This is a genomic window from Thermosporothrix hazakensis, from assembly GCF_003253565.1.
In the GTDB taxonomy this organism is placed as follows: Bacteria; Chloroflexota; Ktedonobacteria; order Ktedonobacterales; family Ktedonobacteraceae; genus Thermosporothrix; species Thermosporothrix hazakensis.
Map to the genome: position 1 here is coordinate 230,310 of NZ_QKUF01000002.1, position 57,671 is coordinate 287,980.

At 53.9% G+C, this 57,671-nt stretch carries 54 protein-coding genes (2 of these 54 cut by a window edge); 21 read left to right on the forward strand and 33 right to left on the reverse strand.

Features of this window, described 5'->3' with window-relative positions:
• The 3 genes from EI42_RS06245 to EI42_RS06255 form a co-directional block, all read right to left on the reverse strand.
• On the reverse strand, positions 1-442 hold the 5' portion of the coding sequence (locus tag EI42_RS06245; protein WP_111319965.1) for an N-acetylmannosamine-6-phosphate 2-epimerase. Its footprint begins 251 nt before the window's first position; the window shows 442 of its 693 coding nt (coding positions 1-442); its start codon is at positions 440-442; its stop codon lies off the left edge, out of view.
• A 67-nt stretch (positions 443-509) separates the two neighbouring features.
• A complete protein-coding gene (locus EI42_RS06250; RefSeq protein ID WP_111319967.1) occupies positions 510-1,172 on the reverse strand; it encodes a flavin reductase family protein in 663 nt (220 codons plus the stop codon).
• Positions 1,173-1,283: 111 nt separating this feature from the next.
• Entirely contained in the window at positions 1,284-2,336 is a 1,053-nt protein-coding gene (locus EI42_RS06255) for a LacI family DNA-binding transcriptional regulator (RefSeq protein ID WP_111319969.1), read from the reverse strand.
• A 448-nt stretch (positions 2,337-2,784) separates the two neighbouring features.
• Here EI42_RS06255 and EI42_RS06260 point away from each other — a divergent pair, with 448 nt between their 5' ends.
• The 6 genes from EI42_RS06260 to EI42_RS06285 all read left to right on the forward strand — a co-directional run bounded on the left by EI42_RS06260 (position 2,785) and on the right by EI42_RS06285 (position 9,119).
• Positions 2,785-4,086, forward strand: a complete 1,302-nt coding sequence (locus EI42_RS06260) for an MFS transporter (RefSeq protein WP_170142405.1) — start codon at positions 2,785-2,787, stop codon at positions 4,084-4,086.
• Positions 4,087-4,123: 37 nt separating this feature from the next.
• The gene (locus EI42_RS06265) at positions 4,124-4,903 is read left to right on the forward strand and encodes an alpha/beta fold hydrolase (RefSeq protein WP_111319973.1); all 780 of its coding nucleotides are present in this window, start codon (positions 4,124-4,126) and stop codon (positions 4,901-4,903) included.
• A 159-nt stretch (positions 4,904-5,062) separates the two neighbouring features.
• Positions 5,063-5,764 carry a type II toxin-antitoxin system HicB family antitoxin gene (locus EI42_RS06270; protein WP_111319975.1) on the forward strand — a complete coding sequence of 234 codons (702 nt, stop codon included), beginning with the start codon at positions 5,063-5,065 and terminating at the stop codon, positions 5,762-5,764.
• A 78-nt stretch (positions 5,765-5,842) separates the two neighbouring features.
• Entirely contained in the window at positions 5,843-7,297 is a 1,455-nt protein-coding gene (locus EI42_RS06275; protein WP_111319977.1) for an amidase family protein, read from the forward strand.
• A gap of 111 nt (positions 7,298-7,408) precedes the next feature.
• Positions 7,409-7,969 carry a hypothetical protein gene (locus EI42_RS06280; RefSeq protein ID WP_111319979.1) on the forward strand — a complete coding sequence of 187 codons (561 nt, stop codon included), beginning with the start codon at positions 7,409-7,411 and terminating at the stop codon, positions 7,967-7,969.
• Between the two features lie 220 nt (positions 7,970-8,189).
• Entirely contained in the window at positions 8,190-9,119 is a 930-nt protein-coding gene (locus EI42_RS06285; RefSeq protein WP_111319981.1) for a DMT family transporter, read from the forward strand.
• Positions 9,120-9,176: 57 nt separating this feature from the next.
• On the opposite strand, the gene EI42_RS06290 is transcribed toward EI42_RS06285, so the two are convergent.
• The gene (locus EI42_RS06290; protein WP_281278848.1) at positions 9,177-10,058 is read right to left on the reverse strand and encodes a class I SAM-dependent methyltransferase; all 882 of its coding nucleotides are present in this window, start codon (positions 10,056-10,058) and stop codon (positions 9,177-9,179) included.
• 193 nt (positions 10,059-10,251) lie between these two features.
• Here EI42_RS06290 and EI42_RS06295 point away from each other — a divergent pair, with 193 nt between their 5' ends.
• The 5 genes from EI42_RS06295 (at position 10,252) to EI42_RS06315 (ending at position 15,314) form a co-directional block, all read left to right on the forward strand.
• The gene (locus EI42_RS06295; RefSeq protein WP_111319985.1) at positions 10,252-10,809 is read left to right on the forward strand and encodes a DUF1349 domain-containing protein; all 558 of its coding nucleotides are present in this window, start codon (positions 10,252-10,254) and stop codon (positions 10,807-10,809) included.
• Between the two features lie 216 nt (positions 10,810-11,025).
• Complete coding sequence (locus EI42_RS06300; RefSeq protein ID WP_111319987.1) at positions 11,026-11,382, forward strand: SH3 domain-containing protein; 357 nt, start codon at positions 11,026-11,028, stop codon at positions 11,380-11,382.
• 318 nt (positions 11,383-11,700) lie between these two features.
• Positions 11,701-12,666, forward strand: coding sequence for an alpha/beta hydrolase (locus EI42_RS06305; RefSeq protein ID WP_111319989.1), 966 nt, complete (start codon positions 11,701-11,703; stop codon positions 12,664-12,666).
• Between the two features lie 154 nt (positions 12,667-12,820).
• The gene (locus EI42_RS06310; RefSeq protein ID WP_111319991.1) at positions 12,821-14,038 is read left to right on the forward strand and encodes an MDR family MFS transporter; all 1,218 of its coding nucleotides are present in this window, start codon (positions 12,821-12,823) and stop codon (positions 14,036-14,038) included.
• Between the two features lie 166 nt (positions 14,039-14,204).
• Positions 14,205-15,314: a L,D-transpeptidase gene (locus EI42_RS06315; RefSeq protein WP_211326051.1), complete on the forward strand. Its 1,110-nt coding sequence runs from the start codon at positions 14,205-14,207 to the stop codon at positions 15,312-15,314.
• 83 nt (positions 15,315-15,397) lie between these two features.
• Here the strand turns inward: EI42_RS06315 and EI42_RS06320 are convergent, their stop codons facing one another.
• Complete coding sequence (locus EI42_RS06320; protein WP_111319995.1) at positions 15,398-16,246, reverse strand: cytochrome c-type biogenesis protein; 849 nt, start codon at positions 16,244-16,246, stop codon at positions 15,398-15,400.
• A gap of 266 nt (positions 16,247-16,512) precedes the next feature.
• Between EI42_RS06320 and EI42_RS06325 the strand changes: the two genes are divergently transcribed.
• Positions 16,513-19,605 carry a winged helix-turn-helix domain-containing protein gene (locus EI42_RS06325; protein ID WP_111319997.1) on the forward strand — a complete coding sequence of 1,031 codons (3,093 nt, stop codon included), beginning with the start codon at positions 16,513-16,515 and terminating at the stop codon, positions 19,603-19,605.
• A gap of 74 nt (positions 19,606-19,679) precedes the next feature.
• Entirely contained in the window at positions 19,680-20,102 is a 423-nt protein-coding gene (locus EI42_RS06330) for a VOC family protein (protein ID WP_111319999.1), read from the forward strand.
• 49 nt (positions 20,103-20,151) lie between these two features.
• On the opposite strand, the gene EI42_RS06335 is transcribed toward EI42_RS06330, so the two are convergent.
• From EI42_RS06335 to EI42_RS06350, 4 genes are read right to left on the reverse strand one after another with little or no spacing between them, the layout of a single operon-like run.
• Positions 20,152-20,955 carry an ABC transporter ATP-binding protein gene (locus EI42_RS06335; protein ID WP_111320001.1) on the reverse strand — a complete coding sequence of 268 codons (804 nt, stop codon included), beginning with the start codon at positions 20,953-20,955 and terminating at the stop codon, positions 20,152-20,154.
• Between the two features lie 14 nt (positions 20,956-20,969).
• Entirely contained in the window at positions 20,970-21,989 is a 1,020-nt protein-coding gene (locus tag EI42_RS06340; RefSeq protein ID WP_111320003.1) for a FecCD family ABC transporter permease, read from the reverse strand.
• Positions 21,982-23,007 (reverse strand): FecCD family ABC transporter permease, encoded by a 1,026-nt coding sequence (locus tag EI42_RS06345; protein WP_111320005.1) that lies wholly within the window; start codon positions 23,005-23,007, stop codon positions 21,982-21,984. Before EI42_RS06345 ends, EI42_RS06340 begins: the two co-directional genes overlap by 8 nt.
• Positions 23,007-23,951 carry an ABC transporter substrate-binding protein gene (locus EI42_RS06350; protein ID WP_170142407.1) on the reverse strand — a complete coding sequence of 315 codons (945 nt, stop codon included), beginning with the start codon at positions 23,949-23,951 and terminating at the stop codon, positions 23,007-23,009. Before EI42_RS06350 ends, EI42_RS06345 begins: the two co-directional genes overlap by 1 nt.
• A 760-nt stretch (positions 23,952-24,711) precedes the next feature.
• Here EI42_RS06350 and EI42_RS06355 point away from each other — a divergent pair.
• Positions 24,712-25,854 carry a GntR family transcriptional regulator gene (locus EI42_RS06355; RefSeq protein WP_170142408.1) on the forward strand — a complete coding sequence of 381 codons (1,143 nt, stop codon included), beginning with the start codon at positions 24,712-24,714 and terminating at the stop codon, positions 25,852-25,854.
• A 297-nt stretch (positions 25,855-26,151) separates the two neighbouring features.
• Positions 26,152-29,136, forward strand: a complete 2,985-nt coding sequence (locus EI42_RS06360) for an alpha-mannosidase (protein ID WP_111320011.1) — start codon at positions 26,152-26,154, stop codon at positions 29,134-29,136.
• Here EI42_RS06360 and EI42_RS06365 read toward each other — a convergent pair.
• The 3 genes from EI42_RS06365 to EI42_RS06375 all read right to left on the reverse strand — a co-directional run bounded on the left by EI42_RS06365 (position 29,108) and on the right by EI42_RS06375 (position 31,413).
• Positions 29,108-29,710 (reverse strand): hypothetical protein, encoded by a 603-nt coding sequence (locus EI42_RS06365; RefSeq protein WP_111320013.1) that lies wholly within the window; start codon positions 29,708-29,710, stop codon positions 29,108-29,110. The genes EI42_RS06360 and EI42_RS06365 overlap by 29 nt on opposite strands.
• 87 nt (positions 29,711-29,797) lie before the next feature.
• Positions 29,798-30,841, reverse strand: a complete 1,044-nt coding sequence (locus tag EI42_RS06370) for a hypothetical protein (protein ID WP_111320015.1) — start codon at positions 30,839-30,841, stop codon at positions 29,798-29,800.
• Between the two features lie 92 nt (positions 30,842-30,933).
• Complete coding sequence (locus EI42_RS06375; RefSeq protein WP_111320017.1) at positions 30,934-31,413, reverse strand: SRPBCC family protein; 480 nt, start codon at positions 31,411-31,413, stop codon at positions 30,934-30,936.
• A gap of 820 nt (positions 31,414-32,233) precedes the next feature.
• On the opposite strand from EI42_RS06375, the gene EI42_RS06380 reads away from it, so the two are divergent.
• The gene (locus EI42_RS06380) at positions 32,234-32,452 is read left to right on the forward strand and encodes a hypothetical protein (RefSeq protein ID WP_111320019.1); all 219 of its coding nucleotides are present in this window, start codon (positions 32,234-32,236) and stop codon (positions 32,450-32,452) included.
• A 41-nt stretch (positions 32,453-32,493) separates the two neighbouring features.
• Here EI42_RS06380 and EI42_RS06385 read toward each other — a convergent pair whose 3' ends face one another.
• The 4 genes from EI42_RS06385 to EI42_RS06400 all read right to left on the reverse strand — a co-directional run bounded on the left by EI42_RS06385 (position 32,494) and on the right by EI42_RS06400 (position 36,970).
• On the reverse strand, positions 32,494-33,549 hold the full coding sequence (locus EI42_RS06385; RefSeq protein ID WP_211326052.1) for an NAD(P)-dependent alcohol dehydrogenase: 1,056 nt from the start codon (positions 33,547-33,549) through the stop codon (positions 32,494-32,496).
• Between the two features lie 152 nt (positions 33,550-33,701).
• Positions 33,702-34,295, reverse strand: a complete 594-nt coding sequence (locus EI42_RS06390; RefSeq protein ID WP_111320021.1) for a DUF4291 domain-containing protein — start codon at positions 34,293-34,295, stop codon at positions 33,702-33,704.
• An 86-nt stretch (positions 34,296-34,381) separates the two neighbouring features.
• Positions 34,382-35,653: a glycosyltransferase gene (locus EI42_RS06395; RefSeq protein WP_111320023.1), complete on the reverse strand. Its 1,272-nt coding sequence runs from the start codon at positions 35,651-35,653 to the stop codon at positions 34,382-34,384.
• Positions 35,654-36,034: 381 nt separating this feature from the next.
• The gene (locus tag EI42_RS06400) at positions 36,035-36,970 is read right to left on the reverse strand and encodes a cation diffusion facilitator family transporter (RefSeq protein WP_111320025.1); all 936 of its coding nucleotides are present in this window, start codon (positions 36,968-36,970) and stop codon (positions 36,035-36,037) included.
• A 397-nt stretch (positions 36,971-37,367) separates the two neighbouring features.
• Here EI42_RS06400 and EI42_RS06405 point away from each other — a divergent pair, with 397 nt between their 5' ends.
• Positions 37,368-37,982, forward strand: coding sequence for a GNAT family N-acetyltransferase (locus EI42_RS06405; RefSeq protein WP_170142409.1), 615 nt, complete (start codon positions 37,368-37,370; stop codon positions 37,980-37,982).
• A gap of 367 nt (positions 37,983-38,349) precedes the next feature.
• A complete protein-coding gene (locus tag EI42_RS06415) occupies positions 38,350-39,165 on the forward strand; it encodes a MetQ/NlpA family ABC transporter substrate-binding protein (RefSeq protein WP_211326053.1) in 816 nt (271 codons plus the stop codon).
• A gap of 67 nt (positions 39,166-39,232) precedes the next feature.
• Here the strand turns inward: EI42_RS06415 and EI42_RS06420 are convergent, their stop codons facing one another.
• From EI42_RS06420 to EI42_RS06430, 3 genes are read right to left on the reverse strand one after another with little or no spacing between them, the layout of a single operon-like run.
• Positions 39,233-40,675, reverse strand: coding sequence for a DUF4832 domain-containing protein (locus EI42_RS06420; protein ID WP_111320033.1), 1,443 nt, complete (start codon positions 40,673-40,675; stop codon positions 39,233-39,235).
• Positions 40,676-40,725: 50 nt separating this feature from the next.
• Positions 40,726-42,210: a class I adenylate-forming enzyme family protein gene (locus EI42_RS06425; protein WP_111320035.1), complete on the reverse strand. Its 1,485-nt coding sequence runs from the start codon at positions 42,208-42,210 to the stop codon at positions 40,726-40,728.
• Between the two features lie 54 nt (positions 42,211-42,264).
• Entirely contained in the window at positions 42,265-42,627 is a 363-nt protein-coding gene (locus tag EI42_RS06430) for a cupin domain-containing protein (protein WP_111320037.1), read from the reverse strand.
• A gap of 256 nt (positions 42,628-42,883) precedes the next feature.
• On the opposite strand from EI42_RS06430, the gene EI42_RS06435 reads away from it, so the two are divergent.
• Entirely contained in the window at positions 42,884-43,435 is a 552-nt protein-coding gene (locus EI42_RS06435) for a hypothetical protein (RefSeq protein ID WP_111320039.1), read from the forward strand.
• 64 nt (positions 43,436-43,499) lie between these two features.
• Here the strand turns inward: EI42_RS06435 and EI42_RS06440 are convergent, their stop codons facing one another.
• From EI42_RS06440 to EI42_RS33125, 14 genes are all read right to left on the reverse strand, one after another.
• Entirely contained in the window at positions 43,500-44,093 is a 594-nt protein-coding gene (locus tag EI42_RS06440) for a protoglobin domain-containing protein (protein WP_111320041.1), read from the reverse strand.
• Between the two features lie 181 nt (positions 44,094-44,274).
• Positions 44,275-45,261 carry an ABC transporter substrate-binding protein gene (locus tag EI42_RS06445; protein ID WP_111320150.1) on the reverse strand — a complete coding sequence of 329 codons (987 nt, stop codon included), beginning with the start codon at positions 45,259-45,261 and terminating at the stop codon, positions 44,275-44,277.
• Between the two features lie 612 nt (positions 45,262-45,873).
• A complete protein-coding gene (locus EI42_RS06450; protein ID WP_111320043.1) occupies positions 45,874-46,395 on the reverse strand; it encodes a hypothetical protein in 522 nt (173 codons plus the stop codon).
• A gap of 99 nt (positions 46,396-46,494) precedes the next feature.
• Entirely contained in the window at positions 46,495-46,782 is a 288-nt protein-coding gene (locus EI42_RS06455) for an antibiotic biosynthesis monooxygenase family protein (protein ID WP_111320044.1), read from the reverse strand.
• Between the two features lie 133 nt (positions 46,783-46,915).
• Positions 46,916-47,185 carry a hypothetical protein gene (locus tag EI42_RS06460; protein WP_170142410.1) on the reverse strand — a complete coding sequence of 90 codons (270 nt, stop codon included), beginning with the start codon at positions 47,183-47,185 and terminating at the stop codon, positions 46,916-46,918.
• On the reverse strand, positions 47,182-47,757 hold the full coding sequence (locus EI42_RS06465; protein ID WP_111320048.1) for a protein kinase family protein: 576 nt from the start codon (positions 47,755-47,757) through the stop codon (positions 47,182-47,184). The genes EI42_RS06460 and EI42_RS06465 overlap by 4 nt, the downstream gene beginning before the upstream one ends.
• A 113-nt stretch (positions 47,758-47,870) precedes the next feature.
• A complete protein-coding gene (locus EI42_RS06470) occupies positions 47,871-51,140 on the reverse strand; it encodes a type 2 lanthipeptide synthetase LanM family protein (RefSeq protein WP_170142411.1) in 3,270 nt (1,089 codons plus the stop codon).
• A gap of 82 nt (positions 51,141-51,222) precedes the next feature.
• Positions 51,223-51,486, reverse strand: coding sequence for a mersacidin/lichenicidin family type 2 lantibiotic (locus tag EI42_RS06475; RefSeq protein WP_111320052.1), 264 nt, complete (start codon positions 51,484-51,486; stop codon positions 51,223-51,225).
• 92 nt (positions 51,487-51,578) lie between these two features.
• Entirely contained in the window at positions 51,579-51,809 is a 231-nt protein-coding gene (locus EI42_RS06480) for a mersacidin/lichenicidin family type 2 lantibiotic (RefSeq protein ID WP_111320054.1), read from the reverse strand.
• 102 nt (positions 51,810-51,911) lie between these two features.
• The gene (locus EI42_RS06485; protein ID WP_111320056.1) at positions 51,912-52,193 is read right to left on the reverse strand and encodes a mersacidin/lichenicidin family type 2 lantibiotic; all 282 of its coding nucleotides are present in this window, start codon (positions 52,191-52,193) and stop codon (positions 51,912-51,914) included.
• A gap of 28 nt (positions 52,194-52,221) precedes the next feature.
• Positions 52,222-52,485 (reverse strand): mersacidin/lichenicidin family type 2 lantibiotic, encoded by a 264-nt coding sequence (locus tag EI42_RS06490; protein ID WP_111320058.1) that lies wholly within the window; start codon positions 52,483-52,485, stop codon positions 52,222-52,224.
• Between the two features lie 156 nt (positions 52,486-52,641).
• Positions 52,642-54,975 carry a peptidase domain-containing ABC transporter gene (locus EI42_RS06495; RefSeq protein WP_111320060.1) on the reverse strand — a complete coding sequence of 778 codons (2,334 nt, stop codon included), beginning with the start codon at positions 54,973-54,975 and terminating at the stop codon, positions 52,642-52,644.
• A 3-nt stretch (positions 54,976-54,978) separates the two neighbouring features.
• Positions 54,979-55,167, reverse strand: a complete 189-nt coding sequence (locus tag EI42_RS06500) for a hypothetical protein (protein WP_111320062.1) — start codon at positions 55,165-55,167, stop codon at positions 54,979-54,981.
• 690 nt (positions 55,168-55,857) lie between these two features.
• Positions 55,858-56,070, reverse strand: a complete 213-nt coding sequence (locus EI42_RS33125; RefSeq protein WP_211326054.1) for a hypothetical protein — start codon at positions 56,068-56,070, stop codon at positions 55,858-55,860.
• Between the two features lie 237 nt (positions 56,071-56,307).
• Between EI42_RS33125 and EI42_RS06505 the strand changes: the two genes are divergently transcribed.
• Positions 56,308-57,165 carry an LLM class F420-dependent oxidoreductase gene (locus EI42_RS06505; RefSeq protein WP_111320064.1) on the forward strand — a complete coding sequence of 286 codons (858 nt, stop codon included), beginning with the start codon at positions 56,308-56,310 and terminating at the stop codon, positions 57,163-57,165.
• Between the two features lie 138 nt (positions 57,166-57,303).
• Positions 57,304-57,671, forward strand: the 5' portion of a protein-coding gene (locus EI42_RS06510) for a thermonuclease family protein (protein ID WP_111320066.1). Its footprint extends 505 nt past the window's final position; the window shows 368 of its 873 coding nt (coding positions 1-368); it begins with the start codon at positions 57,304-57,306; its stop codon lies off the right edge, out of view.

Below are 57,671 nucleotides of genomic sequence, written 5' to 3' on the forward strand. Positions count from 1 at the left end.
CCAGATCAGCGCCTGCTTCCACTGCGGCAACCCCTTCTTCCACCGTTGAGATATCCGCCATCACCAGGCAACCAAGCTCGGCATGAATTTGCGCGATCAGTTCAGCAGCGGTCGGATACTTTCCTTGACAGACCTGCTCACGAATCTGCGTGGCGTCGAGCGCGATAATATCAGCACCCGCCTCAACGAGCTCCCGGGCTTGCGAAAAGTCCGGCGTAATCACCGTGCGCCCGGCAACCGTGGTTTTCTGAATCCCGATAATGGGCACATCGGTAATAGCACGAATGGCGGCAACATCGTCTTTTCCGTTGGTGCGAATGCCCTTTGCTCCACCATTCAGGACCGCAGCCGCCATAGCAGCCATATGACCAAATAGCGGTTCTCCCTCAAACGCCTGACACGAAACGATCAGCGCTCCCCGTAACGACGTTATATCCTTCAACGTGTGCCTCCTTCAAGTGGTACGTACCAATTTTGAAGTATACCGTACCACTTGCGGAACAGCTTTGTCAACGGGATGAAGCAGGCTCGTTATCCTTCTCGGACTTCTCATACAGACGGGTCAGCCAGGTATCGGCCAGCTTTGAGGGATGCAGCTTCTCGCTCAGACCGAAGAACTCGCAGAAGCTCATAATCAGGGGATTCCACTTTTCGGGATCGATATGCTGCTTCTCGCCCGGCTTGAGCAGGCGTTCATCGATATGAACCCGCACAATACGCGTCTCGATCGCGACAAGGTGCGAGTCGTCGCCATCAACCGCATGCATCTGCTTCACGACCGCCTCAAGCTGAACCGGGCACTCGGCTACCCGGGGAGCAGCAACCAGTTCCGAAGGCTCGGGAGTGAGGCCCGCCACCCGAAACTTCTCCGGCTCGTAGGTATAGCCCAACTTCGCTTTACTCTCGGGAACGGGATTCTTTCCGGTCAGCATCGCCAGCCGATTGACTGCGGAAACAAGGTCCGCCGAGGGCAGATTCAGCACGCATTCGCGCTCACGGCGAAGGTTCTCAACGGTCCTGGAGCGCGTGCCCAGACCAAGCATACAGGATTGATTCAGCCACCATGCTGAAGACATCGGCGCCAGGTTCGAGGTTCCGTCCTCATTGACTGTGCTGATCAGCACAACGGGGGTACCAAAGTAAAGAATTGTGGGTTGAATTGTTCTATGCATCGATAGGCACTCCTGTCATTGTGTACTACGCCATTCAGTGTAGACGCAAATAGAGAGAACTGCCTATCCAATTCTTGCGTTCACAGTGCCAAAAAATGAAAGGCCCCTCAATTATGTTGAGGAGCGTCGAATGAGTTCCACCGTTAGCGGTTGCGTCAATGTCTCGGGGATCGGTTCTCCCTGAATCAGCTTCGCGGCGATTTCGGTGGCATGCTCACCAATCGCGGCATTGTTAAAGCGAATGGTGGTCAGAGCAGGACGCACAAAGCGGCTGAAAAAGACATCATCCGTGCCGACAAGCGCAACATCCTGCGGTATCCGAAAGCCGCGATCAAGCAGCGCCGCAAGTAACGGAAGCGCATATTCATCATTAAAAGTATAGATCCCTGTCGGGCGGTCCTCCTGCTGAAAGCGCGTATCAATCAAGTCATGCGCCTCCTGCATCTCCATATGGAGTGAAAACACCTCAAGCGAGATTCCCTCTTTCCCAGATTCAGCAATGGCCCGCTTCATGCCCTCTAAACGGTGCTCAAAAGCCGGTATGTGGCGCTCCTGAAATGGCTTGACGATCGCCAGACGACGATGTCCGAGCTCCAGCAAGTGACGTCCCGCAAGATAACCCATCTCACGAGTTGGCAGGCTGACCGTTGGCAACCTGAATGTATCTTTCCCGATCTCTTCGGCCGTCAGCAACACGATATGCTGGATGCCCATGCGACGCGCCTGCTCAATCCCATCCTCGGTAATACAGCCCGGCATGACAAAAAGCGCTGCCGGTCGCCGCGCACAGATCTGTAGTAGCAGCTCCTTCCGCCGCTCTTCAGAGAGCCCGCCCATATAGTAGTGCACCGGAACATAGCCCATACGCTGAATATTCTGCTGCATATAGAACTGAATCTCAGCGTCATTTACCGACGTTTGCAGGTCATGCATAATGCAAATCTCATTGCTATAGCCCTTCCGCAGCGCCTGCGCCGAGCTATGCAACTGATAGCCAAGCTCCTGAGCGACACGCAACACCTTTGCCCGTGTCTCCTCACTGACATGGTTGTTCTGGACATTATTCAAGACATATGAAACGGTGGCCCGCGAAACTCCCGCTTTTCGAGCCACATCGGCACTGGTAAGCGGCTTTTTCACGGGAGTCTGTTGTTTTTTCTCCATGACACCCTTTCCAAACAGACCATTATGCCCTGATAACTGAAATACACCCCTGTTTTCAACAGGGATTATGACATAACTATTGAGCTCCGTCAATCAAAGAACGGCGATTTTTCTCCTCTATTCAGATGTCGCTCTTCGCACCAGCAATATCCCTGCCTGGCCCTTCCATGCCCTCTATGCTACACAAAATATATCAGATATTGCGACGTGGTACCCCATCCCACATCCTGCTGACACCCGAAAAGCAGAATCCCACCCTCTCCAAAATTGAGACATGATTCCTCTTGACACAGCAATAACTATGGTTGTATACTTCCGACAATCTACGTTACACGTGTAACGCAGATGTCACAAAAAAGGACAGCGTGTTGTCCGGTCTGTTATGAAACCATTCATTGTTGATGGTATCCGTATTTTTCCGGTTTATGACAAAGGGAGTCATTCTACTATGGAAAACGTCGCATTTCCCACGAAGGCCGCATCCATCCACCCGAACGGCCAGCCCGAAGCCCTTGCGATCCCAACCAAACGTGTCAGCATTGGATTTCTGATCGCGCTCACACTGGCGCAAATGTCGCTCTTTCTCTGCTATGGTGGTATCGGCAGTATTCTATTGCCCATGCAAATTGGCGAACTCGACCCGGTGAACAAAGTCAGCAGTCTGGGTCTTGTTACAGGCGTTGCAGTGTTGCTCGCCTTGATAGGAAATCCGCTGGCAGGAGCCCTGAGCGACCGCACTTCCTCTCGTTTTGGTCGCCGCCGCCCCTGGATCTTCTTTGGCGCAATCGTCAGTGCACTCGCCCTGGCCCTCATGATGATGGCGAAAAACGTCGCCATGATCTTCATTGGCTGGTCTGCCTTCCAGCTCTGTTCAAACTTCATTCTGGCAGCCTTGAGCGCTATCATTCCCGATCAGGTTCCCGAAGAGCAGCGCGGCACCGCATCCGGCATTATTGGCCTCTCCGCCTCTATTGGCATGGTGCTTGGTTCCGTGATGGTCGGAATGATTATCCGCAATGCCCAAACCAGTTATCTGGTCATGCTCATTACCTTACTTATTGTACTGATCCCCTTCGCCCTCTTGATGAAGGATAAGCACCTGCCGAAAGAGTATGTGCAGTCGTTCAGCCTGATTGGCTTCCTCAAAAACTTCTGGATCAACCCGCGCAAGCACCCCGATTTCGCCTGGGCCTGGTTGACCCGCTTCATTCCCTTCTTTGGCTACTTCCTGACTGCCAACTACATGTTCTACTTCTTGCAGGACGCCGTCCACTATGACAAGCTCTTCCCCGGGCAGGGAGTTGAGCAGGGCGCCTCACAGCTCCAAATCGTCATGATGGTTACCTCGCTGGTCTTCACCGTGCTTGGTGGCATCCTCTCGGACCGCTTCCGTAGCCGCAAGCTCTTCATCGTCATTGGTTGTGCTATTATGGCGGTTCCTCTGGTGGTCCTGGGCACTATCCCTTCGTGGACCGTTATTATGATTATGATGGGGTTGGTAGGAGTTGGCTTCGGTATGTACACCTCGGTTGATGGAGCCCTTGTGACGCAGGTTCTGCCAAGTGCAGAAAACCGGGGTAAAGATATGGGTATCATCAATATTGCAAACACGTTGCCCCAATCTCTGGCACCGGCTTTTGCATCGATCATTATCAATGCAACCCATAGCTACTTCATGCTCTTCCTGGTTGGTGCGGTAATCGCGCTGCTTGGCACGCTAACCGTACGACCGATTAAGAGCGTTCGCTAAGCCTGCTCGCAAACAACTGGAAAGAAGGTATTTCATTATGACTGCATGGTCTAAAGGAACCGTTCAAGTCAACGATCTCACTATTCACTATCATCGAACCGGTGGGGAGCACAAACCAAAAATGCTGCTTCTGCACGGCGTGATGGACAACGGTCTCTGCTGGACACCTGTTGCACGCGACCTGCAAGATCAGTTTGATATCATTATGCCCGACGCCCGGGGGCACGGCGAGACGCAGGGCTCCATTGAGAACGCCTCCTTCACAACGCTGGCGAATGATGTAGCCGGGCTCGTTCAGGCACTTAATCTGGAAAAGCCCTATCTCTTCGGCCACTCGATGGGCGCAATGACCGCCCTGGCCGTCGCGGCGCTCTATCCCGAGCTACCACATGCGATCCTGCTGGAAGATCCTCCTTTCTGGACAGAGCAGGCAGCCCGGAGCGCGGATGTCGATAATGAAACTGCGAACTTTATGAAAACGTTCGTGTCTCTGCGCGAACTCCCCTGGGATGTGCTGCTCGCCAAAGCGCGTGAATTCAACCCCAAATGGGACGAAGTCGAGCTTGAGCCCTGGGCCCAATCCAAGCGCCAGTTTGCCCCGGATATTATGGAGAAACTGACCTTTGATCTTGATTGGCAAGAGCTCCTTCCACGTGTGGCCTGCCCGATTTTGCTGCTCACCGGTGACGTAGAAGAGCACGCGATTACGACTCCCGAGGGCCACAAAAGGCATCCCAACTCTGGAAGAATGGCACTCTGGCGCATATTCCCGGAGCCGGACACTGCATCCATCGCGATTGCTATGCTGCGTCGATGACTGCGGTCCGCGCCTTCCTCAAAGACCACTAGCGCATAGCCTCCTTCATCTGGCCCCACTCTATGGTAGTGGGGCTCCTTCTTTCCTCTCGGCCAAAACAGGAAACGGGCTATCCTCATTTTCTGCTACACTGGACGGAAAACCTGCGGAGAAAATACCATGCAGTATCACGCACTCCTTGACCGCTGGCACTCTCAGAGCCTGCTCTACTTCCCTGATTTGCCGGGTTGTCAGGTCACAGCCGGCACTCCAGAGGAGGCGCTTGCCCTGGCGCCAGAGGTTGTCAGCCAGCATCTTTCCTGGCTTCACACCCAGCATCTCCTTGCCGAACCACCCACGGCACCGATTGACATCGCATTGCTTGAAGATAGCGTTCCGAGCGCCAATGGGGCGGGGGCACCCTTTCAGACTGATCTCCAGACCCCACCGCATGACTATATGCAGAACGCTCTTCAGATTGCCGACCTGACGCGGGCAGATTTAATTACCCTCTCCCGGTCATTGCCACCTGAGAGCGTCTTTCCTTTCGCGCTTGGCGACACAGCCACATGTACCGTGGAGGGGCTCCTTCAACATATCGCTGAACTGGATCTCTGGTATATTGCCAGCCTGTTCGCCCAAAAGCCCACCCTCCGCCTTCCTGACGATCCTGTTGAAGCGCTGGAGGCAAGCGCCAGAGCAGTCGCGGATGGCCTGCGCAGCCTTTCTACTGAGCGTCTGCAACAGGTTGTTATCTTCGAGGGAGAGGCCTGGACCCCGATGAAACTTCTTCGCCGTCGAACCGGGCATCTCCGTGAGCACATCCCCCACTTGCAGCGGCTCTCTCCCCTTGACGCACTCAAAATACGCGGCATAGAATGAAACAGGAACAGTTTTGCAACTTTTCACGTGAAAGGCGCATTGACATGCATGCCTCTGGCTAGAAGGGAAACAGGCTGAATGATAGATCCTTTCTCCACGGCAACCACGCTGCTACAGTTGTTACAGCAAAGGCGTGTCTCTTCTGTAGAGCTTTTGCAATTCTATCTTGAACGAATCAAACGCTACAATACAAAGATTAACGCTATCGTCATTCCAAACGAGGAGCAGGCATATCAGCAGGCAACCGCCGCCGATCAGGCCTACGCTCGCGACGAGAAAAGTGGCGCCCTGCAAGGCCTTCCACTGACGCTCAAGGACTGCATCGAGGTTGCAGGTATGCGCACCACAGCGGGCGATCTCGACAAGGAGCAGTATGTCTCGACACAGACGGGTCCCGCTGCACAGCGTATTCTCGATGCCGGGGCCGTCCTCCTGGGCAAGACGAACGTTCCTCCCGGGCTTTCTGACTGGCAAGCAAACAATATGCTTTTTGGGCGCTCTAACAATCCCTGGGATCAGAACCGCACACCGGGAGGCAGCACCGGAGGCGGAGCGGCTGCTGTTGCTGCTGGACTGACACCACTCGAATTTGGCACAGACATCGCGGGCTCAATTCGCGTTCCAGCCGCATTCTGTGGACTCTACGGGCATCGTCCAAGCGAAACAGCCGTCCCGCGTTATGGCCGTAAGCCCGGCATCCCGCTGCCGAACCCGGCGTCCGTCTTTGGCGTTCAGGGGCCGCTCGCTCGTAGTGCGGCTGATCTTCAACTGGCACTTGATGTCATCGCTGCGCCTGTCATCGGGGAAGACGTCGCCTGGAAGCTCTCTCTTCCGGCCGCACGTCAGAACAGGCTGGCTGACTTCCGGGTCGCAATTCTACCCTTTGTCGATTGGCTTCCGGTTGATGAGCACATTGTGACAGCGCTTGCAGAGCTGGAAGAGCGCCTCCGTCAGCAAGGGGCAATGGTTCGCCGCGTTCAGCCCGATGGCTTCAACCTGCGCGAATATACGGAAACGTATATTACGATGCTTTCCGTCTTTATGTATGCCGAGAAGGAACAGGAGCAACGAGAGCACATCATAGCGCAGATGCGGCAGAGCACTGACCCCTTCACCGCGGCCAAGCTTGCCGGTATTCAGGCAACAGCGGGCCAGTTCCTCGCGCTCCACACGCGCCGCGAACAGTATCGGGCGCTCTTCCGCGATTTCTTCCAGCAGTGGGACATCCTCTTGACGCCCGTCACGATCGTGCCTGCCTTTAAGCATCAGGGCATCGAAACTCCACCATATCTACGCACGCTCCCGGTTAATCGGGAGACCGTGCCCTATGAGTTTCTTGAGATCTACCCCGGAGTTGCGACCCTGATCGGCCACCCGGCGACGGCCTTCCCCTATGGCAAGACGCCGCACGGGCTTCCCATCGGCTTGCAGGCCATCGGTCCCTATCTGGAAGATCGCACAGCTATCACCTTTGCCTCACTGCTAGAGCAGGCTTTTGGCGGCTTTACTGCGCCTCCTGGCTTTCTTGATTGAGAAGAGCAAGGGGAACGTGTGCAGGCGTTCCCCTTTTTCAGATTCGCTTCAGTTCGGCGGGCTATGCTGTCTCTGAACCAGTATGCGTTACTGCAAAGAAAGGAGACGGCAATGCATAAAAACAGGTACCGGTTAGCGTCTCGTCCCTGTATCTCGTTCCTCTTTCTGGCTATCTTTCCTGTTGCCTGTTCTGGTACGTCGACAAGCCACACGCTTCAACCATCCGTCGCCACAACACCGGCGCTCACCTCATCCCCTGCACAGCCAGATGCTCCACTGTCACCCGTCCCCGCAACGTGTGCGCCCTCCAGGTTCCTTCCTGGACACGAAACGCAGGCGCAAGGTGTGAACGCTGAAGTCTGGGCGCTCTTCTTTGCCGATCCCCAAACAATCAAAGTTGGTGATGAGGTCAAAATTGTCTGGCGCATGACGGGAAATGGACCCTTCCAGGCGATCGCTCGACACGCCGGCAATGTTGAACTCAAGCCGGTCTGGGGGCCAGAAAAACATCTCGGCTCGAACTGGAAACATCCCGGTGAGGAGTGGGGCACAGGCTTCCGTTTCACGGCTCCCGGCTGCTGGAATCTGCATGTGACCCGCGATCATGCAGCGGGCGATCTCTGGATCAGCGTTCAGGAAGCAGGAAAAGGAGCATATTCTATGGTATACTAAACTCTATCAATAGAAATGACAAGGAAGAGAAACGATGCACGTTCCATATCTGGCTCAGACGCCTCCTCCTGCTATCTCCTTCGCGTAACCGGGAGATAGAGGAGACAACAACATAGACCTCATCAAAAAGGAGTACTGTGTGCGTGGTACTCCTGCCTCATTGTGCCTCTATCCTCCCTCGCTTGTTCTTCAGTGATTCAGCAATTCAGGAGGCTCTTGTATGAGGCATTCACGTGCTTCTCTTCGTTCGCTTGCTTCTGGTGGAGCAATCTCTATTCTACTGGGCTCTTTTTTTCTGGGAACTGCCGGGATCGCCTCGGCGCTGCTCAATCGTGTTCAGGACGTCTCACCGCTGACCATCGCCTTCTTACGAGTAGGGATCGCAACCCCATTTCTGTTCCTGCTTGCCTGGCCTTCCATGCGAAAGCAGCGTATACACTTACCCGATCTCTTCCTGCTGACGCTCATCGGAGGGGCGTTGGGGGGTTCCCATACGCTATTCTTCCTGTCGATCCCGCTGATCGGCGTCACCCTGGCCGTCGTCATCTCGCTCTGCACGGCGCCGCTGGTTGTTGCTCTTGTCTCAGCATGGCTGTTCCATGAACGCCCGGGCGTGCGTTTGCTGATCGCGCTGCTTCTGGCGCTGGCTGGCACGCTCCTTCTAACACTGAGCGGGGAGAATGCGACCGGAATCGGGTTGACAACGCAGACACTCAATGGAACGCTGATCGCCTTCGGCTCTGGCTGCTTCTATGCGGTCTTCATGCTGTTCTCGAAAATCGTTGCGCAGCGCTCCAGGAGCAGCAGTAGCCAGATCACAGCCTGGACGTTTTTGATGGCGACCCTGCTTCTGTTCCTGCTTGCTCTTGTCAGCGGCAACCTGCATCTGGCGCTCTCGCTGACCGGCTGGACGATCGCTGCCTATATGGGCATTGTGCCGACAGGACTGGCCTACTTCCTGATTCAATGGGGGTTGAGATCGGCATCCGCAACGGTTGCCTCTATCATTACACTGCTGGAATCGGGGATTGCGGCGCTGCTCTCCTGGCTCTTCCTTCACGAGCAGATGGGAGCTCTGCGGCTCATTGGGGGCGGATTGCTGCTGTTCAGTGTCTGGCTCATCTCATCGAAGCGGAACAAGACAGCGTAATGCTGTAATAAAAAACGGGAAGAGATCTTCTATAGTGGAAGATTTCTTCCCTGTCCATCAGTTCGATGAGATCGCCGTTCCAACGATAAGCGCGATCGGAATCGTGAAGTGTATCTCATCCCCGTCTGGCTCGATATGGAGAGCCGTGCGAATCTGCTCAGAGGCGGTAGAGAAGAGCTCTCGCAGCCGCTGCACATTCTCGGCAGAGGTACGCTGACGCTGTGTCCAGTTCAAGAAATCAAGCGAAATATCAAAAGAGCGCTCCTCATGTGCCTCAATGCCAGCTTCTTTCAATATTACGAGCCATTCAGACACCCGATGATTTCGGACATGCGAGGGATCACGCAACGCTTCAATCTCGTTCAAAAATCCGTCCAACGTCTCATCTTCAGGTGCAATTGAATCCAGAAGAACCAGCTTCCCACCGGACTTGAGCACTCGTGCCCATTCCTGTGCCGCCTGTGAGACATCGATAAAATGGTGCGCAGCATAACGACAGGTCACCACGTCCACGTTGTTCTCTGGCAGTGGAAGCGCATGTGCATCGCCCCTGATAAACTCCACGTTTGTGATTCCCCGCTCACGAGCCAGGTGTCTGCCACCTTCCAGCATCGACTCGGTTAAATCAACGGCCACCACTTCATGCGCAAAAGGAGCCAGCGCAAGCGCGGTGTGGCCGGTCCCGGTCGCCACATCAACAACGCGCTCGCTTCCTGTCAGGGCTGCCGCTTCTACCAGCCAGGGGAGGTCCGGACCTGCCGCATGCACCGTACTGGTCACATAGTCCTTTGCTGCTGCCCCAAATTGCTGTTGAATCTGCTGTCTCTTTTTCTCTTCATTACTATCCTGACTCATTATACTTTTCCTCTCTGTCTTCTCTACTGCGCTTTTCGTTTGCGCTTTACCGAAAGTATACAGGCAAAGAGCGATACTGTCCAATGCTTCTTTCTCTCAAAGTTGATAACAAAGCAGCATCATGTGCACCGGATGGGCGTGCCTTGACGTCGAAGCCATATCACCTTCGCAAAGGAGTATGCAGCTTTCCTCACTCCCTGGAAATTCGTTGTCCCCTTTTTTGAAGAGCTTCGTATAGATATATAAAGATTCTTTTTCTTCAACAGGAGTACTGAACATGGAATGGTATAACCAACCATCAAGATGGGAAGTGCGAGGCAGTTCCATCACCATTCAAACCGAGCCGAACACAGACTACTGGCGACAGACCAGTTATGGCTTTACCTATGATAGCGGCCATTTCTACTACCAGACGTGGCAGGGGAACTTTCAAGCTGAGGTCCAATTCAGCGGAGCCTACCAGCACCTGTACGATCAGGCCGGGCTTATGGTACGCGTCGATGCAGAAAACTGGATCAAATGTGGCATAGAATATCTTGATGGCGTTCAGCATATCAGCGCTGTCGTTACGCGGGTCTACTCTGATTGGTCCATTGGCGTCGCGCTTCCTGACAATCCCCCTTCTCTCTGGCTCCGTCTCAAGCGAGAGGGCGATGCGGTAGAAGTGCAATACGCGCTCGATAGGCAGACGTATCGGCTGCTCCGCTTAGCCTATTTCCCGCCAGTTGACGAAGTGCAGGTCGGGCTGATGTGCGCTGCACCTCAAGGACCGGGCTTCCCTGTCACCTTTACCGATTTTCGGGTTGGTTCGATACCGACACTCATGGAGGAATAGCACGCCTCTACTGCACCATAGGAGTATAGCGCAACTCTGGTAGCAAGAAGCTGTCCCTGTATAGAGAGACAGTTTCTGGTACTCCATGTTACCTTTTACAACGCCATTCGATCTATATGATAGGGAGCCACTTTCTCTACCGGAGAAGGCCCACTCTCTTTCATTGGATGGAGAGATATAAGCGTTTGTCCCACTCAAACGAAGGAAGGAACCAGCATGAAACGACTCCGTACATTGCTCATTATGATCCCTGTCGCTGCCCTGCTTGCAGGTCTGCTTGTTTTACAGCCCACTCAGCAGGCAAGTGCACACACACAGACAGTGCAGAAGGTAGCTGCCGCAGCAGAGGAGCCAGTTAACGAGGGCGATGTTCTCAACTGGGCGAGTGTACGTACCGGCCCCGCAACAACCTACTCAATTGTGACGACGTATCCACCACGCAAGCACGTCCTCATTTATGAAGAGGTAGTGGGAGAAAATGTCTGGGGCACAACTCCTATCTGGTATCGCGTTTCACCACACGATCAACCACCCCTGTTCATTTATGGTGGCCTTGTAGCTGTCGTGAAATAAATTGATATGCAAGGTCATGGTAGCGGTGCCAGAAAACATCGCTACCAGCCCGCTCAGGACACTATCAGACACGCTCAGGTACCTGAAGGAAGGTCACATCTGGTTCGTCTTCCAGAATGCCTTTATATTGTTTTCGCTCCTTCTGCTCCGAATACCCTGGCATCCTTTTTCGTCTGGGCTGTAGAAGCACACCTTTGAGCCCGCCCACCTCTCCCCCGGTCAGTACTCCCCTCTGGTAGAGATACAAAAGTTAGCATATACTATGTTTGGTTCTTAAAACAACAGGATTTTCTAGCAGAAAAAAGAGAGGCTCCTTTCATGCCAGTAGCGCTACTGATTATCGCCATTATTCTCGTCATCCTTCTTCTTGCCCTTCTTCTCTCCTGTTTCTACTTCTATCATACTGCCATTTCACGTCGCGAAAAAACCTTTCTGGCAGAAGACCCGAGCTTACAGGAAGTGAACCGCACATCCGCCGACGAGACACCCTGGATCGAGCAACAGTCGTTCGAGATAATCGATATTCGCTCCTATGACGGACTGCGACTGCGCGGCTATTTTCTCCGGGCTCCCGAGCCCACAACAAAGACAGTGATCCTTGCGCATGGCTATGGCGGCGAGGCAAAAAAGGATATGGGCGGGTTTGCACACCTGTATTACGAGACCCTCGGCTTCAACGTCCTCCTGCCCGACGCCCGGGGTCATGGCCAGAGCGAGGGCAACTATATCGGGTTTGGTTGGCATGAGCGCAAAGATTACGTTCAGTGGATTCACACACTCATCCAGCGTCTCGGCGAAAACATAGAGATCGTCCTGCATGGCGTCTCAATGGGCGGCGCAACGGTGCTGATGACCAGTGGCGAAAACCTGCCGCCCCAGGTTAAGTGCATCATTTCTGACTGCGCCTATACATCTGTCGTCGACATTTTAAGCTACCAGGCGAAGCGCATGTATCATCTGCCACCATTCCCGTTCGTCCCGGTGACCAGCCTGATCTGTCGGCTGCTCGCTGGCTACTCGTTTGAGGAGGCATCGGCGCTCAAGCAGGTTGCAAAGGCCAAAATCCCGATTCTCTTTATTCATGGAGATACAGATACATTCGTGCCCACGGCAATGGTCTATCCGCTCTATGAGCAGTGCAAGAGCAGTCCTAAAGAGCTGTATCTTGTGCCCGGAGCCGAGCACGCAATGGCCTATACTGTCGACCCTGTCACCTATACCAGCAGAATTTCACAATTTATTGATCACTGCCTGCAACCGGCTCAGCCAATCCCTACCATCTGATTTCGATCCCTCCACAGGCCGCTGACATGATTTTCAGCGGCCTGTTTTTTTCTGCCCACTTGACGGCCTTTTCTCCCATACGTTATACTGAAACCATATTTCCACATATTGAATTTCATTCCATATATTGGAATAGAAAGGATAAGACAGGACAGTGACAGCAAACACACAGCGACTTTCGCGCCCGCTGCAATTCCTGATTGGTGGCTCATTTCTCAACAAACTGGGGGAATTCGTTATTCCCTTTCTCACTATTTATCTGACCTCGGCCCGGGGTCTCTCAGCCGGTCAGGCCTCGTTCATTGTTTCACTCTATGGGCTTGGCCTGTTACTTGCCAGCCTGGTCGGGGGTTTCCTCACCGACCTGATCGGGAGACGCTCAACCATGACGCTCAGCATGATACTCTCATCGATAACGATGGTCATACTTGGGAGCGTGCGTCATCTCGTCCTGATTACAGGTCTGGTTTTTCTGCTCAGTCTCTTTACCGGAATGCTTCGTCCCGCCGCCTCAGCAGCAATCGCAGACCTTACCAGAACGCCTGCTGAACGCATGAGAGTCTATAGCCTGCGCTACTGGGCGAACAACGTCGGGGCCTCCGTTGGGCCGTTGCTCGCAGGCTTCCTTGCCCATTTCTCGTATTTCATCATGTTTCTTGGTGATGCCTTCAGCTCATTTATCTTCGGTGCGCTGATCTGGTTTGGTGTTCCCGAAACACGACCCCGAGGAAGTCGAAAAAAGCAGGCTGGCAACGGGAAACGCGGTCTGCTTGCCGCCCTCGCGAATCCGCTCTTGCTGTGCTACGCTACATTGATCCTGCTCAATGGAACCATCTACCGCCAGTACTCGGTAGCCCTGCCGCTGGATATGGAAGCGCATGGTCTGGGAGAACAGTATTACGGAATGGTGCTGGCCGTCAATGGAGTGGTCATCGTGCTCGCCAGTATTCCAGTCAACCGTTTCTTTGAACGCTTTTCCGCAAATTCGACTCTGGCTCTGGCAGCCGTTCTGCTCGGGTGTGGCTTTGGCATGATCGCGCTGCTACAGAGCTTTCCCTGGTATCTTGTCTCAGTAGTCGTCTGGACACTTGGAGAGCTGCTCAGTACACCCGTTGAAAATGCCGTAATCGCCGACATTGCTCCCGCTCACCTGAATGGATCCTATCAGGGTGTTCATAGCGCGGCCCGCAGCTTCGCCACCTTTACCGCTCCCCTGATCGGTGGCCTGGTATTCGAGCATCTGGGCCCTGCCTATCTCTGGATCGGCTGTCTGGGGATGGGATTGCTTGTCGCCTGCTGCTACCTGTTTTTGCGGGCACTCCGAGCCAGACAACAGTCTCACTCTCTGCTCGAAGCGCATGCAGGCGACTGATCCACTCCGGGTAGAAACGCTTTTCTGCTCTGGTACTATGTTCATAGAGGCATGCAACCACCCGGGGGCCGAGACAAGCTCAGCCCCTTTTTCTTGCCTCACCCTACCTGGTGTACCATTCTTCCTTCTCATTCTGGCAGAAAGGAGTACTCACCTTGAACAGGATATGAAGAACAGCTACTATAGAAGAATTACGTCCCTTATAGTATTAGCATTCCTCTGTGGTCTATGTATTATCGGGCTGATGACTCCCGCACTGCCAGTCACAAAAGAGGCTCATTCACAATCTACAGGCGCACAAAAGCCTCTTGCGTCTACTGAGTTAACAATGGTTATGAAGCAGCGCGCACAGCGGAAATTGCAGATGCTGGAAAGCAGCGTTCAGCTTCTGGGACAACGCGCCACCAGAGCCCGACAGCAGCTACAGCAAACCCGTGCTCAGTACGCCACCCTGACCACAAAGCAGGATTACCTGCACTTTTTCATCCAGACCGGCACCTATCTGACCGGGCTACAAAAGGAGCTCGCGCAGCAAAACCCCGCACAGATGCTCGCTCTGTATCTGCATTATGTCCAGCAATGGGGCGATGCGCATCGCTATTATGACGCCTTCGATGGCAAGGACTACTATCTCAATTCCAGCTATCTCACGATGGATGGCAAGAATGGGACACTCTATGGAGCAGGCGCCCTCTTACGCGAGATGGTCCAGCAGCACACTTCAGACGCCTTGCAGCATATCCAGGATACCTATTTTCTCCATTCCATGCTAGAAGCCAATGTCGAGGATATGACACCTTTCAATCGACCCCATGCGGTTGATAGCCGGCTTCTTTCCTATTTCAAGCTTGAGAAGGAACACGTTTTAGTTCTCTCGCTAACCGAGCAGGCAGTCCGGATCTATCGTCATGGCGCGCTGGAACGTAGCTTTCTGGTGACAACCGGGCGGCATCATCGCCCCACACCGCCGGGCCTGTTCCGCCTGGGCCAGCACCAGAAGAATATTGTGCTTCATTCCTATGACGCGCCCTCTTCGCCCGATTACTACTCGCCCACCACGGTGCAACACGCTATCCAGTTCTGGGAGAACGGCTATCTGCTTCATAGCTCACCCTGGCGCCAGGATTATGGCCCGTTCACCCAGTTTCCTCATCGCGATTCTGGTGGCAATCCTGAGGGGAACAACGGGAGTCATGGCTGTATCAATGTGCCCCCGGCAACGCTGGCACAGCTTGAACCATCACTGACCGAACAGACCCGGCTCCTCATCTTCTAAGTCGGAGAAGCGAGTTTCGCGCCACTCGCTTCTCTGCCGTTTCTTCTATCAGCGCGTCCAGATCTACTATAGAGGAATCCTGCTTAGAACCCTTCGTCGTCAGAGTCAAACCCGCTACTCCCAAAACTCTCATCCTCCGCATCGATATCCTCGTACACGCTGCCTCCAACCAGATCTTCCTGATTCTCAGCCTCATGCTGTGCCTGCTGACTGCCAAGTGCATAGCCAACCAACCCGCCCGCTACAGCGCCAATACCACCGGCAACCAGCGGATTCATTCCCCCCTGCTGTGGAGCCTCGTCATATACAGGTTGTCTGTAATAGTCATAATTCGGCGCCTCTGGCTGGTGCATCGGGGTAAATCCAGTGGCTTCATGCGGCTGTGCCTCGTTCTGGCGCCGTTTCAGGAACAGGAACAACGCAATACCACCAATGACCAGCACTCCCAGAATCAATACAGGGACCAGCCAACCGCCACCGCTCTGTTGTGGAAGCTTCTCAAGCGCCGCCAGAACGGCTTCAGTATAGTTCCCCTTGCGCTCATATGTATTTTCAAGCGCGTCTACTGCTTCTTTTACCTGATTTCCGGAAAGCTTCACATCCTTTCCGTAGGCAAGGGCAATATCTTTTGTTCCGGTATTCAGCGCAAGCACAATCTGATTTTTGGCGGTGATCTCCTTTTCAGCCGCCCGTACAAAGCTATCTGATGAACCACGAAAGCTCTTCATCGTGTAAATCTTGATCGGGTACTCAAGCTTCTTCGCGGCCTCCTCAACCCGCCCGATATTTAAGACCCCGGCTCGATCGAAGATCTTCACCTCCGCGGCCCGGGCAACTGAGGCTGTCCATACAAATAGGCTCAATGCGCCCAACAACGCAAGTAACAGGCCAGACAAGCGGCTTCTGAGCAATGGTTCCTCCGCTATCCTCATAGACCTTTCTCCATTCTAGGCAACTTTCATACCAGATGCAGGTAGGTCAGAAAGCCATCTCTCGACTGTGCAGGAGCTTCCTGACTGGAATGCATTATAAACCTTTAGTATGAGAAGAGTCTGAGAGAATCGATGCACGCAGAAATACTGCTTGCTTGCATTATGCTCCCTCGCTTGACCGCCGCTTGAACCAAATAACCATATCTGCTATAGTCAATTCTAGAGAACCTTTGAGAGAGACAAAGAGATTGCTTTGAGAAGGTATCATGCCAAAAGTCGTGAGCGATGCGCTCTTCTGGAATGCTGAACAGCAAACGTATATCTTTCGGACCGCCAATCAAGCCCATTTGATTCCCATTGCTGATACACATTGGACCCGGCTGCTTGCTCCTCTGAAGACCTTCAGCTTTCATGGGCAATACGGTCATTTAACGGTGAGAAGAGAAGTACGCTCGACACGAGAAGATTACTGGTACGCCTATCGAAGTCAGAAAAAACGCACCTTTAAGCGCTACGTCGGGCGCTCCGCTGAGCTCTCGGTTGCCCAACTGGAAAATATTGCCCGTGCCCTCTCGATTGATATTCAGAACGCTTCGGCGCTCTCCAACTCGGCCAGAAGCCTGATCCAGTACCAGCCGACGCCGCTTCCCACCGACAGCACACAGGAACATATACCGCTCCTCGAAGCAAAGCTACACTTCCCTCGTCTGGCTCTTGCGCTTGTCTCTCGCCCGCGCCTGCTTGCCTTGCTGGATCAGGGACGCACCAGCCCACTTACACTGTTAAGCGCTCCGGCAGGCACAGGCAAAACAACGCTTGTACGCCAGTGGATTGAGGATCGCCATATTCCCAATATTGCCTGGATTTCGCTTGATGCAGGGGATAATGACCCTGCACGTTTCTGGCGCTACCTGATTACCGCCTGCCAGAGCTTCCAGCCCGATCTCGGACATGAGGCCCTCTCTCAGCTCATGCTCTATCCGCCACTGAAGCCCTTCACCCTGGAAGCTACACTCACGACCTTCCTCAATGAGCTTGTCGCACTGCCGGTCAACTGTATTCTCGTTCTGGAAGATTATCACCAGCTCAATGAGCCACGTATCCATGAGACTGTCACCTTCTTCCTCGAACATCTGCCGCGCTCCTTGCATGTATTGCTCCTTTCTCGCACGGAACCCCCGCTGCCTCTTGCCCGCCTGCGCGCAAAAGGAGAACTCTTCGAGATCACAGCAAACGATCTGCGTTTCTCGACCGAGGAGGCACAGAGCTTTCTGCAACAGATCACCCCTCATCCACTTGCGCTGGAAGAGGTGCAACAGCTCAATATACGGCTGGAAGGATGGGCCACCGGGTTACGCCTTTTCGCGCTCGCCCTTCAGCGCTGCACAACTCGGGAGGAGATCTCCCGCTGCCTGGCAACCTTCACAGGGAATCACCGACCATTGCAGGACTATTTCGTCAGTGAGGTGCTGGAAGCGCTCCCTGAGCCATTGCAGGCTTTTTTGCTCAGTACCAGCATACTTGAGCAAGCTACCAGTTCCCTCTGTGACGCTGTCACCGATCGCACCGACAGCGCCCAGATCCTGGACCAGTTCACGCGCTATGGCCTCTTTCTTGAACGCCTCGACGAACAATGGTACCGCTATCATGCTCTATTCGCGGAAACCATGCGGACCGAGGCTCAAAAGCGCCTGGGAAGCGAGACAATACGCTCTCTGTTGATAAAAGCCGGAGACTGGTATGAACGACATGGGCTCTATGAAGAAGCGATCACGCTGGCATTGCGCATCGGACAGATGGAACGTGCTGCCCGGTTAATTACCCAAAAATTGGAAGCAAGACAATTTCAAGAAACAAATGAGTTTCACACCCTGCTCCACTGGCTTGAGCAGCTTCCTGAGACTCTCGTCCGGTCACAACCCCTCCTGAGCTTTGGTCACGCGCTTGCTTTGTTCTTTACCGCAACACCCCATCCGCTTTCGCCGACCAGCGCGGCCCACATTGAGGCACTGCTACAGGCGGCAGAACGGGGATGGAGCCAGAATACAGCCGCGCTTGGCAAGGTCTTCGCCTGCCGTGCTCTGCTCATTCATCGTCAGGGCCGAAGCAGAGAGGCAGCCGCTTATGCCCGACAGGCGCTCCTCTGGCTGTCTCCAGAAGATCTGCTGTGGCGAAGCAGCAGCATGGGCATTGCAGGACTGGGCGAGACACTCGAAGGGCAATATAACCGGGCTCGTCTAACACTTCAAGCTGCCTACGAATTGAGCGTCTCTACCGGCAATCATATATACACTCGGGCAGCCGCAGGACGTCTGGCAGCGCTCTGCTTTGAACAGGGAGAACTGCATCAGGCCGCGACCATCCTGCGCCGTATGCTTGCTGAAGCGCAGGAACAACAGGATATCGACGATATCGCGCACGCACAGCTCGGGTTGGCTCGCATCTATTATGAGTGGAACCGACTTGAGAAGGCACAGGAAGCCGTTCGGGAGGTACTTCGTCTGACACCGCTGCCTGCGATCCACCGGATACAGGCAACACTGCTTCAGGCACGCCTCATCTTCGCCTGTGGGCAGGCTGAAGCCGCGCTACAACAGCTCTCATCTCTTTCAGATGATGTCGTCGGTTCTGTCTCCCTGCTGCGTCTGATCGAGGCTGAAAAGGCATTCTACTATGTGCAATTACACAACGGGACAGCCGCACGGCAAGTGCTTCAGGGATATCTCTGGCAGGGGAACGAGCTCCCCTTGCTTTCTCATGAGCGCCGAGAACTCTTGCTTGCCCGCCTTTTGATAGCGGAAGACAATGCTCAAGAAGCCCTACCACTGCTGAAGCGGCTCCTGGACCCCGCGCAACGTGCCGGGCGCATTCGGCATACTTTCGAGATCCAGGTGCTGCTTGCCCTCGCCTATGCCGCCTGTCGACAGACGCATGAGGCACGCCGCCAGCTTCTCACACTGCTCTCGCTCACCAGCGCGGAGGGCTATCAGCGCCTCTTTCTCGATGAAGGAGAGCCGCTGCTTGCACTCTTGCGGGCCTGCATGACGGTTATTCGTGCACGACCATTGCTCGGCTCTGTGCTCGCTATTCTGCATGGCGCTACAGGCGAGCAGACACTGACCCGGGCCCCGCTGGAGCCCCTCTCGGCACAAGAATTACGTGTCCTTCGCCTGCTTGCCAGCGGCTACTCAAACCCGGAGATTGCCCGAGCGCTTGTTGTCTCAGTGAACACGATCCGCTCGCAGGTACAGAGCATTTATCGCAAGCTGGATGTTCACAATCGGGTGGCCGCTGGAGAGGTTGCCCGCCAGCTTCGGCTATTTGCCGGAATTCATGCACCACATCATCCAGATAGATGATGTGCACCCGCCCTGCCAGCACCTATACTGCCCATAGAGAAAAACAACATACCCGAAAAGGAGTACATCATCTTATGACAAACTGGCAGGGCTTTCACCATGTCGCACTCTACACACCCGATCTGGACGCAACCATAGCCTTTTATGGCGACGTTCTTGGTATGCAGGTTGGCGAAATCAGTGTTCACCCGGCGAATCAGAGCCGCCACTGCTTTATCACCCCGGGCGGTCCCGGGCTGCACTTCTTTGAATTTCCCGGCATCTCATTGCCTTCGTTTGAGCACATTCCAACGCTACAAGACGCTACCCGCGTTGAAGGCTTTTTGAACCACATCGCTTTCAGGCTCCCCGATGAAGCTGCCGGGCTTGCGCTACGCGAACGGCTTCTCAAGCTCGATCGTGAGGTGTCAGAGATCAGCCACATAGCCAATCTTCATAACTTCATCTTTCTTGATAACAATGGCCTGCTGCTTGAAGCAATCTGGACTGCTGCATAAAAAAGGGAACCATCATCAACCGTGTCGATGGTGGTTCCCCTTCTTCTGGCTACTTGCTTCCAACAGGCTCCGAAACGGGCTTGCGCAATGGCTCAAACTTCAGACAGATAGGCACCTGCTCTTCTATGACCACATGGGCCTCGACCTGAAACGTTTCCCGCAACACCTCGGGCGTAATCACATCTACAGGAGAGCCACTGGCGATAATCGAGCCTTCTTTCATCGCAATAATCGCGTCGCAGAAGCGGGCCGCATGATTGATATCGTGCAACACCATCAGAATAGTGCGCTTTTCCTCACGGTTGAGCTTCTGAATCGTGTAGAGGACGTCCAGTTGATGCGCGATATCCAGGTAGGTCGTCGGCTCATCCAGCAAGAGGATATCCGTCTCCTGAGCCAGTGCCAGCGCCAGCCAGACCTTCTGACGCTGCCCACCCGACAGGCTCCCGATCTCCCGTTCGCGAAATGGCAGCACTCCGGCGGTCTCCATTGCCCACTCGATCACCTGACGATCATGTGTCGTTTGGCGCTGGAAACGCCCCCGATGCGGATGTCTACCATAGGCAACCAGCTCTTCAACCGTCAGCTCTAATGGAGCCGAGGGAGACTGCGGCAGGATCGCCAGCCGTTTGGCAATCTCTTTCGACTGCATCGTCTGCAACGCCTTCCCATCCAGGTAGACCAGCCCCTGAGACTGCTTCAGAATGCGTCCCATCGTCTTCAACAGGGTCGATTTCCCGCAGCCATTAGGGCCAATAATGCCGGTAATGGAACCGGGTTCTACGTTGAGGTTGAGATGACTGAAGACGGTATATTTTTCGTACGCTACTTCCAGATCCTCGACCGCAAGCATGACTTTCTCTCTCCTTATTTATAGGTACGATAGAGCAGATAGAGAAAATAGGGAACACCAATCAACGAAATCAACATGCCAACCGGAATCTCTGTCGGTTGCAAGATAGTTCGTGCCAGAAAATCCGAGATCATCACTAATGCCGTGCCCACCAGCGCCGCAACCGGCACCAGCCGTTGAAAGGACATGCCAACCAGCCGCCGTGCAATATGGGGAGCGACCAGGCCCACAAAACCAATGCCTCCCGAAGCTGCCACACACAGGCTTACCAGCGCGATGCTACCCAGTAAAAAGCCCATGCGCAGCCTGTCCGGCAACACCCCCAGACTCTTGATGCTGTTCTCATCGAGATGGAAGATGTTCAACATATGCGCACTGATAAACAAAACAGGTAAAATCAGCAGCAGACCACACAGCATCACAAGAATATAGTCGAAGTTCGCGTTCCAGATACTCCCGGCTGTCCAGGTCACTACCATCTCGAAGTCTTGCGTGTTCATCTTCAAGGTGAGATAGACGGAAATCGCGCTCAAGCCGCTGCCAACCGCGATCCCGGAGAGAATCAACCGCTCAACGGGAAGCGTCCCGTTTTTGTAGGAGAAGAGATAGATCAGCACCGCCGCCAGAATGCCGCCAAGCAGGCCAAAAAATGGCATGGCGAACTGTTCAAACATGCCCAGATTCGACAGATTCCCCCGCAGAAAGAAGATGAAAAGCGCAATTGCTGTACTTGCCCCGGCATTGATACCGAGAATTCCAGGGTCTGCCAGATCGTTTCGCGTCACTCCCTGAATGATCGCTCCCGCCACTGCCAGCCCGGTTCCCACCAGCGCCGCCATAATAATGCGCGGGAGCCGAAATTCTGTCAGCACCAGCACCTTATCAGCGTTGTCATTCATTCCAAGCATCGTCTGGATCAGGTCCCACGGGCTGATATCATAGACGCCATTCGTCAGGCTGATGTAGATAGTCAGCAGGATGAGCAGCGCGAACCCGAGCACCACAAGCGGGAACGCATATCGTGCCTTAGACATGTCGCTTGCCTCCTCTCGTGTAGACCAGATACAGGAAGAACGGCACCCCGAACAGCGAGGTCAGCACACCAATCGGCGTCTCAAACGGGAAGTTTACCAGCCGGGCCAGGATATCGCAGAAGGCCAGGAAAATGCCCCCAAAGATCGCCGAACAGGGCACGATATGGCGGTAGTCGACGCCGATGAGATAGCGCACAATATGCGGAATAATCAGCCCGATAAAGCTTATTTTGCCAGCCAGCGCCACCGATAACCCGGTCAGCACGATCACGCTCAACATTGCCAACCCTTTCACCACAATCGTCTTCTGTCCCAGGCTGATCGATACCTCTTCCCCCAGAGCCAGAATCGTGACCGAGCCGGCCACCGAGAACGCCAGCACAACCCCGAGCACAAAGAAGGGAAGCGTGGGCCCCAGAAATTCCAGGCTGATCTGATCCAGACGGGCATTGAACCAGAAACTGATATCCTGTGACGCCTGAAAGTAGGTAGCTATAATTGAGGAGAGACTACTGAAAAAGGTACCGATAATCAAACCAATGATACCCAGCCGAGCCGGTGAAAAACCATTGGGGATCAGGCTGGCCATACCAAACACAATCGCCGTTCCAAGCGCCGAACCAATCAGCGAGAACAGGATCAGCCCCCAACTGGAAAGCCCCGAGAAGAAAATATAGCCAATCGTCACCAGCAACGCCGAACCATCCAGCACCCCGGTGATTGAGGGAGAGGCCAGATAGTTTCTGGTCACTCCCTGCATCAATGCGCCCGAAAGCGCCAGACTGGCCCCGATAAGCAGAGCACCAAGCACACGCGGCAAACGCGACAACACGATCGTATGGCTGAGGTTTTCCTTGTCAAAGTGGAAGAGCGCCTCAAAGACCGTCTGAAGTGATATCTGCTGCACGCCAATCATCAACGAGGCAAGCATGACGGCAACGATCAGGATTGGCGAGAGCAGCAGAAGCCAGGTTAAGCGCCTCTGACGCTTTGATTGTACAGGTATCACCGAATCCATCACTTATTCACAATTTCCTTCTCAATCATGTCCAGCGCTGCCTTTTGCCCATACGCCGTATTCCCCTGAATCAGCGGATGCACCTTGTTCAGCAGCACCCTGTTATTCTTGACGGCCTTCACACCCTGCCAGATCGGGTTTTTCTGCAGGTCCTCAAGTGCCTGAGGCTTGTCCGCATTCTCGAACGGCGAAAAGCCCACAATCATGATATCGGGGTTGATCTGTGCCAGTCGCTCAAGCGGAAGTTTCTCCTGTGCCTTCACCCGCGCCATATCGGACGTCATCTTAAAGCCAAGCTCATTATAGAGAATATCGTTGATATAGAACGTCGGAGGAAAGACCGAAATACCTCCGGCCCGAATCTTCATGGTCAGCACCACCAGCTCCTTCTTGTCGGACCGCTGAAGCGCCGCTTTGGCGTCCGCAACCTGCGTATCATACGCGGCGAGGATCTGCTTGACCTGCGCCTGCTTGTTAAAAATATCGCCAAGGAGCGTGAAGTTCTCGCGCCATTTTGCCTGTTTCGAGAACTGAACAGTTGGTGCGATCTTTTGCAGCTTCTTGATCGTCTCGGGGGTCGTTCGCTCGTGCGCAACGATCAGATCAGGCTTCAGGCTAATCACGGTTTCGTAGTTCGTCTCGGTTCGGTTGCCGACGCTCTTCATATTCTTGAGATGATCGGCCAGATATTCCGCCGGCCCGTTCGGGTATGTTGGACCACCAACCGGCTCAATGCCAAGCAGCACCATATCTTCTAGCGTGGAATAGCCCACAGCGACGGTTCGATCAATTTTTGCAGGTATCTGAATCTCTTTTCCGAGATAGGTTACTGTCCGTTTTTGCTCCTCTTTGGGGGTAGGTTGCGCTGCTGTCGAGCCACCACATGCGGAGAACAGTACGCCCAGACAACAAATCAAGAGGAGCCACGTCTTTTTCTGTATCATTGACCCTTTCATCTCCCTACCGGAAACACATCCCGGTTACAGTGTGAAAATAGAACATCAGCTATAGCAGACAGGCGCTCGAAAAGATGACTGTTATAAAGTGACAGAGCTATGCCACAGAACTGCCTGCATGCACAATATCAGAGTAGCGAGGTAAGATATTAGCACGCCCTAATATCTTACTGATTTAGTAGGATATTAGCATGAGCCGTTTCAGAAAGTCAAGAGGAAAAGGAGCGAAAACGACGCCCTCCAGTGAGAAGACGACGGGCAAAAGAGAACAAACGCTTCACAGGCCGGAGAAGCAGCAACGTGCCAACATGGATCACCAGCCTATGCACTTTAGAGCAATCCCTCTGTGCTTCACAGTCCACAACTTCGCTCCAGAATCGAGCAGGTACATCATTTCTTGAACAGGAGACCGAGGGTAGCCGGAAGGAACACAGTCTGCCTTTCAGTGTACAGCGGCTCCACAAAAAGTGAAGAATTCAGCGTAAAGGAAGCAGCAGGGCGAAATTGTTCAGTATAGATGGTCAAAAGGGTAGTAATGCCGCTTGACATGGGACGCGAGCAATCTCTATCATCATCTGCCGAAAGCAGACATGCGGTTCATTGAACCTGTACAAATTTTGGCGTTACTGACCAATTTTGTATTGTACAATCCCCTCCCTTCATGGGCATGCTACTTGACTTTTTCAGAAGCGCCCGCTACTATTACAATGCAAAGAAGTTTCATTATTCATTACAGGGGTTGGGTATCGTGCGAGAAGCAGAAAACGACTCACAGGCAAAGACGCTCTCCTCGCGCTTGCTGCTCGAATTCCGTGAGCGCATTCTTTCAGGAGAGCTGGCAGAAGGCACACGCTTACCACCAGAGCTTGAAATTGCTCGCACACATGGTGTCAGCCGGGGAACCGTGCGTCAGGTACTCGGAACACTGGTCAACGAGGGACTCCTTGAACGCATTCGTGGGAGCGGAACTTTTGTACGTCATGCCGCGCCGCCCTCTACGATACAGGAATCAAAGAGCCAGCCATATCATCATCTGCATAAAAGCGTCGGGCTGATTCTCAGTCAGGCAAGTGATGAGCTGAATATGGGTATTCTGGTTGGCGTTGAACAAGCTATCAAGCCGCGTGGCTATCAGCTCAGCTTTGCATATGCCGAGGATAACCCGGCACACCTCGCGATGGAGATTGAGCGCCTCCAGACCACCACAGACGGCCTGGTCATCTTTCCCGTCGGCGGAGCGCACCACAACCGCCCAATCCTGCAACAGCTTCGCGAAAAAGGGGTGCCTTTTGTCCTGGTTGACCGCTATGTTTCCGGCGTGGACTGTGACTACGTGACCTCCGATAACCTCGGTGGAGGCTACCGGGCAACCGAGCATCTGCTGATCCTCGGCTATAGCCGTATCGCCTTTGTGACCGAGGAGGGACTTGATGTCGCCTCCGTACAGGAACGCTGGCTCGGATATCGCAAGGCCCTGCAAGAGTATCAACAGCCATTTGATGAGTCGCTGACCTATGTTCCACCACCTGAGAGACACCATTTCTATGATTCGCTGGTGACCGGTCCCAACCGTCCTGACGCTATTTTCGCCGTCAATGACAGCATCGCTCTGGAAATAATGCGTACGGCCCAACGCCACGGACTGCGCGTCCCTGAAGATGTGGCTGTGGTCGGTTTTGATAATCGCAGCTTTGCCGCTCTGCTCAGCACGCCCCTGACGACCGTCGCTCAACAATATGAAGAGATGGGAAACCGCGCCGGAACCCTGCTCATCAACCGCATTGAAGGGCTGGTGGCCGGAGCCCCGAAACACATCGAGCTGCCGGTGAACCTCGTTATTCGTCAGTCGTGCGGTGCTCGCCTGCGCGTCTCCCGGATCAAATCAACATAACACAACATCAGACTCCCCCCTTGTATAGAGCCCCCGTCCTGTTTCCGGGGGCTCTTATTTACCCGGTTATATAGTCCCTCAAGCCTTCAATTGTGCAGAATTTGTATTATAATTTGTATATACAATGCTGTCTGTAGAGATGGACAACCGATGCCCTCCCTTCGTGCGAGACGAAGGGAGCCAGCAGATACCCTGTACACTATTTCGGTAATACCCATCATCTCTTATCATACTCTCATTGAGAATTCGGTTTGAGAGAGCCATTAGCGCTCACTCTCTAGAAGGAATCGTGACACCTTGCCGTATCATCACAAAAGAACAAAAGAGTGGCTCAAGGGAACGCTCGCAGCAATTGAGCAGGCGATCTACCAACCACTGACCAATCTTGAGGTTGAGGCCTGGGTGACTCCCGAACCCGTCCCGTTTGCCGAGCGCCAGAGCGGAACCTATCAGAAAGTGCAGATCGGGCAGAGCTGGGGCAAGCTCTGGGATTGCGCCTGGTTCCACTTCACCGGGACTATTCCTGAAACTGCCGCCGGACAGGCCGTGTCGCTCCTGATCGACCTGAGCGGCGAAGCCTACATCGCAGATGCGGAGGGCTGCCCCGTGCTTGGCCTGACTACTGTCTCCTCTGATTTTGATTTTCGCCTGGGGCGACCCGGCAAGCGCGTGGTCCCGATCACAAAGCAGGCACAGGGCGGCGAAACCATTGATCTCTGGGCAGATGCTGGCTGTAACGATCTCTTTGGCAAATATCAGGATAGCGGCACGCTCAAAGAGGCCTCGATTGCACTCTTCAACGAAGAGATGCACCACCTCTACTATGATTTCGAGGTCCTTCATGAGCTGATGGAGCAGCTTCCACCCGAGAAAGCCCGCTATCAACGCATCCTGGCGGCATTGCAGAAAGCTGCCAATCTGCTGACCAACTACACCACCGAAGAGGCCAGAGAGGCCCGCGCAATCCTGGCTGTCGAACTGGCAAAGAAGGGCGGCGACCCCTCGCTGAAAATCAGCGCTATCGGACACGCCCATATCGACCTTGCATGGCTCTGGCCGATCCGTGAAACCATCCGCAAAGGTGCCCGCAGTTTCTCCACTGTGCTTGCGTTGATGGAGCGCTACCCCGACTACGTCTTCGGTGCCAGTCAGCCGCAGCTCTATCAATGGATGAAAGAGTATTACCCGGCGCTCTATGAGAAAATCAAGGCCAAAGTAGCTGAGGGCCGCTGGGAAACCCAGGGAGCCATGTGGATTGAGCCCGACACCAATATCTCTGGCGGCGAGGCTCTGGTCCGGCAGGTTATCTATGGCAAGCGCTTCTTCCGCGACGAATTCGGCACAAATCCGCGTATGCTCTGGCTTCCCGACGTCTTCGGCTACAATGCGGCTCTTCCTCAGATCCTGAAAAAGGCCGGAGTGGACTATTTCCTGACAATCAAGCTTTCCTGGAATGAGTTCAACGTCTTCCCGCACCATACCTTCTTCTGGCAGGGTATCGACGGCTCACGCGTGCTGGTTCACATGCCGCCCGAGGGCACCTACAATAGCTCGGCGGCTCCCCGCGCCCTGATCGCTGCCGAGCACACCTTCGCGGATAAAACGGTCTCTGATGAATGCGTTGTGCTGTACGGGATCGGCGATGGCGGCGGTGGCCCCGGCGTTGAGCACCTTGAACGCCTTGCACGCGAGAAAGACCTGAACGGCCTTGCCCCGGTCACACAGGAGCCGATAGAGGCCTTCTTTGATCGTATCGCGGCACAGAGCACAGACTATAAGACCTGGGTCGGCGAACTCTATCTGGAGAAGCACCAGGGAACCTATACAACACAGGCACGCAACAAGCGCTTTAACCGTAAGGTTGAGCTGGCACTGCGTGACCTGGAATTCCTTGCGGCTCTGGCGCACCACACAGCCGGGTATCGCTATCCCTCACAGGAGCTTGATACCATCTGGCAGGAAGTGCTGCTGTACCAGTTTCACGATATCCTGCCCGGCTCATCGATCACCCGTGTGTACGAGGAATCGCTGGCTCGCTATCAGCAGATCTGGGACAAGATTCAGCAATTGAAGCAGGAGGCACAGGCCGCGTTGCTCGCGCCGCAACAAGCACTAACGGTTGTCAATACGCTCTCCTGGGAGCGCAGCGAATGGCTGAACCACCAGGGAACATGGCGACAGGTCACCGTTCCGCCGTTGAGTATGCTGACGCTCGATCCCGCGCCCGCTGACGAGTTGCCAGCACTTACCGCCTCCACAGAGACGCTGGAAAACGAGCTCCTGCGGGTTCGCTTTGCGCCCGATGGCTCGATTGCCTCCATTTTCGATAAGGAGCATCAACGCGAGGTGCTCGCTCAGGGCGAAAACGCAAACCGGCTTGCCGTCTACCACGATCTGGGTGACGCCTGGGATATCTCAATTGCCTACGATGAACGCCCACCTCAATACTTCCAGCTTGAAGAGGCCACGGCACGCGTCGAGGGCCCGCAGGCCATTGTGGAACAGCGCTATCACTTCAACAAGTCCACGCTTCAGCAGCGCATCGTCCTGACCGCAGGCAGCCGCCGCCTTGACTTTATCACCGAGGTCGATTGGCACGAGCGCCTCAAGATGCTACGTACCAGCTTCCCTGTATCGGTCCGTGCGAATGAAGCAACCTGTGACATTCAGTTCGGAACCTTACAGCGCCCAACCCATCGCAACACCAGTATTGACATGGCTCGATTCGAGATCTGCGCTCATAAATGGGTAGATCTATCGCAATGGGATTATGGCGTTGCACTGCTCAATGATTGCAAATACGGGCATAAGGTCGCCGAAAATGTGCTTGATCTCAACCTGTTGCGTAGCCCTGGGTGGCCCGATTCCGTCGCCGATGAGGCACAACACCAGTTCACCTATGCCCTCTATCCGCACGCGGGCAACCACATTACCGGCAAAGTCATGCGGGCAGGCTATGAGCTGAATGTCCCGCTTCAGATAGTGGAAGGCTCCGTGTTAGCTTCAAGCAACGCAACACCATTTGTGCAGGTTGAAGCCGAGAATATCATTGTCGAGGCAGTGAAAAAGGCTGAGGCAAGCGATGATCTGGTAATCCGCCTGTACGAGGCCGCCGGCGCAACAACCAGTACGACCCTGACCTTCAGTGAGGAGATTGCCGCTATCTGGCAAACCAACCTCCTCGAAGAGCAGGAGCAGCCGCTAGAGCCGCAGGGGCATCAGGTAACCATCACCGCGAACCCGTTCGAGATTCTTACCCTTCGTGTTCGTCTGTCCCGCTAGCAACCGAGGGATGCTTGCTCGCTTCTGAGTGAGCGTCCCTTTTTGGTTGGGAACGGGCGATATCCAGCAAGCACTCGGCAAGGCGTTCAGGAGCCGACAGAAACGGTGAATGGCTGGTCGGCAACGAATAGACCTTTTGACATGGCAGGCTGGTATACATCTTTCTCTGCATGGATGGGCCAAGCGCCTTATCTTGCAAGCATTCGATATAATAGCGCGGAAGTGCCTCACTCTCCCGTACGGAAAGCCTGGAAGCCGCTTCTTCCACCCGGGGTCGCAGAGGCTCAGGCACAAGCAACGAGATCGCTCGGGCTACATCCTCTTCGCTACAATCGGCATAAAAGACAGTGCGAGCCGCTTCCTTCCTTACCCTGACCTGCTTCCGCTCCTCATCCACTTCCAGTGAGGCTCCGAGTATCGATTCTGTATCCTTTCGCATGAGCATCGGTGGCAGCACGCCCGGAGGCAGCAAAAACGCCGAGAGATACACAAGTCCCCGAACCTTCCAGGGGTGCCGTCGAGCCAGCCGAGCAAAGTGCTCAATGTAGGCTTGAACACGAGGTTCTTCCCGCACTGCTGTCCTGAATCGGTATCACATGGCTCAGGCTACCGGAGCAGGAGCCCCTGCTGTTCTCTTACCATCACAGCAGAGGCATTTCTGTCAGATGCGTGCTCGCTCTGTCAGCAGGATATAGATAGCGCTTGCCAGCTCATCGATGATTGTGACATGCGTTGAGAAATGACGCGGATCAAGCGCATTCACCGACATTTGTTGCATACCGATAGCGCGTAAACGGCGTAACAGCAGTTCTGCCGCCAGCATGACCTGTCGATGGGGGCCCTTGCTCTCTTGCTTCAAAAGATAGAACTGCTTCAATTGAGCGTTTAAGAACGTGGCCTGTTCCTGCAAGGGATGTCCCGGAGGCAGCATCACAAGCCCTTCCTGCCCATTTGCCAGAAAACGTAAGGCACGAATGGTGCTCTGAACAAACACCTCGATTTCCTCTGCCCGGCGCGCTTCAGCTTGCTTCATCTCGTGCTCCAGCATGCGCAGGTCTTCAGCCCGATCAGCGCGCCGAACCGCCTCATCCATGCCACGCACCCAGAGAAAGGCTACCACGGCTACCAGCACGTGCAGCGCCACCGGACGGCCAGCCAGCACCGCAAGCCCATACAGATCAATGGCCTGCTGCAAATCTGCTGCCTTTGGCTGCAAGATGAGATCCGCATAAATAAGGATAATATTGATCGCACCAATAATAAAAGCAGCCCAGCGCGGAAGCAGCGAGGCCCCCACCACGACCGCAACCACCATAAAATCATAGGCAGGCAGATAGACAAGGGTGATCTGCCCACCAGGAGCCATCAGCACAACACCTAGCGTTGCCAGACACATCAAGGCAACCAGCATCGAACCGGCAATCAACACCTGACCCATCCGATTACACACAGCAACCAGAAGCAGGAAGAGGAACGCGACAACAACCAGAATCGCAGAGGGCACATCACGGGCCATTGCAGGAATAAAGAGCAACAGCGCAACCAGCGATCCAAGCAGAATCCACGAGGTCAGGCGGCTTCTGCGTGTCAATTCACGGCGCGCAATTGTATCCTGTGGCTTGTCCCAACCTGAACTTGTTAAACGCAACCACCAGTTCGTACGTCCCGGTACTTGCGAAGGGATTTTCTGTTCAGAAGTCTTCATAGCGGCATCCTTACCTTTTCCAGTTAGTATTTCTTCGCGAGCGAATGTTCGTGCTGGATATGTCGCCGTTATCTTCTTCTTGTAACCGACAGCTACTCAGCGCTCTTCTGTTCGGTACCGTTCCCGGTCTCAAGAACCCTTTTCATATTTGCCAGCATCTGCCAGTGAGCCTGTTTCCCTTGATCTCTCACCACCTGAAGCAGCAGCCTGGGCGCATCAATATCGACCTGTTCTGTAACCCGGGTACCTGATGGATGGGGAAGAAAGCGTGTGGTGTTAAAAAGATAGATACGTGGGGACTGAAACGTTTCAAAAACAAGATCTCCCTCTGCATTTTCCAGCATCTGCACACGATAGGTAAAGGTCAGCAGCAAAGGACCAAGCCGCATCCTATCGCGTACCCGATAGTGCTGAACCGGTACCTGATCCTCCGTGCAGGTCGTTTTCACATATTGAACGTTCAGGATCAGAGGATGAATAAGAGGCAAGTTTTCCATCCGGGCAAAAAAGGAACGCACCTTCTGCGGTGGGGCAGCTATGAGTATATCCTGAGAAAACGCAGTCTGTGCCATACCTGCATACGTCCTTTCAACAAAAAGATAGGCGCTGGAGCAAAATCCCTGTGCAGGGCCTTACTGTATCAGAGACACCAATAGCCAGAAATGAGTATCTCCCGCCCTGAGTATATATTGCCAATTCGACATGTACTCTGTTCTGTGATCCAATGAACAAATGCACACCCACCACATGCCAGCTCCCTGTTACATAACTCAACACATAACAGATATAGAATCGACATATAACAGATATATAACTATACTCGCATCTTCTCTTTGTTGTCAATAATTCTGCCCCTTTCCTGACCATTTCATCTCATAAAAAGCTCCTATTGACAAAAGTGCCAGATAAAAGAAAAAAGCCATCCGACTGCCTGGACGGATGGCTTCGATACACAACCTGACTTGTTGTGTTTTAGCAAATAGTACTCGTTGCTTTGTGGAACGCACTCAGTATAACAGAGATCTCGGGAAAAGCTATTAAAATTTCATTAAGATTTTTATCTGGTACCGTCGTGTCCACACATTTGCCGCCGAACGAACGGCCCTTGACAACCACTGCTATAATGCTTCAGCGAGTATTTCTAGTGCAGTATCAATGGAGCATGGAACGGAGGTTGTGGAGGCGCCCCACCTTTATGAAGCCTGACAGCGTCTCGCTTTATAAAACCAGAAGGAGCCCACACCTCTGCTTCATCTCCCCTCCAAAGCAGCGACACGGGCCAAACCCTCTCTCCTCACCATCTGGTCCCCCCTATAGCTTTTTCCGCCTCAAAAGAGTACACTAAAGGGCAGGAGCATCAATATCATGTTTGTCATCTAGAGGAGTTCTATCATGGTCAGTTTTGAGCACGATATCAAGCCATTGTTCCGTGAAGATGATAGAGATGCCATGGATTTCGTCTTTGACCTCTGGAATTATGACGATGTACGCGCAAACGCAGACAATATTCTTGAGCGCATCAAAGATGGATCTATGCCCTGTGACGAGGAGTGGCCTCAGGAGCGCATCGAGCTCCTGGAACGCTGGATACAGGAAGGCATGCCCGCATAAAAGGGAACGGACAGGGAAGCAAGGCTTCCCTGTCTGGCTGCTTACTCGTTCGGGGTGACCACAGCGCGACCACGCAACATCCCCTGATCGAGAGCTTTATAGGCTTCTTCAATCCGGCTAAAAGGATAGATATCAATCTCACTACGAATCAGGCCCGCCTCGGCGAGCGCGATCACCTCATGCGCATCCGCGATTGACGAGCCCTGGAAACAGAAGATTTCCGCCCCCTTCGGCAGGGCGTTAAACCATGGCTGCTGGAGGGTGCCACCACCCGCGCCAACCAGCGCAAACGCGCCAAGCTTTCGCACTATCGCTATTCCGGCTGCAATGGTCGCGTCAATGCCCACGAAATCAAGCACCACATCAACACCACGCCCGTTCGTGAGTTCCTGAAGCTCTTTCACGGTCGTTTCGGTGACACCGGTCAGCACATCATGCGCGCCAAGCTCACGAGCAAAATCCAGCCGGCCTTGATTGGTATCTATGGCAATCACACGAGCCGGGCTGAGCACCCGCAACAACTGAATTGCGAAGCTTCCCAGGCCTCCCGCACCAATCACCACGGCGGTCGAGCCAGGAATCAGCTTCGGCAGCACGCGCTTCACAGCATGATAGGAGGTTGCACCCGCGTCGGTCAGGGGTGCCGCAACTTTTGGATCGAGTGTCTTCAATTTAATCAGGTCGCGAGGAGCGCGTGCGATCACATATTGCGCCAGGCCACCATCACGCCCATACCCACGGCCATACGCGCTTTGCACACAGGCCTCATCCTGTCCGCGCAGGCAGTACTCACAGGTACCACAGGAATGCGGCGAGATCAGCGCAACCGGATCACCAATAAAGAACCCCTCGACGCCCTCTCCTATTTCTTCAATCCAGCCACCGACCTCGTGGCCGAGCGTGAAGGGCACGCGCCAACCAATCATTTCACCATACACTTGCGGAATCTGCATCATGCCGATATCAGAGTGACACAGACCGTTTCCGGCAACCTTCACCAGCACCTCACCCGGGCCCGGCCTCGGCACATCAATTTCGACCACCTGTGGGGGCTGCTGCCAATCAAGCATGCGATATGCAAGCATCTTGCCATCCATGTATCTCTCAACTACCTCCTTTAGTATTGTGTTTATTTCTCTCATTGTAGAACACCGATCGGAAATTTTCTACTTTTTCACAACAGACGCATTCTAAAAGAAGGAGTAAAGATCGTATGATTCCTTTTTCGCTTGAAATAAAGGGCCGGGAGTCAGCGAGCCATCCCCAGACGACGGGCAAGAGAGGCACTCACGGGGTAGACACGTTCTCGGGGGAGCAGATCTTTCGCCTTGCGCATCTGTCCCTGCTGCAACAGGGCGTAGATCTTCCGCACACGAGGAGTATAATCATCTATAGCAAGCGTCCAATTCTGGACATAGCGCTCGATAATGTGGCGGCTCAGCCCAACCTGAATACTCTTGCAGGCGAGGCTTTTCCCCTGTATCGTCCGCTCGGGGTCCCACTGGACATATACTGAAGCATGCTGGAATTGCTGTTCCCAGTCATCATACCTGTGATAGACACGCGGCTCATACGTCGTCAACACAGCCTGCGAAAGCGCTTCCTCCCACCCCTGCCGCGTGATACGAACCGCGAGGATCATTTCCTGCCCCGACTTCAGCCCCCAGTTGCTTCGTTCCATCAGCCAGAGAAACGAGGGCTTGATCCAGGTCATTCTGTGCAACGAAAATGGAGGCACAAAACGGTGATGCGCTAAGGCTGGAAGCGCAATCACCTTACTGTATGCCTGATACACTACAATCGAACGTGCATCATAGTCAGCACGAATCTCATATTCCTGCATGTTCACCGGAAGAAGAAATAACAGGCTGCCTTCTTTCTACAACGTATTGTCCCGGTTTTCACAGCCTGTAATGCACAGAAAAACCTTTACTTCTCCTGCTCTTGCATCTTTCGTTCTAAAGCCGACTTCCCTCGAAAGAGCGAAAGCCAGAACTCCTGACGCGCCAGCCGCATCTGCTGCCGATCTGCCTTCGCCTCCTGAAACTCGATCGAGAGACGACGATAGAGATTTTCCCAGGTCTCAAGCACACGCTCGCGGTCATGCACCTGCACTTTTTGCAGGCTCCGCTGACCCATCTCCACACACAGGGATGGATTCGACAGCAGGGTATCCATATGCTGCGCCAGCTCGGTGCTGTTGCCCGGCGCAAACAGAAAGCCATTTGTCCCATGATCGACCAGTTCCGCCAGCGCATACGAATTCGCAGCAATCACAGGCAGACCGCAGGCCATTGCCTCCAACGTCGAGATACTCTGCAAATCGGCTTCGGAAGGGATCACAAACAGATCTGCGGAACGACGTAAGGGTAATAGATCCTCATCGCTCACGAAGCCGAGGAAGCTCACCTTATCTCCAAGATTCAAGCGGGCAGCCTGCTCACGCAGCTCGGCCTCCGCCGGACCGGTGCCCACAATGGCAACGTGCGCGTTCGTCTTCAGCTTCGCGATCGCGTCAACCAGCACATCGACCTTCTTTTCGTGGAAGAGGCGGTTGACATGCAGCGCTATCGGTCGATCAGCAGGTAGACCCAGACGCTGCAAAAGCTGAGGGTCGCGCTGTCCGGGACCAAACTTCTGCATATCGATCCCATTAGAAATAGGGGTAGCAGGAATGCGTAAACCATGATCGTACAGAAGATTGAGCGCGGTACGCGTAGGGGCTGTGACATAATCACAGAAGTTATAAAAAAAGACCAGATAGGAGTAGACAATCTTACTGAATGGCTTCCCAAAAAGGGGATGCGTCGCCAGTGAACGGCTCATATTAATGGGGAGAAAGTGGTTCGTTGCTATCACCGGCAAACCAAGTGGATGAGCAAGCAACTGCGCGATATTCCCCAGAACGACCGGCGAATGCACATGCACCACATCAGGATTCATCTCCTTGATGATCTTATAGAAGCGCCGAAAGGGCGTAAAGACAATGCGCTGATCTTTATAGGTCGGCCATTCAAAAGAGGCAAAGCGATAGACGTGCACCCCATCTTCTACCCGATATGCATCACGCACACAATAGCCAGGAGCAATCACGCAGACATGATGACCACGCCTGACAAGATCAACAGCCAGTTTATGGGTTGTCGCGGGCACACCTCCTACCATTGGTGGGTATTGGTCGGTTACAAGCAAAATACGCATTCTCAAATCCTCACTTCTACGAAGTCGATAAGCCACCAGCCAGCAGCAATAACGCCGTGCGTCTCCTCTCAGAAGCACAGGGAACCATCGAGACCTCTACAAGATGACCTCCTTGTAGTAGAGCATAAGGGAAAAGAGGCAAGAAATGGCTTTTCCGCAGCCAATGTAACAGGCGTCATAGAAGCAATATGGGAGGCTCTTTCTTTTTGTTTCTTACAACCATAACAACAGGGGGGCATCAATGCTCCTCAGCTCTTGTCTGAATCTGGCCGAACACGTTGGCATATCAGAAAGTATACCATATGAGATCTACGTGTACGCACAGAGATCAGCGAGCTTTTTCTTTGCTCCGTAGAAAAAGAGGATCAGCACACCAGCATTTTAGGAGTCGCTTTTCTGCTGCGAGACTGGCTCAGGCAAGCGATCAAGCTCCTGATCGGCCCAGGAAACAGGGTCATCATAGGGCTCCAGATGCGTGAAGATGGTGCTTTCAGGCAGCGCCTCTCGCAGCTCGTGCTCGATCTCTTCGCAGGCAGTATGACCCTCGGCAACCGTCCAGCTTCCCGGAACCAGCACATGAAACGAGACAAAGCGCCGCGCTCCTGAGCGCCGTGTGCGCAACGCGTGGAAAGCCAGTCCCTGTTTCTGATAGCGTTCTAGAATCTCCTGGATCTGGCGTTGATCCTCCGCTGGAAGCGCCGTATCCAGCAGGCCAAGCGCCGTCTCGCGCAAGAGTCCGATACTCGCCAGCACAATATTGATCGCCACCACAATCGCTATCAATGGGTCCAGTATCAGCCAGCCAGTCAACGGAACCAGGATCACACCTACCAGCACGCCCACAGTTGTCAGCACGTCGGTGAAGAGGTGGCGCGCATCAGCCTGCAACGCGATTGAACGCATGCGCTTCCCGGCTCGCCACATCACCCAGGCCAGACCACCATTCACCAGCGCCCCGATGACCGAAAACAGCAGGCCAAAACCCACATTCTCTAATGGCTGCGGATGCATCAGGCGCGGGATTGCCTCTATAATGATCATCAGAGCAGCGACCAGAATCAATGCGCCCTCAACACCGCTGGAAAAGTATTCCGCTTTGGTATGACCATAGGCATGATCTTTGTCAGCGGGCCGGGCCGCCAACGCAAGGGCCCACAATGCCACCAGCGCCGCAATCAAGTTGACGACCGATTCCGCCGCATCGGAAAAGAGGCCGACCGAGCCCGTCACCAGGAACCCGGTAAATTTGACGCCCATCGTCACCAGCGCCGCCAGCACTGATAAAAGGATATATGTTTGCTTGGTGGAATGCTTCATCTCTACTCCCCGGCAAAACCCGGAATCGTGCACTCACGTTTTCGGTTCTTCGGGCATTACTATAGCATTTCTCGATTTTCTTTGTCAACAATCATTACACCATAAAAACATAACAACACTCAAAGAAAATCAATTTTTAATATGGACAAAATTGTGTTTTTATCTCAGGCTCGAAGCCAGCTTTTTACGTCCCAAAAAAAACAGGACAGCACCCGGTTTCTTTCCTGCTCATTCTCCTCTTGCTTGACAGGACAAAGAAATGCCGATTATACTCTTAAAAAAGATACTGCTTTCTTCATTCCCGTCTTTCACCGTATCAGATATATCAATACTCCTTCTTACACTCTAGCAAAGCACTTGCCGCATGTATTCAGACCCACCAGAGAGGATACTATTCATGAACGAGGGAACAATTGAACAACTCTCACGACTCGATACCAGCCACAAACAGCAGGTAGTGCAGCTCTTCGTCGATGGCTTCTATCAACATCTCAGTGCACTTACCCCCGACAGAAGAAGCCTGTGCAATGCCTTCCGGGATGCCTTTGTCAGCGAGCAGGTCTATGTCTATCTGCTTGAAAACAGGGTTCTGGGCATGCTCGCCTACTCAACACAGCACAGCTCGGCGCTGCAACTCAACAGGCACGCGCTTCAGCAGGAGCTTGGTTTCTTCAAGGGGCTGATGGTCTCCTTCACGCTCGGACAGAAGCCGATTCCAATCGAAGCGCATCAGGCGTATATCGAAGATGTGGTCACGCATCAGGAAGCAAGAGGCAAGGGCATCGCCTCTCAGCTCATTCAACACCTGATCCACACACTCCCGTATACAGAATATACGCTTGAGGTGGTAGATACGAATACGAAAGCAGTCAGGCTGTATGAAAAGCTTGGCTTTGTGCTCTTCAAAAAGAAGAAGCAACTTCTCTTTCAAAAGCAAGTGGGCTTCAACGAGAGGTTCTATATGAAGAAAACGGTGCAACGCCCTGTGCAAGAAGAAGAGCATCCACACTGAAACGAGTCAATGACCACCCACTGAAGGGAGAGGCTTGTGTCTGCACTCCACCGCACCTCAGCGTATCGGTGCAGGCGCTCTGCTTTGGCTTCTTTGTCCGATACAGCAGGGACAACTCCTCTCATAGCGCGACTCCAGCCGCTTGTTTCCCTCTCTTCTCGATAATGTTGACAAAGTTGATAAAGATTGTTAAGATTAGCCCAGAAGCAAGCGGCCATAATCCCTTTTTCGGATACCCGGCAGAAGGCGGTTCATCTGAGCTAGCCTTCTTATTGTATCATAATTTTCAAGTATAGCTGGATAACGGCGCGCCGATTTTTTCTGTAGCTTCAATTCATGCTTTACAAGAGAGGCATTTATGCGCATCGTGAAATTATCTTTCCTGTCATATTGGGCTCTTCCGCTGCTGATCCTCTCGCTTCTTCTGGCGGCCTGTGGTGGAAGTAGCGCTCAGAGCAATGGACCTCTCAAGGTCGGAGCTTCGGTCACACCACATGCCGAAATTCTCAAGTATATTAAGGATAACCTTGCAGCAAAAGAGGGGCTGGATCTTCAAATAGTCGAGTTCTCGGACTACGTGCAGCCAAATCTGGCGCTCAAAGACGGCCAGCTTGACGCGAACTTCTTCCAGCACGTCCCCTACATGGAGGACTTCGGCAAGAAGCGCGGCATTGAGATGACTGCTGTGACGAAGGTCTTTATTTCGCCTCTGGGCATCTACTCAAAAAAGATCAAGTCGCTGAACGAGGTCGGTAATGGGGCTGTGGTTGCGATTCCAAACGATGTGACAAACGGCGGTCGCGCCCTTCACCTGCTTGCTGATAACGGCTTCATTACGCTGAAAGACCCGCAGAAGCTCGATGTCACCGTACGCGATATCGCCACCAACCCGAAAAACATTCAGATCAAAGAGCTGGAAGCCGCACAGCTCCCGCGCTCACTGGATGATACAACATTCTCTATCATCAATATGAACTTCGCGCTCTCCAGCGGCATGAAACCGAACAAGGATGCGCTGGTGCTGGAAAAAGCCGCGAACAACCCGTATGCAAACGTACTGACGGTGCTCAAGGGGCATGAGAACGATCCGCGCGTTCAAAAGCTTGCCAAACTCCTGACCACACCAGAGGTCAAGAAGTTTATCGAGGAGAAGTATCAGGGGGCGGTTCTTCCGGTCTTCTAAGCAAACAATCTCCATTCTGTGCACCCGGGCCAGCAAAGCCTTTTTGCTGACCCGGCTTTTTTTACTTTCAGGCTTGAATATGCACATTGGCATGGAGTGAATTATAACCAGTCGCAGGCTCCCAGGTATCTGAATTGGCGAGCTGAATCGAGTAGGCGGGGAGATCGTGCAGCGTCGGGCGCGGATCTGGCAGATTCAACAATACCGCATAATCGCCGGCCTCCATCTGCCCGGGAAGCTGCACCTTGATCTGAAGCTGCTGTTGCTCGCCCGGAAACCAGCGCCGAGGGTCCTCCTGCAACGGAAAGGTATACTTGACACCGGTTCCCGTATGGCGCAGAAGCAATTCTACCTTGCGCGGATTATACGGGCTGGCCCAACCGTCATTCTTCAAGCTGATATGCAGCGTCAGGGTTTTGCCCTTGTCCGCTTGCTTGGGGATCTCTGCCTGCGTCAGCGTGAAGCGATACCCGAGCCGCCGCTGAATCTCAGAGAAGCACCCCTGTTCCTGCCAGCGTTTCAGCACACCGGGCTCATAGCCGCCATTGAGGGCGCTCCAATGCTGGTAGGCAAACTCTTTCAGTGCGTTATCGCAGGCGATATAGGGTGTAGCCTCTTCTCCCGCATTACAGGTCTCTCCTGACTGAGGAACATAGAGATTCTCGTTGTGCAGGTATTCTTTCTGCTTTCTCAGGCTATCGTCGTCATCAGGCCAGTAGGTCCCGAAATCATCCTTTGAGGCAAGAAAGCAATCGTTGTGGGTCCCCACACGTGCCCGAGGTTGACCACTAAACGCCTGCTCGCCGGTCAGCGGTTGGTTACCGAACACATCCTGTTTATGGCGGAAGCTTCGCAAGAGCACCATACGATCCTCAGGTAGCACCTCAAGCCACTTCATCAGCACAGCCTTCGAGCTTTCATTCACGTTGCCAATCGAGTCGAACAGGCCATTGGTGCTGTTATGCCATTCACCCCACACACCAATAAAGCCAGCTTCCACAAAGGCAAGCACGTCGCTGTTTTGCTGAAGAGCATCCTTCAACTGGTCAAGGTGCTCCAGAATGCGTTCTTTCGGCGCGTCAGGATCAACTTTCCCTTCGTTCCAGTGTTCGCCATTATTATACTGAAAACGCAATATGGCCTTGAACCCGGCGTGCCGCACCGTCTCTAAATCATGCTGGACGCCCTGCAAAAAGGCTTCCGAGAGGGGCTGCTTGATAAAATCGGAGAGCACATAGTTGAGCTGAACAAGCGTTATTGCTTCCTTCGCCTGTACTTCCTTCAATTCCTCTTCATCAATGCCTACATCTGCATGACCAGGATAATACCCGTACAGAACATGATACAGGCCTCGTTCGGGATTCGGAATGACGGCATCACTCGCCTGATACTGCACAATCATGGTGGGAGCGAGCAACCACTGAAGCAGATTCACCGCCACAATAGCTACAGCGAGAAGCACGAGCAGCCCCGACAGCAACCACCAGAGATGCTTGCGACCTTTCATCATTCCTGTTCACCCATTATCACAATACCTATCAAAGCACACCTCAAGCTGCTTTAGCGCTCCTTCCATTGCGCCGCAAGCAGATGTTTTTGCACTTTTCCCAGGGCATTACGGGGCAACTCGGCAACACATACTACCTGACGCGGCTTCTTATAACTGGCAAGCTGTTCACGGCAGAAGGCAATAATGGCGGCTTCATCGATCGTTGCGCCTGGCTTCGGTACCACAGCGGCTACTACCTGCTCACCCATATCGGGATCAGGGACGCCAAAAACGGCCACTTCTGCAATTGCCGGGTGCGTCGCCAGCACCTCTTCTACCTCACGGGGATAAATATTATAGCCACCGCTGATAATCAGCTCACGAGCGCGCCCGGTAATCGTATAGTAGCCATCGGCACTGCACCAGCCCAGATCACCTGTCTTAAACCAGCCATCCGCGCTCAACACCTCTGCGGTCGCCTCGGGAAGGTTCCAGTACCCGACAAACACATGTGGCCCGCGCACCTCAATCTCACCAATCTCTCCGGGAGGGAGCACGGCACGGGTTTTCATATCAACAATGCGAGCCTCCTGGCCGGGAAAGGGCTTCCCGACGGTTCCAGCACGTCGTTCGCCATAGTAGGGGTTCGTCAGGTTCATAATCGTTTCGGTCATGCCGTAGCGCTCAAGGATACGCTGCCCAAAAAGCTGCTCGAACTCGGTGAAAAGCTGCGCGCTCAACGGGGCCGAGCCAGACACATACAACCGTAACGGGTGCGGCACGCGTCCGCGCTGTCTTGCCTCCGCAAGCAGGCGACTATACATGGTCGGCACCCCGAAGAACATCGTGATGCTCTCATCCTGTTCCAGCCTGTCGAGGATCTCGGCGGCCCGAAACGAGCGATAGAGCACCGCGCTGGCACCGGTATACAGCGTTCCATGAATGCCAACCATCAGACCATGCGCATGAAATAACGGCAGCGCCAGCAACAGGCGATCACGCTCTGACCACTGCCAGGCCGTTGTTACCGCCTGTACGTTCGCCAGCAGGTTGCGCTGACAGAGCAGCGCCCCTTTCGCACGCCCGGTCGTTCCCGAGGTATAGCCAATCACAGCAGGCGCCTCAGCGGTCGGCAGCGTCAGCGATGCAGTTCCATGTGGCAGCGCATCGGTATCAATGCGAATCACCTGACTGAGCGTCGGGACAGAGAGGCTCCGAAGCGCTTCCTCTCCCGTCTCGTTCGTCACGCAGAAGCGGACCCCGGCATCATTCAGAATGTGACTCAACTCGCGCTGGCGATACTGGGTGTTCACCAGCACAACGATTCCGCCCGCAAGGTGCGTTCCAAGATATGCCACCACGAATTCAGGACAGGTTTCAAGGAACAGGGCAACCCTATCCCCCGGCTCTAAGCCCAGAGCGCTCAAACCTCGCGCAAAATGAGCGCTCTCCTGAAAGAGCTGCGCATACGTGATGACACGGTCATGAAAGAAAAGGGCCAGGCGTTCCGGCTGCTGTTGCGCATGATGTGCTACCACCTCGACAAGTGATTGCATCCTCCGCTCCTCACAGTGCCTGCCGCTCAGAATACAAGCAGGCAACGCTTCGCTTTACTCATCGATCAATTGCGTGCGCTCCGGTCGAAACGCGGGTATGCACAGTGACCAGTATTCACACTCCTCATCGGCCTTCGCGTTGCTATAGGTAACTAATGTTCCCTCACCAACCAGACAGGTTTCACCCGGAGCAACCTCTATCTGCTCGCCCTCGGCGCTGATCGCCAGCACACCACGCACCACAATCACCAGCTCATCAAAAGCCGCGATCTGGGCAGGCTCCCGCCATCCCGCCGGAGCGATCATATGAGCCAGGCTGAAATCATCCTGCCTGGTGCTGATTACGCCAAAATGTTCGTCTATCATTTTTCCATCTTCACGCGGGAAAATCGTCCCGCTGGTTACTTTACGAATCATATGCTCAGTCCCTGTTCTTTGCTTTTCGCTGCATATCGGAATGAAGCAAAGCCGACGGGAATCGGCCCGCTATTTCGTTATCCTACCCCGATCATTTTAAATCTGTCAATATATCCTCACTCTCTCATAGCCGTTTTTTCGCACGCCGCTGATCCTTGCCAGCGCATTTCCCCCTCTTCGCACGCGTGCCGCACTCTTTCTTCACCTTACCAAAATAGGGTATACTGGCTACGTACTTTTTCTACAGGGAGGTAATATGTATCAGCCACCGCAGAAAACAGGCTCAGCGGGCATCATCCTGCTATGTGGGAGTATCGCGGGCCTTGTCACAGCGATCGTCTCTGATGTGCTTCAGCGCATCATCGGTCCCCTTCTTCTCACAATCGAGCTCAGTCGGTCGGCTGCACTGAGCAGCTTTATGGGGCAAATGGTCAATGCAGGCGTCGATCTTGTGCTGATCTTCATTGGCGCATTTGTCGCTGCCATTCTGGCTTCAGGCAGAACGCAGAAAACAAGCACCGGACTGCTGACCGGACTTTGTACGGGCATAGTCTATTTCCTGATAAGCCTTCTTATTACGCTCTTTTTCTTCTTCACGCAGACGCTACCGCTGCTTTCAAATATCCCGAGCGGGATCACCACACAACTCCTCATCAACATAGCTGTCGGGCTACTCATCACCGCGGTCATTGCCCTGTTGTTTGGCTCGCTTTTCGGCCTGCTTGGAGGTGTCATCGGGGGAAAAAAGAAGCCTCAATATCCGCCTGTCTCTCATCCAAACCAGCCGCCCTATCAACCGCCTCGCTAAGGTATCTCGCTACATACAACAGCCGTTCCCCCGTTTTTCGGCCAGGGGAACGGCTTTCTGTAGCCTAGTATTCGCCATCCTTCACATAGGGATAGCTCCATAATGCGACCTGTAACAATACCGATTTCATCCACGCCTCATACATTTTCTCAACGTCGGCAGGGGAGTGACCCTTGCGCGCCAGAAACGGCTTGAGCGTTGAAACGATCGGGTATACGGTCGGAATCAGATAGCGAAAACTGACATACTCCACCGCATCGACGTGGTCTGTCTCGTTCTTGGCTTCTTTGCAGTGACGCCGCCCGATCTCATATTGATAGTCAAGCCACTCCTGATCGTACTCAGCGCGGGCGGTATCGAGAATCCAGCGTCCAAAACGCTTACGCACCGCGGCGAGATACTTGGGTTCTGGCTTGCCCGTCCCCTTCTGATCAAAGGCATGACGCAACTGTGGCTGTGCAGCAAAGAAGTTATACCAGACATCAAGAATTGCCTCAACCTGATCGGACAGTACGTCATACGACATTTTGAGATAGCGTATGTCCTCATCGGTGAACATGGCTGCCGCTTTCATCTCCTGAAAGTCCTGCAAGCTCACGGGCGACCGCAACACGGTGCCAGTTCCATACGTATACCCCGGGATCTGCGATTGTGTCATCTCTTCCCTCCTTGTCTGGCCCTTAAACAGAGCCTTCAAGTAGCTTACTATGAGGAATACCGATTATCAGTATACCGAAGGGAAGAAGCCACAAGCGAGCACATAGAAATAGAGGAATACGACTCTCAACAAAAAAGCGGCCCCGCCCGAAGGCAGAAGCCGCGCTTTCATTCCGAACAGGCTACTTCACCAGATAGGTGTACAGATCGTCAATAATCTTATTCGCTGCACCCATGCTCATGCCAAGCGCCCAGATGTCGTCAGAGACCTCATACACACGTCCGTTCTTCACGGCGTTGAGCTCTTTCCACTGTGGCTGGCTGGTCAGTTCCTTGAGCTTCTGATCACTGCCATAATGCATGGTGAAGATCACATCGCCATCCATATCTTTGATACGCTCAAATGAGGTCATCTCGATAAACTTTTTGGGGCTGTCCTGAATCTTTGTCCGTGGAAGTCCGGCATCTTTTAGCACAATACCCAGGAAAACGCCATTGAGATACAGACGCACACGGTCGGGCATTGTACGCACCACCGACACATGCGTCTTCTCAAGCTTATCGCCCATCTTCTGCTTGAAATCAGCCAGACGCTTATTGTAGGCATCCATCAGCTTGTTGTACTCATCCATGCGGTTCAAAGCGTCGGCGAAGAGCTTGAGGTTCTCTTTCCAGGTTGGGCCGACGTTCTCCGAGAAGACGGTTGGCGCGATCTGTGAAAGCTGATCGTACAGCTTCTCGTGGCGGAACTTGTTGCTCAAAATAAGATCGGGGTTCAGGGACATAATCTTCTCAAGGTTTGGCTGAGAAAGCGTGCCCACGCTGGTAATACCTTTTGTCTGATCACCCAGATAGGAAAGGAAGGTCTGATCTTTTGATTGCGGGGATGTCACAGCGCCAACCGGCTTGATACCCAGCGAAATAGCGGCGTCCAGCTCGCCCGTGTCCAGCACAACCACACGCTTCGGATGCGCCGGAACCTTCGTCTCTCCCATTGCATGCTTGATGACACGTGTACCGCCATCATCATTCGCGGTCTTGTTCGTATTGGTTGAAGCACTCTGTCCTCCACAGGCGCTCAACACCACAGTAAAAAGCAGCAACAACAGCAATCCCGCGCCCAGGCGAGAGCGTCTCCGTATCTGTTTTGTCGCAACACGTTCTAACATGCCATTCTCCCAGATAACAAAATTTCGATGTTCTATGCGTTCACTACATGTCGTACGTCCATTGCATGCAGCCTGTCCCATGCTCTTTCCTCACTTCACGGCACCGCTTGACAGGTACATTCAAGAGTACAACCGGTCATAGAGCATTCTCTTTCAGAACATGAGAGAGTTGCCCATGACGCACCGTCCTGTTCTCCCTGCAACTCTCTCCCACTACATGTATCAACAGGCCCTACAGGCAGGCTTACAGGAGAACCAGCAGCTTCGTGCTGACTTCCACCTAAACCCTACTGTTGCACTCGGATATTAGCACAACCTAAGCACTTCGTCAAGATAACCCCGTCTCGTTTTTCCCGAGGAACTGCTACCCAAAAATAAGAAGGCATTGCCACCTTGTGCCGTCACACACAAGAGCAATGCCTTCCCCAAGAAACGCTACAGCGCCAAAAGCCAGTTATCGATGAAATAACCAGAAAAAATCCGTAAGCAGAAGTGAGCGTGCCCGCAGTATCAGATTGTTGATATTGTTGATTGACTTAGTCATCTTTCTCTCTCTATTATGTACCATAAAAACAAACGCTTTGTCAATGGGAGAAAAGCTGAATTTCTCAATTATGAGAGAGATTCAAAATGTTCAAACCGGGTTGAACGGGCCTCTACATAGGCCCGCATCAATTTTTCCGTGGGGCGCCAATCTGCGTCAGCAAAAACCTCGCGCTGGTGCGCATCGCGATAATGCGTCACAGGTTGCTCTGGTGCCACAAACAGCAGCGCACCACAAAACTCACACTCGTGTAGCATCAGTCGCCGGCTCTGATAGGCATCATAGATCACGTAAGCTCCGACATTACCGGCAAAGATATAGACAGGGGAGCGGCTTTCTTCAGCCAGCAGCCGGGCCTTCAGCTTCTCCTTCGGCTTTGGCTTATCCGGCTTGATCTCCACCCAGATTTCATAATCAGGCAGCCAGAAATCAGGCTTGTAGAGCATACCATTCTTCAGCGTAAAACCGCCCATCTCGTAGCGATAGCGAATCCCCACCAGATCAAAGAACAGAGCCCAACGCGCCTCCAGACGGCTCCGAAAGCTATTCCCCTTATACTCTGTTTCTCTCGGCTGCATCGAGTACTTCATTTCCTGTCTCCTCAAAAAAGCCGCATACCGACAGCCCGACTACACAAGCATAGCGGGTACAAAAAAGCAGGCCGAGCAAGCGCCCGGCCCGCCGACGCTTTATGCAAGCACTTCGCATTCATAGTAGGAGACCAGATCGTGGCCGTGGCCTTTCGACTCGGTCCCTTCGTGATGCCGCTTGAAGAGCTCATCATTCAGATATTCGTCGAGAGCCTCTTTTGTAGTCCAGCGCGAGACCGCCTGAATGCTGCCATCAGGGGACTTCCACAATTCCAGACCCAGGAAGCCACTGAAGCGCTTCATGCCCGGCAGCGCCTTCTTAAAGCCCTCCGCAACCGCCTGCTCATGCCCGGCAGGCACAGGGATCTTATTCACTGCAATATACATTGTTGTTCTTCCCTTTCATGTGAGATTCGTTGAACCTGACGAATCGGGCCCAACATCCTCTTATATGATAGCACTATTTGGGCCAGTACATCCGCCGGTACTTCTTTTCTTCTCTTTACGTGTACGTATACGATTACGTGTACGTGTACGTCAACGTCGACAGAATGGCGTACCCTCGATGTAGAAAGCGCTCCACTGTCAGCCGATCATAGAAGCGAATCGACCAATCAACCTGACGCAGAATCATATGCGCCACATAGACGCTGAGCGCCGGGACCGATAAACGCTCAAGCAGCACCCGCCACAGCAGCGCCCGGAGCCGCTCATCATCATAGAGAAAGAAGAGCAACGTGACCAGATCAAACGCCGCATCTCCGATACAGGCACCATCCCAGTCGATCACGCCACTGATCTCAAGGCCGGGTGAAAGTCAAAATGCACAATATCGTTTTTCACGGGAGTAGAAATAGCGCCCTGATGTTGCCTGACAAGCCGCTGGAGCTGTCTCAGCAGAGCAGCGGTTTCCTCCAAGTGGTGCAATAAAGAAGCATGCTCACAATAGCCCTGCCCACCAAAGAGCACCGTCTGCACAACCTCCCGAGGCCAATCGCGCGCCCCTTCAGGAGCACGACCAACCTGCAACGTGTTCAATTCCAGCAAACTGAGTAGCTGCGCTGCCGTTAAGGTCGCTGATGGGGCTCCGGGAAGCGCTCGCTGTATCAGATATGCGCCCTCATCTGTCTCCCCCCAGACCTCATACGCAGGAACCGGATAGCCCGTTGACCGCAACCGTTCAAGCAATTCGCGTCGAGCAAGCACCTGTACAAGGCGGTCACGTGTTGCGTACCACTTCAGCACAAATGCATCACCAGCGGCATCGACCAGGGCATAGGCTCCCTGTTGATAGCGGGTTTTCAGCCTGAAGGTTCGCCGCTGTCTCTCATTGAGCACCTGGAGAAGCGATTCAAGTCGCACAAACACCTCCTTTCAAGGGTTCTCACCAGTTCTTCGTATACGCGTCCGGACAGAAAAAAGCGAGGCAACCCGAAGGTCGCCTCACCTGGCAGGTTACCTCGGCAGAACCTGCATCATACCGTACGCGCAGCCATTGGAGGTTCAAGCAGCAATACCGAAGGGATCTGTTCTGTTCTGGCAAGGCGCAACAGGCCATAGCCGATCCCGGCAAGCCCGGTCATCAGGCCTGGCGTCTCGATACCCTGCGGCACTCCCGTGAGCGGCCCAAGCGCCTCCATATTGGCGAGAATACGGGCAACAGCGCGGTCCAGTATCTTCCGATAGCGAGGCTCACGGAACTGCTGAGCGGCCATCAGCAGCAGCTCGACGTTCCCTATCGCCCCATGACAGAGCGAGTGATTGAAGTTCATCCCCTCTCTGCTCGTCGTCTGGATTGCCGCCTCGATCTCTTGTTGAAGCTGCACATCATTGCTGTACGCCAGCATCGCCATGCGTCCCAGGCCGATTCCCGGAGCGCCATGACACCAGGCAACCATACAGGTGGGTTCATCACGCTGCCCGTTTGCCATATCGCGCACATCTGCCCAGTTCTGTCGCTGCGGCACAAACAGGCTTCGCTCATATGCAAGCGCCTCCTGAGCCGCTTCAGCAAAACGGGACTCTCCGCTCCAGGCGGCCAGCTTCAGCAGACTGAGTGCAATTCCAGCCGTTCCATGTGCAAAGCCGCTCAAGGGTCTCGAATGCCCGCGTGTCAGCCAGCCAATCCCCTGATCCTGTGGCTGAGCCAGCGTCAGCAGCCGCTCACCACACTGTACCGCGAGGTCACGCAAAGCAGGCTCCGACACAACCGCGTTGAGCGCGTACAGCGTCATCAGCGTGCCTGCAATCCCGTTCGTCAGATCGGCCTGATCTTCCTTCTCAAGGATCTGGGGAAGCAGCGCCGCAAGTTCAAGAGCCTCCTGGAACAGCTTCGGCTCATTCCAGAGCATACCCAGATGGGCATACAGGTAGATCGGCGAGCCAAGCCCGTTGAATGCTCCCAGACCGAGCAGGCGCAGATACTTTCGCCCATGCTCAAGCTGACGGTGCATCATCCCGATTGCCAGTTCTGCCATCTCGGTATAGCGCTCATTGCCTGTCAGCGCGCCCAGATAGCCGAGATAGAGCGCGACGCCGCTGAGGCCATCATACAGACCGATATCAGACGGCACCACGTTCCAGACGCCCTCACCAAGCATACTGATATTCAGCCAGTGCGCCTGATCCTTGCCGCAGATTACCAGCTCACAGATTCGCTCAGCAAGCTCGTTGCTCAGCTCGAGCAAACGCTCCGGCTCAATCTGCCGTTGCTGTTCGGGCTCGGCAAATGGCACCCCGAGCATATGTTCAGAGGCCATGTGCAGCGTCGCCAGCGAGGCCCGCACAATCCAGCTTTGCTTGTGCAGATCCCGCTCACCCATGTGCTCCAGATGCTGCCGCACCAGCGAGAGCGCCGTATCTTCAAAGAAGTTCGGGAACTCCTCGCCATCCGCCGAAAAGATGCTCCGGCTCGCGGGCGTTGTTGTGAACATTGGCACGTCACTCCGAAACAGATCACGTCGTTCCGCCGGAATCACATGCAACAGTTCGGGACGTAACTCGGCTTCCAGCCAGAGTCGCGCGAAGTAGCGCTCACGCACCAGCGCATCCCGAAGCAGGTCAGGATGATAGCTTTCAGCCAGCAAGCGTGCATACGTCTCGGTCTGACGAAGCAGCACCCGAATAGTATCGTTCGCGAACCGCGGCAACCATGCAGTAATCAGCTCTTCGCGCAACGAACAGAGCAACTGATACATCCGCGTGAAGCCTCTCAGGATCGCGTCACGATACGCCAGCGCATCGACCGGCTTACCACCGTTCAGCGAGGGACGATTCTGACTACCGGGCATCTCGACCCGCTGATGCACCACGCGCATCTGATCGGTTCCAGCTCCCTCCCAGGTGACAATAGGCCGAGGCGAAAGCTGACCCTCGGGCGTGCCAAGCCCGCTGATATCAACACCGATTGAATTCTTAGTTGACCAGGTGCGATTGGGCAACAGGCCCACGTTCAACACCGAGTACAGGGTGCGATCATTGCCCGATGCATCGCTAAACTCTCCCTGCACGACCGGCCTGAAGAGCGCTTCCAGATCAATCAGCATCGGGTGCTCGCCAACGGCAATCACGTTCTCCGCATGGAAATCGGTCGCGGTCAGGCTGTAGAGCAGCGCAAGGAAGCCACCCTGCCGCTCATAGAAGCGCTGTATCTCTGCCTCGGAAGCACAGGGACCGGCCTGCATAAACTCGGTCCAGCCATAGGAGCCACGATCGAGAATAGTGAAGGAACGAAATGCGGGAGAAGCTCCCCGCTCGTTGAACCACTCAAGCAGTTGCTGAAAGTGCTCGTCAACCGCCAGCGATTTCGGCTTATAGATCAGCTTAAAATCGGTCGAGAATTCGAGTTTTAAAACGCTTCGTCCCTCCCGGTGCATGTCGCCCGCGCCGATCTGTAGCCGCATCAACTTGCCTGGATCGCGCCCCGGAGTAAAGGTCGCACAGATCTGCTCCCAGTCCTTGCACAAATGATTCAGGAATTCCCCGATATAGCGTGACTGCTGTTGAAGCGTCACCAACATCAAACGGGCAAGCACCGGATACTCTTCAAGCAGCGTCAGCAGGCGCTCTCGTGTGCTGAGGCGACGAATAAAATCGGCGTAGCGCTCCTCGGCGGTTGCGCCCTTCAACAGGCCCTGCATGCGCTCTACATGCATTTCCAGCACGAAGACTTTATTGAACTGCGCAAACAGGCGCTCCGAGACTGAGCGGAAAAAGGAGCGTAACATACCTTCGGGATCGAAGGGCAGGGCCGCATAGCGCGGACGCAGCTCGTTCTCGACAACCGCTTCAATCTGCCTCAAACCGTACTCCAGCAGCGGATTGAGACCGAGCAGCAATCCGGCAGGTGGATAGAGGGCCGCGATTTCCTGTGACCACTGGCTCACACGCTCGGTTGCCGGGACCGTATCCAGCACCTCAAGCAGGTCATGCAGCCATTGCGGTTCGGTCTCACTCCGCTTATAGAGCTCCTCTACAGGCTCTGCAAGGAGATAGAGGAACTCATCTTCGGAGATGTGGTGTTGCGCCAGCCATTGTGTAAAATAAGAATCACGGTCAAAAGGGCGAGTTGTTTTCCAGGCTTGCAGGCGGCGGAGCGCTCGCTTCTGTGCTTCCGGGGAGTCGGGGAGCGACCGGTTTTGGGGGAGGGGTAAACGTTCTTCTAACAGGTATGCCTGCGCCCAGGTCGGACATTCACGGCTCTGCTGCACCTTTGACTGCGGCGGTTGAATCACACTTTCACTCATACGAAACAAAAACCTCGCTTCTTTCTTCGATGGAAAAGAGGGAGTTGAGGTGCCCTCAGACACCCCAACCGTAGAATGCTTGCTAGCAATCCCAATCACACCCCCAATCATCCCAGCGATACCAATGGTCATAACAACAGTGACAGGAGCGGTGGTAATAACGACCGCCACCACACCAGCCACCGCCGATCCAGATGAAGCCGTTACCAGTGACCTCATCCAGCTCGTCATCAGACAGCTCTTTGGCATCACCTATAGGATTCTCGGGTAATGCAGCCTGCTCTTCCGGTGACAGGCTTGCACGATAGTCTGCATCTTTCCATGCACGAATAACATCGAACCTCACTTTTTTGCTCCTTTCTTGAACAAATGGGCATCTAATAACCTGCGGGAGTCAGCCAATGGAAGAAATGCATCCCTGCATTTTATCCTGGTTTCCTACCACCAATAGTCCCAGCCGTCCCACGAATCGCAGCTACAGTAACTGGAACTATAGTGAGAATGGCTGCTCCAGTAGCTACTGCTACCGCCGACTACTTCATGCAATTCCTCTTCTGTCAGCTCTTTCGCCTCACCAACCGGATTCTCCGGCAGGGCAGCCAGGGCTTCCGGAGAGAGATCTGCACGATAGTCTGCATCTTTCCATGCGCGGATAACGTCAAGTTTCATGTTGTACTCCTTTCGGAACAAGTGAACTCTTTCAAGGCATTCGAGATGCTGCAACCCCGAGGTATGCAGCGTAACCTCCACAACCACAGTAAAGGCTTTCTCTTAGCAGCCGCAGCCGCCGCCCCACCAGGGACCGCCACCCCACCAGGGGCCGCCGCCCCACCAGGGGCCACCGCCCCACCAGGGACCGCCACCCCACCAGGGGCCGCCGCCCCAACCACCGATTCCGATGAAGAGGGTTCCACCTGCAACTTCGTGCAGTTCCTCTTCTGCTAATTCCCTCACATCGCCAATCGGATTCGCGGGCAACTGAGCTAACTCTTCAGGTGAGAGGCTGGCGCGATACTCGGTGTCTTTCCACGCTCGGATGATATCGAACGTCATTTCTCCTCCTCGATAAGACTGATAGTAATTAGCAGCCCCAGTCACAGCCGCCACAGCCACAACCACCACCCCACCAGCCGCCGCCGCCGCCCCACCAGCCGCCACCCCACCAGGTGCCACCCCAACCGCCGACGCCGATGAAGATAGTGCCGCCAGAGACTTCGTGCAGCTCCTCTTCCGCCAGCTCTCTTACTCCGCCGATAGGACTTGCGGGTAAGGAGGCGAGCTGTTCTGGCGTCAGGCTCTCTCGATACTCGGTATCTTTCCATGCTCGGATAATATCGAATGTCATTACGGTGTTCTCCTTTCACATCTGAGTGAGATCCTTCGGGTCTTGAGATGTATAAACAACACGCATACATCTTGCTTTCTTCTGGTTGACAACAACCGTGCCCGTTGAAAGCCTGCCGAACGCTCGACAGTATGTATGCACGTGCTGTCGGCATGTTTAGACTTCCCTGAAAGTATCCCCTCCCTGATCCCCCAACATTCCACGGCCGGTATCTTCCATAATTTCACCGGTTGCAAGCTGGTGACGTATCAGGCGCGTATACACACCTCCACGCTGTAACAGCTCATTATGCGTTCCATACTCCATGATACGTCCTCGTTCAAGCACAAGTATAATGTCTGCATCTTTGACGGTGCTCAAGCGATGAGCGATGATAAACTTGGTACAGGGCAGCTTGCTAATATTTCGCGCAACCCGGCGCTCAGTCCCGACATCTAGCGAACTGGTCGCCTCATCCAGAAGCAACAGGGCCGGTTGATGGGCCAGTGCTCGCGCAATCGCAAGACGCTGTCGCTGTCCGCCAGAAAGGACACTTCCACCCTCTGCCACTGGCGTCTCATAGCCCATTGGCAGGTTCACGATGTCCTCATGCAGGGCCGCCAGATGCGCCGCCCAGACCACCTGATCCATGTTCATATCAGGGTTGTTGAACGAGATATTCTGTCTTACAGAACCGCTGAAAATAACGGCATCCTGCATCACTGCTCCAAACTGCGCCCGTACGGCCTGATAGTTCATCCGCTGCAACGGGATCCCGTCGTAGAGAATCTCGCCTTTGGTCGGCTGATACAGCCCCAGGAGCAGTTTGCCAAAGGTGCTCTTCCCTGACCCGGTTCGCCCCACGATTGCCACAGTCTGCCCGGGCTGAATTTCCAGGTTGATATCTTTCAGCACGTCCTCTGAGGCCACGTCATAGCGAAAACTCACATGTTGCAATGTCACGCGTCCACTCAGTTTGGGCGGAAGAAAGACTTCCTGTTCATCTTGCTCCGGCTTCTCGCGCATCACGTCGGCGATACGCTCAAGGTGCGAATAAACGAGCTGGATGGTCTGGCCGCTCACCATCAACGATGAGAGTGGAGTCAGAAACGCCACGGTCAACGAATTGAGCGCTAACATCGTTCCCACCTGCATCGAGCCATGCAGCACAAGCATGGTTCCGGTCCAGAGCAGGGCCAGCGGCGCCAGGGTCGTTGTCAGGGAGCGCACCATCTCCGAGACAGACGAGAGCAGATTGCGCCGAATGGAGGCGTTCAACTCCTGAAAGAAGCTGTTCGACCAGCGCTGCAACGCCTGTTGTTCCGCTCCAGCGGCTTTCAACGACTCAATACCAGTCAAGGTCTCGGCAGCATATCCGTATGTTTTTCCCTGGGCAGCCAGCTCACAGGACGAAAGGTAGTGCAGTCGTCGTCTTGTCAGCATGAAAATCAGCATTTGTAACGCGCCGATCCCCAGACCCAGCACACCAAATATGGGCGACTGCCAGAACAGGATGAACAGATATCCTGTCACCATGCTTCCATCAAGAATGGTAGAGATGAGCTGCTTGCTCAGCGTATCGCGCACAACGGTATTACTATTTAAACGTGCAATAATATCACCACTTGAACGTTGCTGGAAAAAGCGCAGTGGAAGCTGCAACAGATGCTCGAAAAAGCCTACCATCATTTGTATATCCACACGCGCCTGTAAGTAGACCAGCACGAGCGCCCGCAGCGTCGTCGTGACCAACTGAGCAAGGAACAGCACCAGAATGCCGGCAGCCATCCAGACCATCACAGACTGCTGCTGCAACGGGATGACACGGTCAACCATCAGCTTGGTCAACGCGGGCACACTCAAGCCAAGCACCTGCACCAGAAACGACGCCAGCAAGACCTGAACCAGCATCCCCGGCGCTTTCCGGGCAAGATTCGCGATATACGAGCGAAGCTTGATCTGACCCACGCCAGGCGTACGGTCAAAGTGCACTCCGGGCTCAAGCAACAGCACAACTCCGGTGAATCCCTCATCGAATTCCTCCTGAGTCATCCGGCTACGCCCGACCGCAGGATCAACCACATCGACATAACGCGGCGTCCAGCGTTCCAGCACCAGGAAATGGTTGAAATTCCAGTGTACGATAGCAGGGAGCGGGAGGTAGCGAAAGTCACTCTTCTGCAAGGAGAGCGCTCGTACCCGTAAGTTGTAGCTCTGTGCAGCCTTCACCAGGGTATGGGCCGAAGCACCTCCCCGCCCGATGCCGCATCGCTCCCGGATCTCCATGACGCTTGTCTTGCGCCCATAGTAACTCAGAATCATTGCCAGACAGGCCGCGCCACACTCGACTGTGCTCAACTGCAAGATTTCTGGCACTCTCCGTCTGAATGGCAACTTTCCTGAAAAGGTCCGCAGAGCGTGTTGAATACCTTTCTGTTGCTCAACAGGCAAACGGGCTTGTTTTGACCCTTCGTCTCCTCTGGTTGCCTGCTCCTGATCTACTTTTCGCATTGCTTACCCCCCAAGCAAAGCATGAATCTCTTGCGTTATCAGAAACAGCCCCAGAAGTAGCAGGGCCAGCGCTACCCAGAGAAACTTGAACACCAGCGGGATCATCAGGCGTGGTAATACCTGCTTCTCCTGTCGCTGGAGATAGCGCTGCAAGGCTACCTCGCGGAAAATGATGCGTTTTGACTTTTCCATGAACACCCCTCTATACCAGCTTCATTTCATCCCTGCACGAAGCAAAATGGGAAAAAGTTACACATACAGATCCATTCCCATTCTATACGCGTTCCTTGCTCTTGCTTGTGTCTCGAACCCATAGCAACTGAACTGGTACTGCTATGAATTCTTTTCCTTACGCAACTCAACATGTATTCTTTCTGCTGCGTGAACTCCAGATTCAACGACTTTATGAAATAGCTTGAGCGTACTTGATCGAACTTACCTCATTCGATCTTCACCATCGCTCGATTAAAATATATCATGTACAAAAAGCTCTACCAGTACCACACCCGAAACCATCTCCATCGGCTCTAGAGCTTGTATGAGCGCGTCGGAGAACTCTCACATGAGTCCGTTCACGCTACATTGCAATTTCGGCATGATTAGATTCATTCCCTGAAGAAAGAACTGGCAAACTCTTTTCACTTTTCCCTGAGCCAGAAGAGGTATTCCCTCTGCTCAGTGGCATCTCTATAACTATTTCTACCATAACCACAAAAGGGGCATACTCAACGGATCGCCTCTTCTCCTTCCCATCCTTGAGGTGTGCTTCTCTATATATGCAGGGCTCTACAATAAATGCAGGTATGACTTCACGGTTGCAACACCTGCTACAAATGCATAAGATTGCTTCATTTTTTTGCGTTTTGAGAGACATACAAGCGCTCAACCGGCCACAAAAGCCGCTCCGGCAACACCTCCCATTCGTCTCAAGCGGTGCGCTCGCAGCATCTCCCGGGAGGCAAGACCGCCCGGGCCCGTATTCGTGCCACCTCCGAGCCAGGTGGATGCACCGATCATAGAGAGCCCACGCACCGATATACGATAGCGCGGCTGGCGATAGACATGCGATAGACATATTTCTGAAAAAAGATGCACCGAAAGGAACAGAGGAATAGAGTGCAATCGATAAAAAGAGCCGTTGCTGGACAGAGCGTATCATTTTTCCTTCTCGACCAAACCTCATCTCTGATTTCACTTTTTCTTCAGTTTGACCACGCTGAAAGCCTATTCGGAATAAACACTCCATCTTTTCCGTTTCTAAGAAAGAGGAGATTGTATCCTGTAATACTCGTTTATCTCCTCTGTTCTGCTGGAAAGGAAAGAAGCATTACAATGGTACAAATAGGGGTTGTTTTCCCACAGACCGAGAGTGGAACAGACACCGGCACGATTCGTGCCTATACACAGGCTGCGAACGATCTGGGCTTTCAGCATATGGTCGCCTATGATCACGTGGTAACTACCGGGCCAAGCCATCCCGATACCTATGCCTATGGGCGCCAGCTCTTTCATGAGCCATTCGTCCTGTTTGGCTATCTGGCAGCGCTAACCGAGATGGAGCTTGTACCCGCGGTGATTATCCTGCCGCAGCGACAAACAGCGCTGGTCGCCAAGCAAGCGGCAGAGATAGATATTCTGACAAAGGGAAAGTTCCGCCTGGGCATCGGCGTGGGCTGGATTCCCGCCGAATTTGAGGCGCTCGGCGTCAACTTCAACGAGCGTGGGCGCATCATGAACGAGCAAATGGAGGCGCTCCGTCTGCTCTGGACACAGGAAACCGTGACCTATCATGGCAAATATATCACGTTAAACGACGTCGGTTTAAATCCCATGCCGCTCACTCGCCCTATCCCGCTCTGGCTTGGCGGCAGCGCTGAACCGGTTCTCCGTCGTCTTGCCCGCCTGGGTGATGGATGGTTCCCACAGGGCACGCCCGAGCAGAACAAGCCCACCCTGGAGCGCCTGCGTCGCTATTTTCAGGAGGCTGGCCGTGATCCCTCTACGCTTGGCATCGAGGGCCGCATCAACGCCACCGACGGCACTCCCGATACGTGGCGACGCCTCGCGGAAGGCTGGCGCGACGCCGGAGCCACCCACCTGTGCTTTAGCACGATGAACGCCGGATATACCTCAATCGATCAGCATATAGAGGCAATTCGGCGCTTTAAAGAGGCCGTCAGCGACCTGTAAGCGCTGCTACACTTCCAGCTCCTGCTGCTCAGCGGACAGGAGCTTTTTGTCTGGTTTTTTCTCCACACAGGTACACTATATCTAGATAGAGACCGGACCGAGGGAACAGTATACCCGGCGTAGAAAGGAGTATGACCTGTGGCATCACCCTACTACCTTGCGATCAAAGGGGACTTTGTGATCAAGGGGAAAAAACCGGATGGCGATTCTCTCCGCTTCATTGCCCACAATCTGGAGCTCTACAGGCTGTTGCAACGTGCCTATCGCATCAAGGTCTCTCGGGATGGAAGCGTGCAGCTCCGCCTCGAAGGGGTGGACGCGCCCGAGCTCCATTATGGCACACATATGCAGCCGCTTGGCGAGTGGTCTCGTGATACGCTCCTGGCATGGCTTGGCTTCCAGAATATCGTTTACGAGCAGCATCGCGTGACCGATTCCACCCCGCTGCACATTCCAGGCGCGATTCTGACGCAGGCCGCAGAGGTCAATGGCCGTCCGATCTCCTA

What these genes read in the sequence shown, in the direction of transcription:
- EI42_RS06325 (WP_111319997.1), top strand. Translation starts at nt 16,513, where the DNA reads ATGCCAAAAGTCGTGAGCGATGCGCTCTTCTGGAATGCTGAACAGCAA.
- EI42_RS06425 (WP_111320035.1), bottom strand. Translation starts at nt 42,210, where the DNA reads ATGCAATCACTTGTCGAGGTGGTAGCACATCATGCGCAACAGCAGCCG.
- EI42_RS06315 (WP_211326051.1), top strand. Translation starts at nt 14,205, where the DNA reads ATGAAGAACAGCTACTATAGAAGAATTACGTCCCTTATAGTATTAGCA.
- EI42_RS06420 (WP_111320033.1), bottom strand. Translation starts at nt 40,675, where the DNA reads ATGATGAAAGGTCGCAAGCATCTCTGGTGGTTGCTGTCGGGGCTGCTC.
- EI42_RS06385 (WP_211326052.1), bottom strand. Translation starts at nt 33,549, where the DNA reads ATGGATGGCAAGATGCTTGCATATCGCATGCTTGATTGGCAGCAGCCC.
- EI42_RS06500 (WP_111320062.1), bottom strand. Translation starts at nt 55,167, where the DNA reads ATGGAAAAGTCAAAACGCATCATTTTCCGCGAGGTAGCCTTGCAGCGC.
- EI42_RS06485 (WP_111320056.1), bottom strand. Translation starts at nt 52,193, where the DNA reads ATGACGTTCGATATCATCCGAGCGTGGAAAGACACCGAGTATCGCGCC.
- EI42_RS06295 (WP_111319985.1), top strand. Translation starts at nt 10,252, where the DNA reads ATGGAATGGTATAACCAACCATCAAGATGGGAAGTGCGAGGCAGTTCC.
- EI42_RS06390 (WP_111320021.1), bottom strand. Translation starts at nt 34,295, where the DNA reads ATGCAGGAATATGAGATTCGTGCTGACTATGATGCACGTTCGATTGTA.
- EI42_RS06350 (WP_170142407.1), bottom strand. Translation starts at nt 23,951, where the DNA reads ATGATACAGAAAAAGACGTGGCTCCTCTTGATTTGTTGTCTGGGCGTA.
- EI42_RS06395 (WP_111320023.1), bottom strand. Translation starts at nt 35,653, where the DNA reads ATGCGTATTTTGCTTGTAACCGACCAATACCCACCAATGGTAGGAGGT.
- EI42_RS06455 (WP_111320044.1), bottom strand. Translation starts at nt 46,782, where the DNA reads ATGTATATTGCAGTGAATAAGATCCCTGTGCCTGCCGGGCATGAGCAG.
- EI42_RS06375 (WP_111320017.1), bottom strand. Translation starts at nt 31,413, where the DNA reads ATGGCACAGACTGCGTTTTCTCAGGATATACTCATAGCTGCCCCACCG.
- EI42_RS06505 (WP_111320064.1), top strand. Translation starts at nt 56,308, where the DNA reads ATGGTACAAATAGGGGTTGTTTTCCCACAGACCGAGAGTGGAACAGAC.
- EI42_RS06250 (WP_111319967.1), bottom strand. Translation starts at nt 1,172, where the DNA reads ATGCATAGAACAATTCAACCCACAATTCTTTACTTTGGTACCCCCGTT.
- EI42_RS06370 (WP_111320015.1), bottom strand. Translation starts at nt 30,841, where the DNA reads ATGAAGACTTCTGAACAGAAAATCCCTTCGCAAGTACCGGGACGTACG.
- EI42_RS06330 (WP_111319999.1), top strand. Translation starts at nt 19,680, where the DNA reads ATGACAAACTGGCAGGGCTTTCACCATGTCGCACTCTACACACCCGAT.
- EI42_RS06300 (WP_111319987.1), top strand. Translation starts at nt 11,026, where the DNA reads ATGAAACGACTCCGTACATTGCTCATTATGATCCCTGTCGCTGCCCTG.
- EI42_RS06260 (WP_170142405.1), top strand. Translation starts at nt 2,785, where the DNA reads ATGGAAAACGTCGCATTTCCCACGAAGGCCGCATCCATCCACCCGAAC.
- EI42_RS06255 (WP_111319969.1), bottom strand. Translation starts at nt 2,336, where the DNA reads ATGGAGAAAAAACAACAGACTCCCGTGAAAAAGCCGCTTACCAGTGCC.
- EI42_RS06435 (WP_111320039.1), top strand. Translation starts at nt 42,884, where the DNA reads ATGTATCAGCCACCGCAGAAAACAGGCTCAGCGGGCATCATCCTGCTA.
- EI42_RS06320 (WP_111319995.1), bottom strand. Translation starts at nt 16,246, where the DNA reads ATGAGGATAGCGGAGGAACCATTGCTCAGAAGCCGCTTGTCTGGCCTG.
- EI42_RS06305 (WP_111319989.1), top strand. Translation starts at nt 11,701, where the DNA reads ATGCCAGTAGCGCTACTGATTATCGCCATTATTCTCGTCATCCTTCTT.
- EI42_RS06450 (WP_111320043.1), bottom strand. Translation starts at nt 46,395, where the DNA reads ATGAAGTACTCGATGCAGCCGAGAGAAACAGAGTATAAGGGGAATAGC.
- EI42_RS06275 (WP_111319977.1), top strand. Translation starts at nt 5,843, where the DNA reads ATGATAGATCCTTTCTCCACGGCAACCACGCTGCTACAGTTGTTACAG.
- EI42_RS06490 (WP_111320058.1), bottom strand. Translation starts at nt 52,485, where the DNA reads ATGACATTCGATATTATCCGAGCATGGAAAGATACCGAGTATCGAGAG.
- EI42_RS06345 (WP_111320005.1), bottom strand. Translation starts at nt 23,007, where the DNA reads ATGGATTCGGTGATACCTGTACAATCAAAGCGTCAGAGGCGCTTAACC.
- EI42_RS06265 (WP_111319973.1), top strand. Translation starts at nt 4,124, where the DNA reads ATGACTGCATGGTCTAAAGGAACCGTTCAAGTCAACGATCTCACTATT.
- EI42_RS06495 (WP_111320060.1), bottom strand. Translation starts at nt 54,975, where the DNA reads ATGCGAAAAGTAGATCAGGAGCAGGCAACCAGAGGAGACGAAGGGTCA.
- EI42_RS06270 (WP_111319975.1), top strand. Translation starts at nt 5,063, where the DNA reads ATGCAGTATCACGCACTCCTTGACCGCTGGCACTCTCAGAGCCTGCTC.
- EI42_RS06440 (WP_111320041.1), bottom strand. Translation starts at nt 44,093, where the DNA reads ATGACACAATCGCAGATCCCGGGGTATACGTATGGAACTGGCACCGTG.
- EI42_RS06340 (WP_111320003.1), bottom strand. Translation starts at nt 21,989, where the DNA reads ATGTCTAAGGCACGATATGCGTTCCCGCTTGTGGTGCTCGGGTTCGCG.
- EI42_RS06400 (WP_111320025.1), bottom strand. Translation starts at nt 36,970, where the DNA reads ATGAAGCATTCCACCAAGCAAACATATATCCTTTTATCAGTGCTGGCG.
- EI42_RS06335 (WP_111320001.1), bottom strand. Translation starts at nt 20,955, where the DNA reads ATGCTTGCGGTCGAGGATCTGGAAGTAGCGTACGAAAAATATACCGTC.
- EI42_RS06470 (WP_170142411.1), bottom strand. Translation starts at nt 51,140, where the DNA reads ATGAGTGAAAGTGTGATTCAACCGCCGCAGTCAAAGGTGCAGCAGAGC.
- EI42_RS06430 (WP_111320037.1), bottom strand. Translation starts at nt 42,627, where the DNA reads ATGATTCGTAAAGTAACCAGCGGGACGATTTTCCCGCGTGAAGATGGA.
- EI42_RS06405 (WP_170142409.1), top strand. Translation starts at nt 37,368, where the DNA reads ATGAACGAGGGAACAATTGAACAACTCTCACGACTCGATACCAGCCAC.
- EI42_RS06285 (WP_111319981.1), top strand. Translation starts at nt 8,190, where the DNA reads ATGAGGCATTCACGTGCTTCTCTTCGTTCGCTTGCTTCTGGTGGAGCA.
- EI42_RS06480 (WP_111320054.1), bottom strand. Translation starts at nt 51,809, where the DNA reads ATGAAACTTGACGTTATCCGCGCATGGAAAGATGCAGACTATCGTGCA.
- EI42_RS06445 (WP_111320150.1), bottom strand. Translation starts at nt 45,261, where the DNA reads ATGTTAGAACGTGTTGCGACAAAACAGATACGGAGACGCTCTCGCCTG.
- EI42_RS06280 (WP_111319979.1), top strand. Translation starts at nt 7,409, where the DNA reads ATGCATAAAAACAGGTACCGGTTAGCGTCTCGTCCCTGTATCTCGTTC.
- EI42_RS06380 (WP_111320019.1), top strand. Translation starts at nt 32,234, where the DNA reads ATGGTCAGTTTTGAGCACGATATCAAGCCATTGTTCCGTGAAGATGAT.